38 protein-coding genes (1 of these 38 running past the window's edge) are annotated in these 57,671 nt (G+C 43.2%); 13 read left to right on the top strand and 25 right to left on the bottom strand.

Annotated elements, in window-relative coordinates; translation table 11 throughout:
- Positions 1–545, top strand: partial view of a hypothetical protein gene (locus tag KAH81_03785; protein MCK5832773.1) — the 3' portion only. Its footprint begins 1,033 nt before the window's first position; only the last 545 of its 1,578 coding nucleotides appear in the window; the start codon falls outside the window, past its left edge; the stop codon is at positions 543–545.
- Entirely contained in the window at positions 535–1,503 is a 969-nt protein-coding gene (locus tag KAH81_03780; GenBank protein ID MCK5832772.1) for an ROK family protein, read from the top strand. Before KAH81_03785 ends, KAH81_03780 begins: the two co-directional genes overlap by 11 nt.
- A gap of 265 nt (positions 1,504–1,768) precedes the next feature.
- Here the strand turns inward: KAH81_03780 and KAH81_03775 are convergent, their stop codons facing one another.
- A complete protein-coding gene (locus tag KAH81_03775) occupies positions 1,769–2,155 on the bottom strand; it encodes a hypothetical protein (protein MCK5832771.1) in 387 nt (128 codons plus the stop codon).
- Between the two features lie 92 nt (positions 2,156–2,247).
- Between KAH81_03775 and KAH81_03770 the strand changes: the two genes are divergently transcribed.
- The 3 genes from KAH81_03770 (at position 2,248) to KAH81_03760 (ending at position 5,397) form a co-directional block, all read left to right on the top strand.
- Complete coding sequence (locus KAH81_03770; protein MCK5832770.1) at positions 2,248–3,597, top strand: MATE family efflux transporter; 1,350 nt, start codon at positions 2,248–2,250, stop codon at positions 3,595–3,597.
- Positions 3,598–3,804: 207 nt separating this feature from the next.
- A complete protein-coding gene (locus KAH81_03765; GenBank protein ID MCK5832769.1) occupies positions 3,805–5,130 on the top strand; it encodes a replication-associated recombination protein A in 1,326 nt (441 codons plus the stop codon).
- A gap of 42 nt (positions 5,131–5,172) precedes the next feature.
- The gene (locus KAH81_03760) at positions 5,173–5,397 is read left to right on the top strand and encodes a hypothetical protein (protein MCK5832768.1); all 225 of its coding nucleotides are present in this window, start codon (positions 5,173–5,175) and stop codon (positions 5,395–5,397) included.
- Between the two features lie 68 nt (positions 5,398–5,465).
- Here the strand turns inward: KAH81_03760 and KAH81_03755 are convergent, their stop codons facing one another.
- From KAH81_03755 to KAH81_03670, 18 genes are all read right to left on the bottom strand, one after another.
- Complete coding sequence (locus tag KAH81_03755; GenBank protein MCK5832767.1) at positions 5,466–9,122, bottom strand: T9SS type A sorting domain-containing protein; 3,657 nt, start codon at positions 9,120–9,122, stop codon at positions 5,466–5,468.
- A gap of 270 nt (positions 9,123–9,392) precedes the next feature.
- On the bottom strand, positions 9,393–11,705 hold the full coding sequence (locus KAH81_03750; GenBank protein ID MCK5832766.1) for a TonB-dependent receptor: 2,313 nt from the start codon (positions 11,703–11,705) through the stop codon (positions 9,393–9,395).
- Positions 11,706–11,829: 124 nt separating this feature from the next.
- Positions 11,830–13,113 (bottom strand): DUF1573 domain-containing protein, encoded by a 1,284-nt coding sequence (locus KAH81_03745; protein ID MCK5832765.1) that lies wholly within the window; start codon positions 13,111–13,113, stop codon positions 11,830–11,832.
- The gene (locus KAH81_03740) at positions 13,110–14,894 is read right to left on the bottom strand and encodes a S8 family serine peptidase (protein ID MCK5832764.1); all 1,785 of its coding nucleotides are present in this window, start codon (positions 14,892–14,894) and stop codon (positions 13,110–13,112) included. Before KAH81_03740 ends, KAH81_03745 begins: the two co-directional genes overlap by 4 nt.
- On the bottom strand, positions 14,891–16,135 hold the full coding sequence (locus tag KAH81_03735; protein MCK5832763.1) for a mechanosensitive ion channel: 1,245 nt from the start codon (positions 16,133–16,135) through the stop codon (positions 14,891–14,893). Before KAH81_03735 ends, KAH81_03740 begins: the two co-directional genes overlap by 4 nt.
- A 74-nt stretch (positions 16,136–16,209) precedes the next feature.
- Positions 16,210–17,310: a poly-gamma-glutamate system protein gene (gene pgsW, locus KAH81_03730; protein MCK5832762.1), complete on the bottom strand. Its 1,101-nt coding sequence runs from the start codon at positions 17,308–17,310 to the stop codon at positions 16,210–16,212.
- Positions 17,285–17,752 carry a poly-gamma-glutamate biosynthesis protein PgsC gene (pgsC, locus tag KAH81_03725; GenBank protein MCK5832761.1) on the bottom strand — a complete coding sequence of 156 codons (468 nt, stop codon included), beginning with the start codon at positions 17,750–17,752 and terminating at the stop codon, positions 17,285–17,287. The genes pgsW and pgsC overlap by 26 nt, the downstream gene beginning before the upstream one ends.
- Positions 17,753–17,803: 51 nt before the next feature.
- A complete protein-coding gene (gene pgsB / locus KAH81_03720) occupies positions 17,804–19,012 on the bottom strand; it encodes a poly-gamma-glutamate synthase PgsB (protein MCK5832760.1) in 1,209 nt (402 codons plus the stop codon).
- Positions 19,012–20,565: a ribosomal RNA small subunit methyltransferase A gene (gene rsmA / locus KAH81_03715; protein MCK5832759.1), complete on the bottom strand. Its 1,554-nt coding sequence runs from the start codon at positions 20,563–20,565 to the stop codon at positions 19,012–19,014. The genes pgsB and rsmA overlap by 1 nt, the downstream gene beginning before the upstream one ends.
- Before the next feature lie 9 nt (positions 20,566–20,574).
- Positions 20,575–21,984: an outer membrane protein transport protein gene (locus KAH81_03710; protein ID MCK5832758.1), complete on the bottom strand. Its 1,410-nt coding sequence runs from the start codon at positions 21,982–21,984 to the stop codon at positions 20,575–20,577.
- 95 nt (positions 21,985–22,079) lie between these two features.
- Positions 22,080–22,808 carry a 16S rRNA (uracil(1498)-N(3))-methyltransferase gene (locus tag KAH81_03705; GenBank protein MCK5832757.1) on the bottom strand — a complete coding sequence of 243 codons (729 nt, stop codon included), beginning with the start codon at positions 22,806–22,808 and terminating at the stop codon, positions 22,080–22,082.
- Positions 22,809–22,859: 51 nt separating this feature from the next.
- Complete coding sequence (locus KAH81_03700) at positions 22,860–23,333, bottom strand: hypothetical protein (GenBank protein ID MCK5832756.1); 474 nt, start codon at positions 23,331–23,333, stop codon at positions 22,860–22,862.
- Positions 23,334–23,372: 39 nt separating this feature from the next.
- The gene (locus tag KAH81_03695) at positions 23,373–24,347 is read right to left on the bottom strand and encodes a hypothetical protein (protein ID MCK5832755.1); all 975 of its coding nucleotides are present in this window, start codon (positions 24,345–24,347) and stop codon (positions 23,373–23,375) included.
- A 1-nt stretch (position 24,348) separates the two neighbouring features.
- On the bottom strand, positions 24,349–25,227 hold the full coding sequence (locus KAH81_03690) for a hypothetical protein (GenBank protein ID MCK5832754.1): 879 nt from the start codon (positions 25,225–25,227) through the stop codon (positions 24,349–24,351).
- Between the two features lie 333 nt (positions 25,228–25,560).
- Positions 25,561–29,301, bottom strand: a complete 3,741-nt coding sequence (locus tag KAH81_03685) for a S8 family serine peptidase (protein MCK5832753.1) — start codon at positions 29,299–29,301, stop codon at positions 25,561–25,563.
- A 2-nt stretch (positions 29,302–29,303) separates the two neighbouring features.
- On the bottom strand, positions 29,304–30,326 hold the full coding sequence (locus KAH81_03680) for a tetratricopeptide repeat protein (protein MCK5832752.1): 1,023 nt from the start codon (positions 30,324–30,326) through the stop codon (positions 29,304–29,306).
- Positions 30,316–32,592: a GAF domain-containing protein gene (locus KAH81_03675; protein MCK5832751.1), complete on the bottom strand. Its 2,277-nt coding sequence runs from the start codon at positions 32,590–32,592 to the stop codon at positions 30,316–30,318. The genes KAH81_03680 and KAH81_03675 overlap by 11 nt, the downstream gene beginning before the upstream one ends.
- Before the next feature lie 292 nt (positions 32,593–32,884).
- A complete protein-coding gene (locus tag KAH81_03670) occupies positions 32,885–35,464 on the bottom strand; it encodes a T9SS type A sorting domain-containing protein (protein ID MCK5832750.1) in 2,580 nt (859 codons plus the stop codon).
- Positions 35,465–35,596: 132 nt separating this feature from the next.
- Between KAH81_03670 and KAH81_03665 the strand changes: the two genes are divergently transcribed.
- A complete protein-coding gene (locus tag KAH81_03665; GenBank protein MCK5832749.1) occupies positions 35,597–36,406 on the top strand; it encodes a TIGR02757 family protein in 810 nt (269 codons plus the stop codon).
- 201 nt (positions 36,407–36,607) lie between these two features.
- Here the strand turns inward: KAH81_03665 and KAH81_03660 are convergent, their stop codons facing one another.
- From KAH81_03660 to KAH81_03635, 6 genes are all read right to left on the bottom strand, one after another.
- Positions 36,608–37,417 (bottom strand): ceramidase domain-containing protein, encoded by an 810-nt coding sequence (locus KAH81_03660; protein MCK5832748.1) that lies wholly within the window; start codon positions 37,415–37,417, stop codon positions 36,608–36,610.
- A gap of 72 nt (positions 37,418–37,489) precedes the next feature.
- Positions 37,490–38,845: a 23S rRNA (uracil(1939)-C(5))-methyltransferase RlmD gene (rlmD, locus tag KAH81_03655; GenBank protein MCK5832747.1), complete on the bottom strand. Its 1,356-nt coding sequence runs from the start codon at positions 38,843–38,845 to the stop codon at positions 37,490–37,492.
- Positions 38,838–40,145, bottom strand: a complete 1,308-nt coding sequence (locus KAH81_03650; protein ID MCK5832746.1) for a hypothetical protein — start codon at positions 40,143–40,145, stop codon at positions 38,838–38,840. The genes rlmD and KAH81_03650 overlap by 8 nt, the downstream gene beginning before the upstream one ends.
- Before the next feature lie 12 nt (positions 40,146–40,157).
- The gene (locus KAH81_03645; protein ID MCK5832745.1) at positions 40,158–42,386 is read right to left on the bottom strand and encodes a transglycosylase SLT domain-containing protein; all 2,229 of its coding nucleotides are present in this window, start codon (positions 42,384–42,386) and stop codon (positions 40,158–40,160) included.
- The gene (locus tag KAH81_03640) at positions 42,371–45,781 is read right to left on the bottom strand and encodes a DNA polymerase III subunit alpha (GenBank protein MCK5832744.1); all 3,411 of its coding nucleotides are present in this window, start codon (positions 45,779–45,781) and stop codon (positions 42,371–42,373) included. Before KAH81_03640 ends, KAH81_03645 begins: the two co-directional genes overlap by 16 nt.
- Before the next feature lie 8 nt (positions 45,782–45,789).
- The gene (locus KAH81_03635) at positions 45,790–46,566 is read right to left on the bottom strand and encodes an undecaprenyl-diphosphate phosphatase (GenBank protein MCK5832743.1); all 777 of its coding nucleotides are present in this window, start codon (positions 46,564–46,566) and stop codon (positions 45,790–45,792) included.
- Between the two features lie 117 nt (positions 46,567–46,683).
- Between KAH81_03635 and KAH81_03630 the strand changes: the two genes are divergently transcribed.
- The 7 genes from KAH81_03630 to KAH81_03600 form a co-directional block, all read left to right on the top strand.
- The gene (locus tag KAH81_03630) at positions 46,684–47,235 is read left to right on the top strand and encodes an NUDIX hydrolase (GenBank protein MCK5832742.1); all 552 of its coding nucleotides are present in this window, start codon (positions 46,684–46,686) and stop codon (positions 47,233–47,235) included.
- Positions 47,232–48,551: a sigma-54-dependent Fis family transcriptional regulator gene (locus tag KAH81_03625; protein ID MCK5832741.1), complete on the top strand. Its 1,320-nt coding sequence runs from the start codon at positions 47,232–47,234 to the stop codon at positions 48,549–48,551. Before KAH81_03630 ends, KAH81_03625 begins: the two co-directional genes overlap by 4 nt.
- A gap of 136 nt (positions 48,552–48,687) precedes the next feature.
- Positions 48,688–49,596 carry a hypothetical protein gene (locus tag KAH81_03620; GenBank protein ID MCK5832740.1) on the top strand — a complete coding sequence of 303 codons (909 nt, stop codon included), beginning with the start codon at positions 48,688–48,690 and terminating at the stop codon, positions 49,594–49,596.
- 200 nt (positions 49,597–49,796) lie between these two features.
- Positions 49,797–50,903 carry a hypothetical protein gene (locus KAH81_03615; GenBank protein ID MCK5832739.1) on the top strand — a complete coding sequence of 369 codons (1,107 nt, stop codon included), beginning with the start codon at positions 49,797–49,799 and terminating at the stop codon, positions 50,901–50,903.
- 59 nt (positions 50,904–50,962) lie between these two features.
- A complete protein-coding gene (locus tag KAH81_03610; GenBank protein MCK5832738.1) occupies positions 50,963–53,266 on the top strand; it encodes a hypothetical protein in 2,304 nt (767 codons plus the stop codon).
- A 72-nt stretch (positions 53,267–53,338) separates the two neighbouring features.
- Positions 53,339–56,659, top strand: coding sequence for a hypothetical protein (locus tag KAH81_03605; protein ID MCK5832737.1), 3,321 nt, complete (start codon positions 53,339–53,341; stop codon positions 56,657–56,659).
- Positions 56,660–56,898: 239 nt separating this feature from the next.
- Positions 56,899–57,671: hypothetical protein (locus KAH81_03600; protein ID MCK5832736.1), on the top strand; the 773-nt coding region annotated here is incomplete at its 3' end.

Below are 57,671 nucleotides of genomic sequence, written 5' to 3'. Positions count from 1 at the left end.
CACCTCGATGCGATTTCTCGATGCTTTGCTGGGGAAATGGTGGCGAGGTCGAGCGTTCAGAATGGAAATCAGTCAAGATCGATTTAGGGAAAAATTATTCGGAAATGGCTATTTTGCCGATAATCCCTTTTGTTTTCAATAGTGTTAAGCCATGTTGTCATTGGGAAAGCAGCTTTCCTGAGGTAATATCGAGAATACAATATTTATGTAAGCAGGATGGCGAATTGACTATCCGGATAAACGGACATAGCAACGAGCGCGAATTTAATGCGGATTCTCTTGCTATAGCCAGAGCCGATTTCCTATGGTTTAGGTTAAGCTCGGCCCTGATGGCGGTATTCGACATGGAGAATCTTGACGAGTTAGCGAAGTTCTTTGAAAATAAGTCGGTTATTATCGAGATCGAAAGCCAGATTCATTCTAGCGAGAACCAAAAGGATATAACACCTTGGGCGAATGGGGCAATGCTCGATCTTTCAACTGAAAGGCTTATACCATATTCCACAATCGCTATATTAAAATGGGAGTTTCACAGTGGAGAATAAAATTACACTCGGAGTAGATATCGGCGGGACATTTGTAAAGGTAGCTACCGTGGATGGATCGGGCGAGATTCTTGACATGGATATATTCCCGACTCCGCAGAGTCCTCCGGATGTGGCCTTGTCGATAATTATCGATGATATTTGTGAGTTTCTCGAAGACTGTGAGACTAATCTCGAAGATATAGCCGGTGTGGGCGTGGGTTTCCCGGGTGCAGTTACTATCGAAGAGGGTATTATTGAAGCCTCTCCTAATCTTAAAAGCTGGCGCGGGCTTGGAGTTAAGAGCATTTTTGAAGATGTATTTGGCCCTAAGATAATCATCGATAATGATGCCAATGCAGCAGCATATGGCGAATATCTATGGGGTAAGCATAAAGGTGCCGATCCACTTGTTATTTTTACTCTTGGGACAGGAGTGGGTGGTGGAATAATAATCGATGGGCAAATATTCCGTGGTAAATGGGGTGGTGCTGGGGAGATTGGGCACCATGTCATTGAAATGAACGGACGACAATGCACCTGCGGTAATCGGGGTTGTATCGAGGCATATGCAGGGGCAAAAGGAATTGTAACATTGGCCTGGGAATATCTTAAGAAGGATAAAGGCTCTCTCTTATGGGATTTAATGGGTGGGGATTATGGTTCCCTAGACCCTGAAATGATCGGGGATACAGCACGAGAAGGAGATAAAACTGCTCTTAAGGTGACACGCGAGGTTTCACGCGCACTTGGTGTTGCTACAGCTAATATGATAAATATCCTCAACCCGGAGTGTATAATATTCGCCGGAGGTGTAACCGGTTGGGGCAAAGATATTCTCCTAAAAACTATTCGCAATGAAGCGCATTGTAGGGCACTGAAATCGTTGTATAATTCCTGTACTATAGACATCTCAGAAAAAGGCCAAAACTGCGGTGTTATTGGTGCTGCGGCTATGGCATTCAATCATATAAAATAATCATGCGTTAAGAAGATGTATCGACAACCATCGCAGGGGGGCGTCGGGCGTTGCGCCAAAAAGCGCAACGTGGGCGTCCGGCCGGTCGATACTATTTCGAAAAAAATAAGAATTTTGCTCCGGCCGGATGCCGATTTCTAGTTTAGCGGAAAACTGGTTTTCCGCTAAACTAGAAATTCCGACGCCCCCCGGAGTGCAAATAAAAAAGTCTTTAATAAAAAAAGGGCGGTATCTGACCGCCCTCGATATTTTTCCCGATAAGAAGTTATTTCAAATATATAATGCACTTTGATACGGTTTGTCCATTGGTGGTTTGTGCGCGAACAAGATAAACACCGGATGTGATAGATGTCGAGGGTATCCATGTAAATTCGTGGGTTGCGGGGGAGTAGCTACATGTGCTATGGTTTTGGTAGTCAGAGGGAGGGAAGGTATAGGGACTCTCCACTGTGTTTTCGTCTTCGAGCAATCGTAACGCAAGTCTTCCAGAGATGTCAAAAATCTCTACACCTTCAACCCCCGAAATTCCAATATCGTGTGTCGGTTGATTCCCAATTTTAATGTCATCGACTTTAAGTATAAACTCATCCACAGATACATTATGGAAAGCGATATAGATATTCGATCCGGCAAAAGAAGACAGTGAAAGCATAGAATTCTGCCATGTTGCCGGAACCGATGTTTCCCTGATATATAATTATTATTATTGAATTCATAACAAATTATCTTACATTAATAAGCCTTATGAGATCAACAGATAAGCATATATTGGCCGAGAATGATGTCGGAAAACTTCTAATAAAACTCTCTATTCCTTCCACTATTGGCATGTTCGTTATGTCGAGCTTTAATGTGGTAGATACGATCTTTGTTGGTCGTGGAGTTGGAATGCTAGGCATTGCTGGAGTGGCTATATGTTTTCCTGTGCAAATACTAGTTTTAGCAATAGCTCAGCTTTTCGGCATGGGGGGAGCATCGATTATTTCAAGAGCTATCGGCACTGGTGATCTTGCTAAGGTAAATAAAACTTTTGGGAATGTCGTTTTTTCTACCACAATATTATCGTTTATGGTCGCTATTCCAGGCCTTATTTTTATAAATACATTCGCTAAATTCCTCGGAGCAACGCCCGATGTCATGCCCTACGCTATAGATTATTTAAGTATTATACTTCTTGGGACTGTTTTTAGGTGCTTCGCGATTTCGTCGAATAATATCATTCGTTCTGAAGGGCGAGCGAAGATATCTATGACATTGATGATCATCGCCGCTATTCTCAATGTTATTCTCGATCCAATTTTCATTTTTGTGTTAGATATGGGAGTGAAGGGTGCAGCTATCGCCACGGTAATATCTCAATTTGCTGTTGCCATCTATGCGCTGGCATTTTTCAATTCTGAGAAGAGCATTATTCAGTTTAAGAGGATAAAATTAAAGCCAGATTTTAAAATCATTCGCGAAATAGTATCGATAGGTATGGCCTCGCTTGGCCGTAACCTCTCTTCTAGTGCATTGATCATTATAATGAACAATGTCTTTGCTGGTCTCGATTTCCAAATTGGAATTGCTATTTATGGGATTATTAATCGTGTTATATTTCTCTTTTCTACGCCCATAATGGGAGTTTCGCAGGGTTTGCAACCGATTGTAGGTTTTAATTTTGGTGCTAAGCGTTTCGATAAAGTGACCGAGGTTGTGAAAAAAGCTTATATTAGGGCTGTTGTAATAAGCCTATTCACTTTCACTATCGTGATGCTTTTTCCAAATCAGATAATAAATCTCTTTTCAAATGACCCAAATCTTATCGAGAGTGGAGTTCCAGCGTTTAGGAAAGTGGTTCTTCTTTTCCCTATGATTGGCCTTCAGATGATGGGTGGAGCATATTTTCAAGCTATAGGAAAAGCCTTCAAGGCCTTTGTTTTAACCCTTTCTCGACAGGCGATAGTGCTTATTCCTCTTATATTGATTCTTCCAAAGTTTCTTGGCATCGATGGGGTTTTTTGGTCATTTCCTATAGCTGATTTCAGCTCAGCTATTATCACCTACTTTTTCGTGAGTCGTAGCCTTAAAAGCCTGGCTCGCACGAATTCATAAACTTCGATGGGCCGATATAAAGCCGCTACATAAAAAAGAGTTTGTGCTCGTGCTTTTTATGTTTTGTCCGTGGATAGCCGCTCGGAGCCTATATTAATAATAATAGGCGCCGGGAGTTCTCTTGAAGCCTTCAAACCCGAAGCGTCGAAGATAAAATCAAACACCTTTTATTATTGATTTTTGCCTCCAATACATTACTATATATGCATGGATTTATTTGGGAAAGATATTGTCGAATTCAACGATTCGTTCACGCTTGCCGACCGTATGCGTCCGCGAAGTCTCAATGAGGTCTTAGGTCAGGAGAAACTTATTGGCTTGGGAACTCCTCTTAGATATGCTATCGAAAATAAGAAGATATCCAGTATGGTTTTTTGGGGTCCTCCCGGCTGTGGTAAAACTACACTCGCCCGTGTGATCGCGAATGAGACTGGAATGCGTTTTTTGAGCTATTCAGCCGTGCTTTCAGGCATAAAGGAGATTAAAGAGGTTATTAAAGTAGCCGAGAGGAGGCTCGCAAATACAGGCAAGAGAAGTATTCTGTTTGTCGATGAAGTGCATCGCTTTAATAAAGCTCAACAGGATGCTTTTTTACCTTATGTCGAGCGAGGGACAATAATTTTTATCGGCGCGACTACGGAAAACCCTAGCTTTGAAATAATCTCTCCACTTTTATCACGACTCACGGTGTTTATGCTTGAACCGCTGAGGCCGGAAAGCATTGTTAGCCTTTTAAAAAAGGCAATCGAGGATGAAGAGCGAGGTTTAGGCGCTAACGATATTTCTGCCGATAGCGATGTTCTTGAAAAGATAGCGCAACTTTCCGCCGGTGATGCTCGCTTTGCTCTCTCGACTCTCGAGGTTGCTGCGAATACTGCTCCAGACCGGAATATTACAGAAGAGCATGTTGCACAAGTGCTTCAGCGCGGGAGGCTTCTTTATGATAAAAACGGGGAGGAGCATTACAATCTCATTTCCGCACTCCATAAGTCTATTCGGGATTCAGACGCGGATGCAGCCGTTTATTGGCTCGCACGTATGTTAGAAGCTGGTGAGGATAGACTATATATAGCACGAAGAATGATGCGTATGGCTGTGGAGGATGTCGGTCTTGCTGACCCCAACGCTGTGCGCCATGCTGTCGCGGCAAAAGAGTTTTACAATTTTTTGGGTTCGCCCGAGGGGGATATCGCCTTTTTTCAATTAGCTATTTATCTTGCAATCGCGCCTAAATCGAATTCTGTATATATAGCTCAAAAGCGCGCCACAAAGGATATACGCGCTGGCATGACAGGCCCTGTGCCGCTTGTTATTCGCAACGCAACGACCAACCTGATGAAAGAAATTGGCTACGGAAAAGGGTATAAATATGCTCATGATTACGAAAATCATCTTGCAAAAAACGAACATTTCCCCGAGGGCATGGTGCCACCGACATATTATATTCCATCGGATCAGGGCCTCGAAGAGCGAATTAATAAAAGGCTTAAGGAAATAGAAAAGGTTATGGGTAGTGATAAAGAGCCCAAATAAGAAAAAACCCAATAGATAAATAATTATAAACAAAGCGAGATTATGGGAAAAAAGAAGAAAAAGGCATGGGGACACGATCCAGTTTATTTAGTGATACTTGCAATAGGGATAGGCCTTGGCTTTTCCATTGGAATGGCCACCGATTCGGTTGTGTGGGGCTTGAGTATAGGGGCGGTTGTTGGAGTGATTGGATGTGTGGCATATTTTTTTATTAAGAAGGCATTACAACCGAAAAAAACTAAACCCAGAAGTAAATATCGACTTTAATTCGTTTCCCGTATTATAAAAAAAGCCCCAACCATTTGGCCGGGGCTTTTTTTATTCTGCAATTCGTTTTATTTGAGTAAAACGACTTTCTGAACAACTTCGCCACCATCCCAGTTGACGCGAACAAAATACACGCCACTGGGTTCGGATTTGCTATGCCAATTGAAGCTATGTGTTCCTGCGGTGAGTTTCTCGTCAGCGATGCGGTCGATGCGTTTTCCGAGCATGTCGTAAAGACCGACAGTTACATCACTCTGCTGAGGAACATCCACAGTGACCATAAACGCCGCATTGGCGGGGTTCGGTTTGACCATAACACCGTAAACCTCTGGAAGTGATCCTGCTTTGTTGAACACTGCGAAATCACCCTTACTCAAGAATAACTGCATACCATTTTCGAGGACGGTTTTTTTGCCGTGTATTGTAACAGCAATACGCGGATTATCTGTGCCATTCCAGAGAAGCCAACCCGATTCATCTGAGTGGAAGGTCCAAGTCTCAGCATCGGGTGAGATAAGACTCCACATCTTGAAACCATCCATCATCAATGCGCCAGGGATAACGGTTTCACCATCGGGTGTTATCGGTGGAATACCGAGGCTATTCTCGGATGAGCCCTGGCCGATAGTATATATTTTCTCATCAAACTCGAAATTAGCACTCCAATCGGGATTGTTTGCTTTGAAGGACCTGGCACCCGGAACTTGGAAGGTTCCCGGTGAGGTAACAAGAATCCAGTAGCCCATGCCTGCTTCGATAAACGAGGAGGTCTCATACATACCAGTTGTCGTATTATAGAATTGGGGCAATCCGGAAATGGCTGGCGTGCTTGTGTATGTGGCACTGGAGACATTTGCGCAACCAACCAGGTTCCAACCGGTGTTCAAAGGAACTTCATAGCTGGCAACCGGAATTCCGCCCATGTTATATGTGCCCTCTTCCATGGAATAAACCCAATAACCATGACCGGCTTCGGCTCTATTGGTTGAGAAATAGGCAAGGTCAAAGGGGTTATATCCGTAAAGATGATACAAACCGCCCGGGATAATATTCGGGACAACATCGACAGTGGGGATGCACGGGAAGCCTACAAGATTCCATCCAACATCAATGCTGATCTCGTTGATAATCGGTTCGGGACGGTCATAGACAATAGTGATAGTCTCGTTGGCTGCATAATGATAGGTATCGTGAAGGTGCATCTCGATCATGCCATTAAGCGTGAGTTCTCCTTCTGGGAGGCCGGCGGTTGACCAAGTGAGGATGCCAGCTTCACCAACAGTTGCTATCTTCCATTCTACAGGAAGTGGCGCAGGAGCTCTGAGGTCTCGCTCGAGTTTGGTAACCAGAGGATAAACAGAGTCCGAAATCGGGAAATAAGAATTTGTTCTATTGGCAGGTGGTGGGTAGAAAGGAATATCGATACCAAGATCATAGCTTGCACTAGCTGCGTTTTGCATACCAAAAGTGAGAATAGTATTCAATGGCCTTGTATCAGAATCGAAGGTTAGATCATGAACCCAAGTTTCTGGTGACCAACCAACGAGCACCCAACCGTTATCAATAATCCTGTAACCGATATATCCGCTGTCGAGGACAATGCCATCTTCTGTGTAAATAAGCGGTGTGAATGAAGCGCTTGGAGCCTCAGGTTTAACAATGGCAGAAAGGAATATAAGTGTGTCAACATCGGCTAGCGCTCCAGTGCCGCTACCCCAAACTGTTGCCACACCGGCGGCGGTGTCCACGCTGGTAATCCAGGAGGTCGGTAAGGCGCTGCCAGTTCTATCTGTGCCGGTGAAAATAAGTATATCGGGATTATACTCAAAGGAAACCGAGAAATCGTGGAGAACAAATCTATTGGGATTGTAAGCGATTATTGGCACCAAGAATGTATCGTTCGGTTCAACGATCATTTCTGGTAAATCGAAGTCTAGATAATCGATAATGAAGCTCCAACAGATTGAGCTAACATTCGGATCGCAAAGATCCGGTGAATCCTGAGCACCAACGCAAATCTCGATGGTATCACCCGGAGGGAACATCGATGTAATCGAACCCGCAACCTCGAGGCTGATCATCATGCCATCGAAGGTGAGGTGTGAGTCAGTTGTGGGAACCTCTGTATCATTGACAGATAACCACCAGCCTTCGCCCGGATCCACACCGGAAAGATCATCGGTGACATTGATCCTAACATAGGCTGGAGGTCCGCCGATGAGAGCACCATCGACAGGATAAGGAGTGTCATAGACCGGAGGCAACAGATCGACAACGAAATTGCCGGAAGGTCTGCTATGGAGCCCAAGGCCAGAAACATCGTTTAGTTGATAAAGCTCGTGTAGGGTGGTGTCGCCGTGCTCGAAGAACAAAAGTGACTCGGCTGGTGCCCACACAAAACCAGTATCTGAAAGCATGGTCATGCCATCGCCGTTCCAGGGAATCATTATCCATCCAGAACCGGAGTTAACTTTAAATATAAACGAAGTAGTGTCAAGATAGCACTTCGTGGACATCGAATAGCGGACGAGCTGGTCAGGACAGGAAGTAATTGCTAGGTTGGGAGGGAATTCCTTCTCTGCATTGGTTCCATCGCACCCGCAATCCGCTCCGAAGAAAACACATCCTCCGGTAACAAAGTCAGATATTGGAGCGACGCCATCGGTAGCATGAAAAACAGTAAGGAAGCAGAACTCTTCAGAACTGTCCATCGGACAGGTAACAGGATCGAATGGCTCGAGTCTCCAATTGAAAATCACAGTGTCACCAGGAGCGATAGCAGGGTTGACCGCCGGAGCGGTGATAACCTCGAAGCAGTCGCTCGCAATAAGCTCGCCTGTAACATCATAAATAGTGTCTGTTCCCGAGTTGATAACCGCAACACCGATACTCTGATAGTCGCGAATGAAGGTGATAACATCAGAGAAAATAGTAGTCCACGGTGTAGTAGTAAGATTATACCATTGTCCACCTGTTGTGTCAGCCGATAGTTGATACCAATCAGAGTGATACGGAGAGGCTGGAACACAAGAACTCCAGTATGGCGGTATCTTTGTGATGTTAAATAAAATGAAACCACCATCGATAAGCTCATCGAGAATGTCGTCCTTGTTCTCATTGGAGCGGCAGTCAAAACAAGAATTGCCAAGCTCGCAGAAAACAGCATCGGTGAAACCTATGATAATCTTCATCGAAAGAAGCCGCCAGTCGTAGTGACGCATCACTGCAGCAAGAGCATCGAGGTATTCTTCCGGTGTATCGCCACCGCCAGAAGCACCACAGGTCGCAAGTCTAGTCTGAAAAGTGGATATGTTATTCGTCATCTCATAATCAGGATGTGGAGTGCTCGCATTGAAATCCCACATGCCACGAGTGCTGTCAGCATAAGGACATCCACCATAACGCGCATCATAACCCGCAGTGTCTAAACCCGTAGCAAATGAGCCTATGGTCGCTTTGACCGCAGTGAGTGTTCCAGACATCGAACCGGAAGAGTCGATAACAAAACCAACATCGACACCACCAGTATCGAAATGACAACTGATGAAGAAATTAAAGTCTTCGGAAGCATAAGCGCCGGTCTCAAAAGTGTTTTGACCAGCATATGTTCTTCCTTGACAAACAAAATTCATATTCCCAGCCGAAAGCGGCGACCGAGAATTGGCAACCGACACCCCAATAATACACAACAATAGAGACAATCCAATAAACAAATTCCGTCTCATATCTCCTCCTTAAATGGTTTTAATAGCATAACTAAACAATTCTCCAAAAATCAAGATAGATACTATCCCAATCGAAGAACTCTAATCAAATATAAATTAAAGGCCTTTAACAAAAAAGTCAACGCCAATCTATAAGTATTTAATAAAAAATTGCAATTTATAACAACCTAAAATATTAAAAGAATGATCTCCTCTAAAAAAAATAGCAACGACAGCGCTGGTGTATAACGCGAAAAGATCGTCTTGCCAAGGTCAATATGTGAAGGCAGGTTAAAATTCTGCCCTGATACCAAAGGTTGGCAAGAAAGGTAGCATACAGCTATCGTCTGCTTCAATCTTGTCATACATAGGCTCATCCCACTCCCGAAAAAGAACATTGCTCCTATTGTAGATATTTAATATCTGGAAATACGGGATAAGCTTCCAGTTGCCGGTATAGGCTACCCAGTTTAAACTCAAATCCAGTCTATGATAATCCGGTAATCTTCCATTATGGTAAGCATTATCATCCCAAATCGGCCAATAATATTTGTAACCGCCCAACACCTCCTCTTCAAAATCGATAGGTTCAGTAGAAGGCTGTCCAGTTCCATAATTAAAGGACGCAGCCAGTGTGACACGATCCGATGGTTTATAAGCAGTATACAACTTGAAACTGTGGCGTCGGTCGTATTTTGGCGGATAGAACTCACCGCCATTTTTTCCAGGCATCTTACGCATGGTAAATCCAAGGGCATAACCCGCCCAACCAGCGAATTGCCCTATTTTGCCCTCTATAGAAATATCAAATCCCGAAGCCCATCCTGTGCCGATATGGAAACGAGCATCGATGTCACCATCGCTGTTAAAAATAACCTCGTCGCGCGATTCTATGAGTCTGTTCATGTGCTTGAAATATGCATTCATCGATATATGAACCGGAAGATAATCTGTTTCCATCCCCAAAACGAAATGATCTGAAACCGCTGGTTTAAGATCATCATTGCAGGGCACCCAACTATCGAATGTAGCTATGCCGATTTCCTCCAGCGGATTAATAAGGTGAATATATTGGTAATAATGGCCGTAAGCTGCTCTTAGCGTAGTTTTATCATCTAAAAGCCTTTGCCCCGAAAGCCTTGGCCCAATTGTAAAATAACCACCGTTTGTAGCATATTCTAAACGAAAACCACCTTGAACTTTCCATTGTATATTCGGGCTATATTCATCTTGAATATAGCCTGCGAGCAATGAAGCTCCAGTGTAATCGTTCATCTCGAATGTGCTGGTAGCTATGCCCTCGTCGTCGAATTCGCGCACATTAAAATAGTTTTTCACCTCGCGCCATTTAACCATACCACCGAAGTTTAAAAAATGCTCTTCATTATAAGCATAGGACATATCGCCTTTAAGTGTTAGGTCCCCAATTCGGTCGTTCAATTCCATATCATCGGCATCGGAATCGAGTTTAGTTCTAAACTTGCTTCCTGCTAAAACCATGTGGCTGAATAGCTTTTCACTGAATATGTGTGTCCACTGTGTGCTCAATGTCAAATTGCCCCAACGATACTCGAAATCGTCATTTTCATTTTCGCTATAGATCATGGAATCGCTAGATTGAGCTTCATCCTCATCATCCTCGATAGCAAAAACATCATCGCCACAATAAAAGCTAAAAGAGAGTTTATCTCTATTGCCGAGATCACGATTGAACCTTCCCTGAAGGTCGTAGAAATAATATGGCAAGTTTTCATCCATAATGTCGTTGCGCTCGAGAAGGGCTGTAGCAGCATCGATCCAAGTCCTTCGCCCAGCGATAACATAACTTCCGTTTTTTATAGGACCTTCAAGGAATACCTTGCCGGATAAAAGCGATAATTCCGCGTTTCCGTGGAATTCTTTTCGGTTACCATCCTTGTTGGTTACCTCTAAAACAGAACCTAATCTCCCGCCCCATTTAGCAGGATAACCACCTTTGACGAGGTTGGCCTCGCGCACAGCATCGACAATAAATGTGCTGAAAAAGCCCATAAGGTGAGTCGGATTATAAACCTCTATGTTATCAAGAAGTATTAGATTGTCACTCGGCGTCCCACCCCATATATAAAGCCCACTTGAGAAATCCGAGATGGAAGTTATACCGGGTAACATCTGAAGTGTGCGGAAAAGATCAGGTTCGGCAAGAACCGGTGCATGACGAATAAGATCGCTTTTGATCAGCATATGTCCAATATAAGGATCTTTCATCCCACCAACCCTCTGTGCTTGGACAACAATCTCCTTACCCTTAATAGCTTGCAACATTAGCTCAAAATCATTACGTAAAGGTTTGCCTTCACAAATTATTTGGATTTTTTGAGGTGCATAACCAATCGCCGAAATTATAAGGTTGTGTGGCCCACCCGATGGCACCGAGGTTATAGTATAATAACCATATATATTTGCTGCCGCGCCAAAAGGTTCCCCTTCAATATATACATTCGCCCCTGCAATAGCCTCACCCGAAGCCGCCGAACGCACGAAACCCGAAAGAATGCATTTGTCCGCCCCGAAAAGCAAAGTCGTTAATGCAAGAATAGAAAAAACAGCTTTCCTAATACCCATTCAACTCCAATGATAATACTTTAGCACATTTTATCATCCCATTAGACCGGGGATTTTCCATTCTATGATGCTCAAATGATATATTCTAAAAGCTGGCTTAAACCCGTGTTTAATATAGATCATTTTACTGCTTATCGGCAAGCATGCCTATAAGCAGTTTCTCAAATTTGGCATAAGTTCTGGAATTTGCGCCCATGAAATACTCGACAACAATGCCCTCGGGCGAAATAATGACCGTTTGCGGCGTAGCACCACCATAATAGGGGTCGAGTTGTTTCTCGTTTTCCTCGGTCGGAAGTATAACTGGATAATTAAGTTCTTTGCCCTTGATAAAATTCTTCACGGAGTCGATTTCGCCGACATCCACCGAGACGCCAAGTGCCGCGATATCTGAATGCTCCTGGATAAGCCCTTTAAGCCATTCCATCTCCTCTTCGCAGTGATCGCAATCTGAGGAGAAAAACTGAATGATAAGCGGGCTTCCTTTAAAATTATCTATTCCTATGGTTTTTCCTGAAATAATATTTTCAGCGGCCAGCGGTGGAGCTGGTTTGCCAATCATTGCGGCACGCTGCTCCGCCCATTTCCTCTGAAGGTCTGCAATAAACGCCTGTTTTTCCAATTCACCAAGATTTGACAGTATGTAAGCGATAGTATCCGAGGTTGCTTTGAAGGCGTTTTCCATCTCGATACCGGTAATTCGTTTACCAATAGGCAGACGGAATGTGCCATCGACAAGCATAATGCTGAGGTCTAGGCCCTCGCCGGTTACTGAAGGCCTTGCATCACCGAGAACAACAAAGCGTATGCCCAATAGATTCGACCATTTGCGTGCGACGTCGTTGAGCGGTTCCTTTTCGAAAGCTGGATCGTCACGGAATTTATTGGTCATTTCATTAGGGTTTTTGGCGGTGTAACCCGGCGGAACATGTTCGATAAGGTATTGAAATATATCAAGCGAAAACTTCTGCCCATCGGCAAGACCACTAACCTGAAACGGGAATATGACTATCGAGCTATCCTCGCGAGTAAGCTTGACTTCGAGAACAGTCGATTTGATGCCAAGTTTCATGTTTTTCGGGTCTGAGTTGGTCCTGAGCATAAGGTAACTTTCATCCGGGCCTGCGCTATCCGGCGCAGTGTAAACCACCTTCAGGCTGTCGCTTGACTGTGGCTGTATTGTCTCGGGTGCCTGCTCGACAACAATGCAGTCGCAAAGCGAACGAATATTTTCTATGACAAGCTCTTTGTCGCCTTCGTTAGATAGTTTAAACCAGACGGTCTTCCGCTCTCGAGGCGCAAGTTGGCCAGCTGTATAAATCGGTTCTTCTACAGATAATTTAGGTTCACCGCTACAAGATAATGCAAGTGCGCCAGCTATTATAATAAATGGTCTTCTAAATTTCATTCTGCCAACCTGACTGAACCTCCAACGGTTACAAGAAGGAATCCGCCATGCCCCGGTGGAAATTGCTTTGTTTGTTTATATTGATCTGTGTCTTTGCTAAATAGATAGAAATCATTGTGAATACTCGCTGTTGAACGACTTGCGATAGTCCCCAACGAGTTAGTGCTAGCCACAGCGCCAATTGCGTGCCAGCCAGACGAGAGTTCGAGATCGATAGAGTTAAGGGGGGTATCGCCGTTTATAATAAGAAGCGTGTCGCAATCATAAAGCACAAAATACCCCTTACCCGGTTCGATAACTGTAGCCTCGATATAAGCGGCGGAATCGGGTTCCCAAAGCCATATATCACCGATGTGTCCAGGGAAAGCAGCATCACAGGTGATGGTGTCCGCTAATGGAATACTAACGAGATTCCATCCTGTATAAATCGGTATTGCGGCTTCACCGCCAACAGGATAGCTTAAAGCGGCCATGATATCAGGAATGCCCCAACCTATCTCGTTATTCGGTGTTTCATTGTTCGATGCAGTGGATATAAGGGCTGTCCTAATATCCATCGGCGCGAGTTCCGGGCGCGCTTCCAACATGAGAGCAGTGAGTCCGGCTACTAAAGGTGTGGAGGCACTGGTGCCGGAGCTTGTTCTGAAATCCGATATGCCACTGCTACTTGCGGCTTTAACTCCGATTCCCAGAGCCGATAACTCGGGTTTGATTCGACCATCGGCTGTCGGCCCTTGGCCTGAAAAACTTAAGCGATTTCCATACATATCAACTGCTCCAACGGTAATAACCGAATCAGCATCGCCCGGAACAGTAACACTAGTCGCGCCAGCACTCCCATGGTTACCTGAACATATCACGCAGCAAATACCGTGCTCGGCAAGAATATCGGCGACTATGCTGATTGGTGCAATATCGCCAGTCATGGAATCGGGTGTGTACCAGTCAGAATACCCGAGGCTCACTGAGATAACATCCGCGCCGGCGCTATCCGCCCATTCTCCAGCTGCAATCCAATAATCCTCCTCGACAGGCGATTCCATTGTATAGTGTTCTGTTCTCGCGAGGAGAACAGACACACCATAAGCTGTGCCGATTAGATCGCCGGGGTAGTAGCCTCCTATAACCGACCATGTCATGGTTCCATGGGATTCTGAGGGACTTGGGTCGCCCGGTTCGAAGCTTACTATACTATCATCATCAATAAAATCGTATGCCCCAAGCACCTCAGAAGAGTCCAAAGCAAGGTGATCGAGTTTGAATCCCGTATCGGTGATGCACACAAGAACTCCATCTCCTGTTAGCCCCAAAGAGTGTGCTCTGTCGGCGCCAATCATACGGTTTTGTGTCCAACTGGTGCCATAATCACCGTAGGATGGGACAGACTCATGGAGATCGAAAGGCCTATCCCTACGAAAGCTTGCCACCGGTTTGGTATGCTCCACAAATGGTAATTCAATAATCATGGAAAGTGCAGTTTCGTCGGCCTCGACACTAACCGCATTCAGAAATTTCGATATTACTCGGATTTTAGCCCCTGAATTTTCTATTCGTTCGATATATTTTGGAAAAACCGGAATGTCCTCATAATCTAAAGGATTTCCTCTGAGTGCTCTTCGGTGAAGACTTCGTTGAGATACTCGATTTTCCACCGATGATATTGCTTCCTTTTCAGCGCGACCTCCGCGCTGAAAACCCTTATCCTCAAAGAAAACCCAATTTGGCGCTCCAAATGCTACCGCAATAGACAAAAGGCAGAGTGACATTACGATTGTTTTCATTTATCGGAATCCCCGGGTGTTTTATTATCAGATAGTTCGACCTTATCGTTTCGAAAGCGTATCGTTTTTTCAGCAAGGAGACTGTGGTTCATTAGTATCGCTGTTTTATTTTCATCGATCTCGATTGTGGTCCAGAGTAAACCGATAGATTTAACTTGGCCAATTATACCATCGACTTCCACTCTATCCTCGGTTTTGATCTGTCGGGTTAGGAGTATCGATAAGCCTGCGATAGCACTCGTAATGAAGGGCATTGCGGCTATGGAAGTTACTATTAAAAGTGCCACAAAAAGAACAAGCGCGAAATAATTCCCCGGCCCAGGAATTGCTGCTAATAGCAGTAAAAGGAAGATAAATACAATAATTATCTTGGTTAAGCGACGAAGAGGTTCTAAAGCTGCCTGAGGTATCTTTATTGTTGTGGGAGAAGTGGCATAGTGTCTGAATGTCATGTCCGACAAACCCCATAGAACTCGGGCGATTAGATAGAACACCAGACTGAATACGATAAATTTTAGGACATCGGCCATTAGATTGCCGATATTCCTCAGCCAATGTAGGCTTGTTTCAAGTATCGCCTCGGTATAGATCTTGGTAGCTGGAAACAGATTGAAGAAAACCAATATCATTACATAGAAGATTAAAGTGAGCAATGCCCATTTGAAAAATACCAATAGCTTAAGTACAATATTGACCTGTAGTTTGGCTGGAATAACCTCTACATTACGGAAGCTAATTCCTTTAAAGAATGTTCCTTCTTTCTTGATTGCGCTTTTACAAAGTGATGAATAGAGCTTTTGAACTAAAATATATATTACTATGACGAGAAATGGGAAAAGCACTCCGAGAGCAAATTTGGCGAGGTTACCAGCCGAGATGGATCTCTTCCTCTCGGTTTCGATGCCCTCGATTGTTGCTTTGCGCCAGCGTTCGGCGAGTTCCATCTGAGTGAGCCCGGTTCCGGTCGTATCAGCGGGATGAACAGTGAATAATCTAGTTCGTTTAAAATTGACAGTAACAAGGCTGCCATTATTTGCAATAAGAATAGAATCAGTCGAGGAATTGGGGTTTTCCATCACCATTTCGATGGCGCGAGTGGCCAGGTTTGCTCGCTTAATCGAAGAAAAACCTCCTCCGGCCTGCTCGATAGAGAATAAGTCAATTTGACCCACGTGCACATAACTTCCCGAACAGAAAGCTATCGATGCAAATAAAACAGAAAGAATAATAATTTTTTTCATAGTTGCTTTAACCTTATTTAAAGGAAAAGTATATTCGATACCCTAAAATGTCAAACAAAACTCGGACAGAGTGTTTATCTCTTCCTTCTGAAAATTATACCTTTCAGATCCACTCTAACAATAACAAAAACCAATGACAAATAAAATACTAAGCCAACTATCACAAGCCATAATCTATATTTTAGTTCGGAATAAACATCTCCATGAGGAATATCCGGTAAAGGTTCTGGTGCAATCGGCAGGCCGTATCGAGCGGCTATATTGTTAATATCCGAAAGGACTATCATCGGTATTCCCTTTTCTCCGAATTTAATCATCGCGCCTTTTCGAGAGTAATTGCCCACCGGGACACGCATATTGATCCCAGAGCGCAGCGCAACGAGGTTTTGGCCACTCCCGATAGAGCCTAAACCACCACCGACATTTACATAAGCCGAATATCTTTTTTCTTGAGGCAAGGCCTCTTCATAGATTTGCACCCGTTTATCTATCGACTCGTCCAGCGTCGCCGCGTTTATGAAGGGAATCGAGTTTCGCTCGATTATTTCGCGGAGAATTCTTCTTCCTTCAGGAGAGACATTACCGCCAATGTCGCCTCTTCCACCCAAAGATGCGGCTATGCTTTTATACTTGAATACCCCTTTATCAAAAAGAGTATTTTCCATATCGAGCCATGCGAAATTTGGGTTGTTCGCGCCCCACATAGAGGCTCCAACACTGGAAACAATAACTGGAATCGCACCGATAGTTTGCACCGCAGTGATGACAGCGATATTTAATGCGGGCATCGAGCCAGTGTATGCCACGGCGACGTAATCTCCGGCGTCAACACCAACTTCGCGTAACATATCGACAACTACCGCGCCCCAGTTGGGATTTGTTGTGGTTAATTTAGATGTTAAATTTCCTCTATCGGTGGTAATTAATGTGAACTGCTCACCGATAAGGCCGGTTCCGTTCCTATCGACCACCGAGTCAATTACCACACAATCACCGCCGGTATTGTTGATCGTTAAAAAAGCTATTTGAGTGAGATTAGAGGCTTCGACTTTCTCTTCAAAATATGGTTTCTTCACACGTACCTTGGAAAGCTCGACAATAGCCATGATTGCTATACCTATGAGTGCAAGGAAAACTAAAGCGCCTAGATTAACTCGTCGGGAGTGCCACTTCAAGAAGCTCACCTCCTCTAAAAATAATAAGCATTAGCCGGACGACAATACTGGCAATTACCATAGTGCTGAGTGTATCGATAACTCCCTGCTTATCCATCCAGTAGGCTAAAAGGCCGGGAATTATAAAACCGATGGGGTCGAAAGAATTAAGAAACAATCCGTATTCGCCTTGTAAAAGAACCCTGAAAAGCCAAGCATAAACAAATGCAATAAGCACAGTTAGAACCAGTTTGCGTCTTCCATAAATAAGTGTGTATTGGCTTATTACTTTTATCGAACCGAACGCGGCTATGGCAATAATTACCGTTCCCACCACTTTAAGTGGTTCGCTCCAGAAAAGAGCGATATAGCCCGGGACTACAAGCCCACCAGCGGCAAGTCCAAACCATTCGGCGAAGCCGAGCGATAATACCAATCCAAGACCTACAGACAACCAGAGCATAATAAACTCCGAAAATTGGTTAAAACAGCATTATACTTACGAACTTATTCTTTATACCCCATTTGCGCTGTCGTCATGGTGGTGTGTTTTACGAGGCAAAGCTCTTGCCTCGAAATAGGCCAAAATTTCCCTGCCTATACCACCAATATTCCCTACACCCACTATGGAACTGTGTGTGGGCGTCAATTCCATGCAAAGCTCGAATATATCTTCGACCTCCACTCCACCCATATCGTAAACTGCGGTCATATTCATACCATGCCGATCGAGCTTCTCGACGAGAAGCTTAGTATTCGTTCCTGTTAATATATAATAATTAGCATGGACTTTATCCACTAACATTTCTGCAAGCTGTGAAGTTCGGCTTGCACGGTCTGCACGGTTATTCGCTAGCACAATTGTTGGGAAGGTTGGGTCTGTATCGAGTTTAAGCTTGACCCAGAGCGCACCGGTAGATTCGGGATCGTTGGCGGCAAAAGCATTATAGAATATTGCTACTTTCCCGAAGAATTCAACTTTATAAACGGTCAATGCGCCGATATCAGGGGTCGCTTTTTGCATTCCTCGAATGGCAGTTTCGCGAGAAATCCCCAAATGTTCAGCCACTTTAAGCGCTAATGCAACATTTTCCTCGTGTTCGATGTATGAAAATCCAGCCATATCGGTTTTTTCAATAGTGGAGGGAACTGCTTGCACAATTGTCGCTCCGTTATCGATGGCATTTTTCTCTATATGGTCAAAATGCTCCTTTTCAGAAGTAAAACAGATGTTCCCCTTCGAGATTGTGCCGCAAAGCGCATCGATTACATCATGTCCGGTTGGTCCCATCACATCTAGATGATCGGGGCGTGCGTTGGTTATGACATCGATGGTGCTTTTAATGATTTTGCGCTCAGATATTTCTTGATACTCTGGAAGTAGCGCCATACATTCAATAACAAGTGCCTCTGCATCGAGATCGACAGCCCGGCGAACGATTGCAACCTGTTCGTGAATATTTGGCGAGCCGAGACGCACTATGGGTTCCTCGGTGCCATCTGGAAGAATAAGCCTCGGAATTGTGCCGGTAGTTTTTGCAACCGTGTGAATTCCACCCTCGCGAAGCGCGCCAGCGATAAGCCTAGTTACAGAGGATTTTCCTCTAGTGCCGTTGACATGGATTCGAATTTTTATTCTATCTACATTCATAGAATGCCGGCGATATTCCAAAACCCACCAGACGATTAGCGCAATTATAAGCAGAATGAGGAATAATTCCATCAGAGCACTGTCTTTCCGAGGGCTATCGCTAAGTTTACGAAACTCTCTGGCGATATATTTTCCGCTCTGTCCGAGGGATTTATTCCTACGGTCTTCAAGATTGGAATTAGATCATATTGCCCGAAAGCCCATTTCATCGAATTAGCTATGGTTTTTCGCCTGTGCGAGAATGCAGATTTAATGATGTCTTTCAATAAATGGTATTCAACTTTTTGGGCAGGTGTTTCTTTTCTTGGCACCATTGATATAACGGAGGAATCAACCCTTGGCACAGGTTTAAAACAATGCGGCGAGACATCGAATTGATAATTAACATCAAAAAATAATGACAGAAGCACACTCGGGATGCCATATTTTTTAGAACCCGGACAGGCACACAGTCTTTCGGCAAACTCCTTTTGTATCATAATGATAGCCCTATCGATAATATCACGATGCTCGATAATTTGAAAAATTATTTGAGAACTATCAGCATATGGAAGGTTGCCGACTATTGTCGCTTTTTTGCCCTCGAAAGAGCAAAGCCCTTTTAGGTCGATGTTCTGGACTTTCATTGGAAGAATGATCGTTTCCGGCGCAGCCTTTTTTAATGCCGGGATGCGCCCCCAATCAGGTTCTGTTACCCAGATATTGAGAGATTTCTCGGGTAAATATGAAGTAATCTCGCCATTGCCAGCTCCAATTTCGATGATTAAATCTGTTTTATTGATGATGCTAACAAATTTCTTGATAATATTATCATCGCATAAAAAATTCTGAGATAGTGATCTTTTTGCAATATTCTTGTTGCTAATGGAAATCGGCATCGGAATACCTAAAAACCGCTTAAGATTTGCAGTTGTTACCATTTCGACCTTGTCCAATTCGACTGATTTGAATTCAGCCACCTTATCGGCGATTAAAGGAATGAATGACGGTTCATTTCGATTTCCTCTATGGGGGTGTGGTGCGAGAAAAGGGCAATCCGTTTCAAGGAGGATATTTCCCATAGGGATGGTTTCGATTGTCTCGCTTCTTTTAAAATTCTTGAAGGTTAATGGCCCTCCAAGCCCCATATATCCGCTTCTTTGCACTATCCACTCAACCTCCTCGGCCCCGCCCGAAAAGGCATGAAAATCGCAAACAACTTCCGGGAATTCATCAATTATCTTTCGAGCCTCGTCCCAAGCCTCACGAATATGGATTATAACAGGAAGCGATCTATCCGCTGCTATCCCAAGTTGTTTTCTAAAAACCTCTATTTGTAGCGATTTCTCAGTGTGTTCTCGGTAAAAATCAAGGCCTATTTCTCCAATGGCAATGCATTTTGGATGGCCGAGATAATGCTTAAACAAGCTTTCATCGAAGGAATCCGCATCACTTGGATGCCATCCAGCGGCAAACCATATGTGGGGGAAACTTTCAGCTATCGAGGCCGCTTTTTGCATTGTTTTCGCCTCTATCGACGGAATCACTATTGTCCTAACGCCGACATCCCATGCCCTCGAGATAACGTTATCAAGCTCATCGGTGAAATCCTCGAAATCTATATGTGCGTGTGTGTCAACAAACATTCATTACACCTAAAAAATATATGTTGCCGATAAGATTAAATCCCCAACTTTACCTGTGTATGTTCCCGGGATGTTGACCGGAAAATCTCCCTCAAAATTTGGGCTTGCGATTATCTCTCCAAAGAATTCTGTCTCCGCAGAAAATTCCAAAAGAAAATCTTTGAGATGTAGTCCAAGTCCTCCAGTGAAGGCAACTCTGTCATTCATCTCTGGTATGAAAAGATTCTGAAAATCCAAAACGGAAGGATTGGGTTCATAGAAAGCACCCAATCGCGCTGAAAGCGCCGAAAATTGATATTCTCCACCAACAGAAATTCTATATGTATCAACCCAATGCATCGCCATGGTTACCAGTTGTTCGCCTTCGCGGGATTTTAGGATTATCGAATCGACAGAAGACCAGTAAGTATATGACAAATCGAGAGAAATTGTTAATTTTTCTCCCAATTTATAAGCTGATCCCACGCCCAATTCAAATGGACGCGAGAGTTCCGCATACGCGCGCACTGGGGGTTTGATAAGCTTTCCACCAGAAAGGATCGTGTCCCCTATAAACAAGCCAAGATTGTGAAGATCCTCGTTGTAGAATTTATATACAGTCTCGGTTAAATCGCCTTCGAATGAAAAATCTGTCTGATACTTGAGATTTCCTCCAAACGATAGTCTTTTGTTCGGTTTATAAAGCACACCCAAATTAAAGCCGTAGCTTTCTCCGGAAAATTCACCTTCCTGAAAAACTACGCCGGTATCTGTTTGCATTTTATCGTAATCTGATGATGGTATCCCAATATCTAGAACTGCGAAGGTCCAAATTGCGGATATACCCAGAGAAACCTTATTAGTTAAATTGTAGCTCGTTCCAGGGTTGATCGAATAACACCCCAATGTTCCTCGAAAATCCTTATAGGGTAAGGATTCAGTGGTGCTCATAATGTAATCGGAATCAGGGAACATCGAGTTCATCTCGCTTGGATTAATCTTTCCTACTCCACCGCTGCCGTTCTCTTTAAGCACATCCCAAGTGCTTCCGACTCCGGCAGGGGAATATATACCTAAGCCGAAGCGCCATCTCTCGAGTTTCTTTGGGGCATAAGTAAAATAGCCGTTCCCAAGGAAAAAGGTTTTATCGATTTTTTCGTTTGTTCCCTCGCGAAAAAGCTGATTTATTGCGATAAGCGTGTCGTCGGCGACATATGTTGAAAAAGTCAGAAGTAATTGCCCGAGCAGATTTACTTGTGAAGCATCATTAGCAGACAATCCAGCTGGATTCCAAAACACTGCAGAACCATCGTCGGCGATAGCGCGGAAAGCGCCACCCATAGAAAGTGCTTTTGCCCCGACACATGGTAGGTTCATCCCTGCTGAAAAAGCGGAGATAACGAATAAAAAAAGGCAAAGTATCAGAACAAAAAATCTCATCAAAACTCCATGAATTTAATTATTTAAAATATAAGTTTCTAAGCAAACGCGATATTCCTACAATTTGATGCTTTATAAAATTATTAAGACCCAAATTATATGTCCCTCGACCACCTTAAGGCCAAAACAGAAAGCGTTACTGCAGCTGTTTCCGCTCTTAACTTTCTCGGCCCAAGTGATATTCCGACGCCACCGGCTTGTTCGATAATCCTCTTTTCCTCCGCTGAAAACCCCCCTTCGGGTCCAACTAATAAGAGCACTTTTTCCCCGAGTTTTGGTTTTTCTGATGGTGGCGTAGGCAAACCTTCCTCGTCGCCAAAAAGTATGGTGTTAAAATCGTGTATAACAATTTCGCTCAACTCGCAGGGCATTTCTACGGTCGGATGAACAGCTCTACCGCTTTGAAGCATAGCTCTTTTTCCAACTGCATTTAACCTATCGATGAATTTTCCATCCTCTCTTATACGCGAAAGAGAGAATTTTGTTCTTACCGGAATTAGGGTTGAAATTCCCAACTGAACGCATGAATCCCAAGCTGCTTCCATGCGTTTTGGTAAAATGGTTCCCATAGCTAACGAGAAGAGGGTGTGTGGTTCTAACTCCGTAGTTGTCGTTTCGATTATCTCGCCTCTGCTGTGCATAATATCAACACGAGTGATTTTTACCCAATATATATGTCCCTTGCCATCGACAGCGCGCACTGTATCCCCAACAGAAGCACGCATGACTTTATAGACATGGGTGCTTTCATCCTTAGGAAATTTAACTTGCCCACGGGAGATGCAATTTGAAGGGATAAAAAAACTAGTTGAAACGAATTTCATAATAGAAAAAGACCCCGCCTAATTGAGCGGGGTTTATTTTGCCTAACCAGATTAATTCTTACTCCGACTCGCTTTGATTGTTTTTACACCCTCGAGACGATCATCGATTCCATTATTGTTATTGTCCTCGAAAGTATCGTAGCTTTTGCCCTTCGATGTAGGAATGGCAGAGGAACTCTCGGAGGATATTCGAGATTTTGCCGAAGGCGCTGGAGCGGTTCTTGTTTCGGCCTCGTCGCTCGAACAATCATAGCTCCGTTGGCTTTTTTTTGGCGTCGATTCCCCTGCCTCGAAAAGTTCCTTAAGAAATCCACCGAGATCGAAATCTGAATCCTTGGTGGAGTTTTTGGCAGAAGAAGGAGCACTTCTGAGGCTTGTTTCTGGTTCACCGACAGTTATTGCGCCTGTTGACTGATCTCGAACTACCGCAGCCTTTTTACTAATAGAGTCCGATGAATCTGGTTTCTGGGCGAAGGCAGCCACAGCGACTAAAGTCAGAATTAATATTTCACATATTTTTTTCATTTTCATAAATATATTCGACGAACTATGAGTTGTCAAGAATCACTTGGTTCTAATCGATTTAGAAGAGCTTCTCGAAGGAGAACTTTTCTCAGCTCTGGGGCTGGAACTCGATGAACTCTCAGATGTCGAAGATATACCCTTAATGTTTTTTTGTTTTGATGATTTTTCAATCACGTCTTTTTTAGCGCGATAGGACTTTTTGTCTGTATTGTCCGATTTAACGGTTGTCTTCACCGGTATATCAATAACATCCTCGGTTGAAATATCTTTTTCGCGAGGTTTATCAATCTTGGAATTTGTTATTGTTAACGAACCATCTGAAAGGTTCCTAACCGAACTCGAAATCGAAGTCGGAACGGTCTTAAGTGTAACAGCTTTTTTAGGGCTTTCCTCGATATACGGCGCGGTTGTGCTTTTTGGGAGAATCGATTCTGTAGTAATAGGTCTTTCGCGCGAAGGCGAAATAGGTGTTACACTGGAACCGGAATTTCTCAAGCTTTGTGTAGGTTGTGTTGCGTGAGATGCGACAGTTTTTATCCTATATTCTGGGCCGAGGTTCTCCAGAGTTCTGGTGACTGTTTCGGGTCTTGGAGGTGATCCACTTGGGCGTTCGAGGCCGCTTCTGCGGGGTATTCTCTCTGTAGTATTATAAGATGATCCAAGTGGCACATCGTAGCGATAGCGGTAGCGCCCATCGACATATATCCTGGTGCTGCGCGGAACAAAGTAATCGTAATAGACATAGTAATATCTACCACAAGGGCTATAATAAGCCTCCACCCAGCGACGGCACCAACGCGGCCACATCCAATAGGGATGCCAGCTGCACCATTCCCAAATATCCCAATAGCAGGGGCATTCCCACCAAGCATCCCACGGATCGGGTTCTCCCCAGTAGCAATCGCAATCTTCATAATAAGCGCCGAATCCAAAGTGCCATCTGGCGGAGGCAGTTTCTGGAAGCATCATTAAAAGAGCTGTCGAAGCAATGACGATTAAAAGTAGTTTTTTCATTTTATTCTCCTTCCAAGGTTAAACGAAGACCTCTTTTGATTTGACGGTTTTTTCTTCTTTCGACTACGCTTCTCGATGGTCGTAGTTCGGGATTACCGGTATCAATTTGATATGACCAATCGAAGGTCATGCATTCACCAGAAATGTCTCGAATTAGAAGTGCTGCAAAGTGGTTATCTGCGGTCCAAAGCACATAAATATGCCCTTCGACTGCGGTTAGGTCTGCGATTGAGCTCCATCCGGTTTCCGGCGCTATATCGACATCAGAAAGACTAGAAGCGGGGCCATAGTCTAAAATATCAGTATAATCGTTCGCGGCACAAAGGTAATAGCCCAGGGAATCGTGGCCAAAAAAGACATCGCAAGTCGGATGGTCCCATTCAATGATGTTGCCTTCCGAAAAATCGTATCCACCGTCATAATAATAACTTTCCGATGCCCACAAATACCAGGAATGACCTTCCGGGCGAGGTGTATCATAAATCAAATCGGTGGAAAGCTCGCTCTCGTTTCCACAGTTATCATAGCTGGCTATAGCATAATAATATGTTTCTCCGTTTAGCACCGAGATATCCGTGAAGCTCGCGCAATAGCTCGTTCCAATATAATCGTAATAACCGGTTGGTGAAGAACCGCGATAAATAGCATAACCCGCCATATCCCAGCTAGTTATTGGATTCCAGTAGAGATATACGCTATTATCTCCAGTGATAGAATGGACACTATAAGGAATTTGGGGAGGTGTATTATCGCACCAACAACCGTCGCAGTCGCGATAGTAGGGATCATTATTCACTATATAAGTATCGCAACCTCCAGAAAACAACATCAATGATGTCATCCAGATTAAAAAGCCGAATATCTTTAGTGTAGAATCCATATTTACCTCCGTTTTATTTCTGTTACACAAAGAATTAACGCATTGGCCGTGCCAAACTGTAAGGTATTGCTAATCAATATAGTATGGTATTTTATAATATATATTGGCGCACATATTTTATTTCAGCGCACAAAAATTGTGCGCTGAAGCACCTCGCTTCCTATCCCATTTTTATAGGTAGGTCGTTATTTAAGGAAATTAAGGAAACTGTAGAAAAGATTAAGTGAAGCTTTTCGGATTTGTGAAATTATGGAATGAAAGGCCCGGTATGAAAAAGCAAAATTGGCGATCTCCCTGCTAAGTAAGAAAAGTCATTCTAATAGAAAGATTTTATTAATGAAGTAAAGTGATCTTAGCAATCTCAATCGAGTCGGCCAACTTAATCAAATAAACTCCGGAGGGCAGGCACTTTCGAGTTGTAGAACAGCCATCCCAGACGAAAGATGAGGTTTCGGAGGTAAGATTTCGTGAATAAACACGTCTTCCGCAGATGTCGAAAATATCTATCACCGATGGTTTATCGAGGTTATCGATACATATTTTACATGCATCGTTAAAGGGATTTGGAAAAACAGAAATCGATAAATCCTTTGGTGTTAAAGCTTGCGTAATCTTCGATTCGGTTAAGAAACAGATGGAGTCTATAAGCCAATATGCGAAATCGCTATCAGGAATGGCAGCGGCAAGTTGAAAAGTGAAGATTCCACCAGAAACTGATGGAAGTATAGTCGATACAATATTCCCTGTGCCGATAACACCGGGCAGTCCAGGAAAGAAAGGATTTCCGGAAGGAATGGTATCTGGTAAAGATGCAAAACTATCGCCCGGAAAACCCTTGAAGATAAGCGCACCCGCGCTGTTGCCATCAAAATGGTATTCACCAATTATCTCGATGGCTAAGGTTCCAGGGCACTCGAGAAGTGGAAGATCGAGAAATTCTAGAATTGGGCCTTCGCTTGAAAAAAGCCATCCACTATCGGGGAGCCACCGCCAATTTGTGCTGTCGGATATTTCGAAGGGCGAGGATGTTGTATGAAAATCTAAAGAGACTTCAGTCGCAAAAGTAACAGTCGAAGAATCTGATGCGATATTACCAAAGCTATCTCTGGAGGTAATATGCCATTCGAGGGCACTCGACGAAGTAAGCGGAATGGTAATCAATAATGTGTCATAAAAAGAGCCGGGGATAATTATACTGTCGATTATGGAGTCTTGCTCGAAGGTAAATATTGAGGTTGTCGGCGAGCTGTCCTCGATTATAAATACGAAAACGGTGGAATCCAATCCAATTATTCGATTAGGCCAGTATGCCCATCGTTCGATAATAGGTGAGGTTGTATCTTCAGAAAAATCGATCAAGACCGTTATCATCGAATCTGGGGCGCTATGTGGATAAATAGCTTTTCGGGCTTCGCTATCGACTACCGAAAGCCATATAAATAGGCTTTCACTCGAAAAAGGACCTTCTATTGAGCATTCGAAATACTCACCAATCGAAATCATGGATGCTGTTCCAGAGGCTGCGCCCCCAAAATGTGCCAGGAGAGAGTCCTCGACAATTTCCGAGTTTACAGCGAATAATGTCCCTGAAATTACAACCTCACCTGCTGTAAATTCAGTGGAAACACTTCGAAATATGGGTTCTCGAAGTGTTTTTGGAAGAATCGCTACATCGTCGATAAACCATCCAGAATAAACTGTATTGTTATCGGAACCCATGTGTGCTGCTAGTTCGACTGTGTCACCAATGAAGGCATCGAGCGAAAAAACAACCCTGTGCCAATGTGCGCCACTGAACTCACCTGAAAATCCGGGTTGTCCACCTGTGATGGGATTATAGTCATCGATGAAGATAGGATACCCACCCTGAGGTTCGATAATATTCCATTCACTGTCAGGAATTCGAGCCTTGATGTTTCCTCCATCCCAGCAAGCACGCGAGCTGGCCTCCAGCTCGAACCATTGGAAAAATTCAAGGCGAGGAGCTTCCGCATCCGAAGAAAGATCAACTTGTCCAAGACTAAGCCAACTGTCGCTTGAATTTGAATAGGTGGTGTCCAATCGTGTAGCCCAAAGTCTATCGCCGCTTCGAGGAGATGGCCCTGTCGAAGGTGTTCCCCACTCCCAATCGTCGCTATATATGGAATCACTTATGCCCCAATGTGTTAGACCGGAATCCAATTCAAAGTCAAGGGCGCGTTGTAAATAAATTGTGTGAAGCATAGTATCTGGGTAGATTTCGTTAGCTGTGAATTCATAGGTTGTCCAACCAGATTTGTTTATTTGCACGGTTGTAGTGTCCGATTCTGAGATGCTTATTGCAATTCTGCCGTCGGAAAGGGTGTAAAAACTATCTAATGGCCACAGCGGGAAAGTCAAGATGGCATCGCCTATTGGAGCACCATTGTCGAAATCCCTGACTACAAATTGAAGGTTGTTAGGAATTCCGGGGGAAATTGGTAAATTGATGAAGGAAGTGTCTCCAGCGACTACACTCACGAGGGATGTCGTAGATGAAAATCCAAATTTATCGGCTGTGATTGTATAAGTTCCCTCTTTCATCGCAATGAAGAAATGGCCAAGACTATCGGCTTGGATTTTGGCTTGGGAAGGGGTCGAGCATATCTGCGCCAAAGGTTCGGTATTGCCGCGCAGCCAGCCGATATTATCAAGCCGGTTAAATAGGTTAATAAGGTCGAGTCTTCCAGAACCGTAAATACTATCCTTGCCGGTTGGACCGAGGTCAAACGCCGAGGTTTCAATAAGTGCTTTAACAGAATCGTGCGAGATGTCGGGGCATAGCTGGAGAATAATAGCAGATGCGCCAGCTAGATGAGGACAGGCCATGCTGGTGCCATCCCAATATTCGACACCGCCGCCTAAAGTTGAGCTTGGAACCGAATCCCCCGGCGCTACAATATCCGGTTTAATGAGACCCGGAGGGTATGGATGATCGAAATACGGAGCAACTTCTCCCCACGCAACCGGTCCGAGGGAACTAAAACTCGCGCGTTCATCGAGTATGTCCGTGGCCCCAACAGTGAGAGCTCGAGGGACATCTCCGGGTGTGCGAAGGTTATTCGGAGCGCCATCAGTTCCGCCTTCATTGCCCCCTGCAATGCACATTACCACGCCGATTTCACATGCGGATTCGACAGCAGCACGCCAGGCCGACCTGTCTGGTGAGCTGCTGTAGCGCCAACCGATAGAGAGATTCATAACTCGAGCACCATTCTCAATAGCGTATTGGATAGCCTCCCAAACATCTGCTTCCTCTCCAGTTCCGGAATAGTTTAGCACTTTAAGAGGCATTATCTTGCATGCCGGAGCCATTCCTGTGGCCATGCCCATAATACCTCGTCCCGCAACAATCCCTGAAACATGGGTGCCATGGCCGCGCTCATCGTAAGGCCATGGATCGTCTTCTGTCCAATCGTAACCGCGCCAGTCATCTATGTAACCGTTACTATCGTCATCGATGTTGTTTAAAGGTATCTCGCTGGTGTTTTCCCAAAAAGAGCCTATAAGGTTTGGGTTGCCGAAGTCAGTTCCACTGTCGAGAATTGCTACGAGTGTGCCTTTTCCGTCCAGCCCAAAACTGCGCCATATGGTTGGCACCCCAACTTGCTCCAATCCCCATGCTATGCTATCCACCGAAGCCTCATATTCTGAGGTTTTTGCGGGATTAAACAGCATTGCTTCTTTTGGAATACTCTTAACAAGACGAGCATCCAGTTGTGATGATTCGATTTGATCGATTGCTGATGTTGTAGCCGAAAAACGAATGCAGTTGCATATCCAAAGGGGACGGACATCGGAGATTTCACCATTGCGTGTTAATTCATCTAACAGAATGAGAGCTTCTGCTTGGGCTTTTTCCGAGTATGCTCGAAGAATACCTACTGTTATATGTTTTCTCTCTTCGAAAGATAGATTTTCATATTTTCTGAGCGTGGCTAAGTCGATAGGATCGAATGACAAATAATAAGAGTCGAGTGCGCAAACTGAACCTATCAGGAAAAAAAGAAGCGCAATTGCGCTTCTAAAAAGGTTTTTATCAATGAAACGTTCCACTTTTATTTTTCGAGAAGAATAGGTTTAAGTTCGAGATCAAATTTGCGCTCAACACATCCAAGATAAACACCGTTGTCCATGAGCTCTCCATTTGAGTTTTCGCCGTTCCACTCCAAAGTATAATCTCCTTTTGTTATCCAACCATTAAAAAGAGATTTAACAAGACGTCCCTCAAGATCGAAGATCCCGACCTCGAGAACATCGTGTTCGAGGACTGTAAAGGGTATAACAAGAGATGTGTCTATTTCAAGGGATGAATCAACTACAGCGCTCTTCAATTGTTTTGCAGATTCCTCGGCCTCGGGGCAAAGCAAGCATTCGCCCTGAATGGAATTTGTAAACTGTTTAAAATAAAAATACGCTTCGGCATCGCGTGCTTGCATCCTATAAGATTTGGCAAGCCAAAAGGAGACCTCTGGCTCAGCACAAGATCTTTCCGCCTCATGGAAATATGTTGCTGCATTCTGGTATTCGCCATTGGAGAATGAGATAAGTCCAAGACCGAAATGCCCGCCCCAAAACTCTGGATATTCTAGAGCTTTTTCAAACTCGTTTCTAGCCTTATCGATATGTCCATTCTGATATTCTCTCACACCTAGCCTATAGTGCAAGATCGCATAATGAGGGTCTTCTTTTGGACATTTCTGGTAGTATTCAAAAGCACCTGCAGTATCACCATCTGCCCAATAAATATCGCCTATCCAGCCATATATTTCGGAGTTCGAGCTATCCAGAGCAAGCGATTTTCGAAAGAACATTTCAGCGCGGTAGTTATCGCCTTTAGCAAGATAGACTCTTCCGAGCATTTTATAGGCTGGAGCAAAAAATGGATCGGCGGCATAGGCTTTACGAAAAAGGATAGCCGATTCATCGATTTTATCCGCGTTAAATAAACTGGTGCCTTCGCGAACGAAACCAGCAGCGGGGCTTTCGACTTGTATATGCGCACACCCTCCAAGGTAGCCCAGGAAAATTATTAATGCAATAAGGAGGGAAAAATTAAAGCTGTGTATTTTAGTTTTCATGGTGTTTTTTATCTTTGATCCAAGCGCTTTCTTTGTCTGTTCTCTGGATAAGACTCTCCAGTTCGTCAAAACGTGTGGCAGTGGCATACCCGGCTGTGAATGAAAGCGGACGGGTATCGGCGTGTTCGCGTGACCATTTAAGAGAACGCTTTCTTATAGAATCGATGAGTTTTTCCATAGCTTCCTCTCCTAAACCGGGAAGAAGAATATAAAACTCAGAATCAGTATATCGAGCTATCACTGCCTCTGGAAAAAGCTCCTCCAGCATATTGGCTGTTTGTTTTATTATCAAATTGGATGCAGGTTGTCCGTATTCTTTTTCGATTTCTTTCAGATTCGAAACGCCGACAATGGCTATCGAAACCCTTCCGTGTCTCAGCAGAGTCTCTTTTCCGTGTTTTGAAATATATTCATCGAAGTAATTTCTATTGTAGGTTTGTGAAATGGAATCGATAATGTATTGCTTTGCCAGAGCAGTCTGAACCAAAGTCCTTTGAATAGCAAGTCCTACCGGCCCTGAGAGTTGAGTAAGAAAACGTAGGTCGGCTTCGTTGAATGTATATTCGATGTTAGATTCACAGTCGATGACACCGATTACTTTGCCGTCAGCCAGAAGGGGCACTGTCAATTCAGACCGGGCATCCTCAGTGTTTTCAATATATCTCGTATCAAGGGAAACATCGTGAAGCAGAGCAGATTGTCCATTTTGGGCCACCCATCCAACAACACCTGAACCGAAGGAGACTCTTGGATTTTTGTGACCATTTGGGTAACCCCACACGGCCTTCACAGAGAGAATTTCGCCCTCATCGTCAGCTAGCATAATGCTACAGTGGTCAATATCTATAGACTCATGAATTATCCAGAGGATATTTTCAAGTAAAATGTCGAACTCCGATGTGGAAATAAGCATTTTACTGAGTTCGTAATAATGGACGTTCTCTTTGATTCTTTCGTCAAGATCACCGAGGAGTCTCTTATTCTCCAAGATGACAACTAAGGTATTTGAAATTGTAAGAAGAACGGTTTTATCTCTATCTGGAATCCTTGGTCTTCCCGGGGAATAGAGGTGCATTCCACCCCATATTTTGTCGCGATAGTAAAGTGGGATTATTATTGCGTGTGTGAGGCCTTCTTCGGCAAGGGAACGTATTGGCGATATCTCTATTCCGGGCAAGGCCTTCAAGGGTAGCATTGCATAGCCGTTGTTTTTTTCTTGAATCGAGAATGTTGCCGTTGGGAGGCTTTCTCCTTTCAGAAGGGCGTGGGCAATATCGGCTGGAAGATTGTATTCGCCAATAAAAAAGGGTTGTTCTGTAGCATCTAAAGTGAAGATGAAACCGCAACGCACTCCCAGTCTTCGGATTATCTCTTGGAGTGCCGCATTAACCGAAGATTTCAGATCAGGAGCAAAAGCTGCTACCCTGAAAACTTCATTAATAAGGGCGAAATCTCCTCTTTCTTTTTCGAATTCGTTATATTTTTCCATCAGCGCAACGCGTTTTTCCCGGCGCTGTTGCTCGATTTCGGTTGCGTTGGAGAGAGCATATTCCACCAACTTAATGAACCCAGGGAAGACAGGAATCGGCATTCGATATTTCCCGCCTTGTATTGTTTCCATAAGCTTAGAATGATAAAACCGTCCAAAAAGATTTAAGGTGAAGGCGCAAAGGAATGCGAAAAACAGGCTGTTTGGTATTACCCCGAGTAATCCCAAAGAAATTGCGTGGCGTGGGAAAATTAAATGAGTGTAGAGCCAAGAATGTTGTAGTTCGACTGCCAAAAGGAAAAGCCTACCTTTTTTCCATACCGCAGAATAAAGGAAAGGTGTTTTAGTTAATATTGCATCTATGTTGTCTTTCCAAAACAGTGATCCATAGTATCTGTAAAAGTCTTTATTAATTTGAGTTGGGGTAAATTCTACAACAGACAAAGCAGGGGAGGTAACCAAGATAGGTTCCCAGTCTTTATTCCATTCAAAAAGGGCGAAAGACTTATAATTTTCATCAATATCGAGGTTTTTGTTGAGAGTTTCGTTATCGATAATATTATCGATATCTTGCAAAAGGCCTTCTCTCTGGAAAAATCGCGCTGTGTTTTCTTCAAAAAGGTCATTATGACCTTTTGCAAAATCGCGCCTTTGGATACTATAATTGAAAAAGACTACCATTACCCCAGAGATGAAGAAAAACATGAAGAAATATCCTATTATTGCTATCCATGACAGTATAATAGACTTACTCCTATTTATGGTATTTTCCCTCACTGCACTTTCCATAGTTTTTCAGACTCGCTTTAGCTTTCTTTTATTTGATAATTTTTTAAATTAAATCTTATGAATATAGAAATTTTTAGTGTATTAGTCAAAGAATTTTAACTGGCATTGTCGGCTTTTATCAGTCTTTAGACAGCTTGTAATATCAAGAAATGATCTTATCGGGGCTTTTCGCAATTTAATATTCTGTTTATAGTTGACTTAAACTCAATACTCATGAAATATAGAACGCAAGGGCTTTTCGCCGAACACATAAAAAACCACTATTTGCGAAATACGATATTCATTTCAGGAACACTATTCTTTTATTAACGACAATATTGTCGATTTTTATTCGGGCAAAATATACTCCGCTTTCGACAGTTGCGTCAGGTTCCCAGATAATTGATATTGAGTTGTCAGTTTTATTCGAGAGCATGTCAAGATCGGCGATTAACCTTCCGGAAATGTCGAAAATCTGGGTTTCGATCTGATTATATGCTTTTAAATTGCTTGTTTCAAGAATCGAAAGGGTAATTGCGGAGTTGAAGGGATTTGGATAAATAGTAACATCTATTTCCTCTGGTCTAACAGTGGCATTTTCGTCAATATCCATTGTTAAATACTCTGTTGTGAAATTGAATATTGCCGAAGGACGGCCTGTTTTAACAACGAAATAGTAAATATGATATAGCTCCGCCGAGGGAGATGAAGAAGTGGTATAACTGATCCGAGCCGGTTCAATATTATCACCGTAATCAACAAAATCGTATTCTGAAACAACACCGCTGAGGATTTCGGGCAACGAATCGCGGCAAGAGTATATTTGGAAAGAGTCGGTTGCAACAATAGCTTTTATGCTAATTCTAAAACCATCACACTCTTGAATTAACGGAAAGTAATAGATTTTATAGACCGCCGAATCATCGAGCATAGCAATTGTGTTAACCGGAATAGAGAATTCATCTCCTGCTTCGGGCACTGTGACGAGCTCTTCTGGTGTCTGGAATGTGGCAAAAGCCGAATCATGTTCCCATATTCCAGCGATGAAATACTGGTAAACGCCCGGATCAACATCTGAATCAGTGGCAAAAGTATCTAAGGGCCACGCGATGGTATCGAATTCCAAAGTCGTCGCGTTAACCTTCATCAGAATTGTATGTGTGATATCTATCCAATCCTCGAAAGGTTCCCAATCGAGTTTGACATCCCGCCCTGTGACTTCGGCGATTGGGTCTGTTATATCAAACCCATAAGCGTAAAGCGCGCGGTGGTCGTTGTCGAATATAATATTATTGTTGGAGGCATGCTTGATATGAATAGGTTGGTCGTTTTCTGTCACAGTGGCGGATAACCGTTCAATTATACTTCCAGCATCGTTGACCACACTTAACCCAAACTTTATGCGATAGGCAGGTTCGTCTTGATGAACTAATACCATTCTCGAAATTGAATCATCGGGGAAAGGATTGATTAAATCTGTGAAATAGCGCCATTGTAAAGTTGGAGTGTGTGCGCTGTAAACCCACTGATCAAAGAACCAACTGAGCGAATCGCCATAATTATCCTCGCAAACTTCAATAAAATCCGTAGTAACAGCGCTAGAGTATATATAGCGCGAGAAGTAGTCTCTGATGATGTCGAAGAATAGACTATCGCCGGTTTGAAAACGAAGCATATCTAAAATACTTGCGCCTTTTTGATAGACCGTTCTACCCCACATATAATATGGATCGTATATAGGGAAAGAATTAAATTCCCATGAGGTGATATAGGCCATTTGGTCATTCCAGACATATTCACGAAAATCATCCCAGGTATATGCTTGCTCAATATATAGCGCCTCGCAGTAACTAGCGAAGCCTTCGTTAAGCCAAATATCTTTCCATGTGCCGCAGGTTAGAGCATCACCCCACCAGTGGTGAGAAAGCTCGTGCGCAACGACGAAATATTCATCGTCATACAGGTAAGATTCGCCCATGCTGGTCGCTGTTTGGTTTTCCATGGCCATATAGCCAAGAGGCACAACGGACATGTAATATTTTTCAAAAGGGTAAGGAGCGAATAACTCCTCGAAAACAGCCATTGCATCTGTTACATAACCAAACTTGGTATTAACGATTGAAAGGTCTCCCGGGTAGCAATAAGTCCCCATCGGGAAATAGTATGGAAAATCGACTATATCGAATTCGCCGATATCAACGACGACTAGATAGGTCGGTATATGGTAATCGGTTTGCCAAATATATGTTGTTGAGTCTCCAAAAAAAAGTGTATCAGCGCAAACACCATTGGATAGAACATCGAGTGTTCCCGGAACTGTTATAGAGAAACGCAAGGTTGCCTTGTCATAGGGAACATCGTGACAGGGCCACCAAAGGCGCGCATCATTGGGTTGGGAATGGCTGTAGCCGATGATTTCTCCATAGCGATTGGCATCAGATTGATAACCGGCACCAGTTAAATTATGGTAATAAATATCGATACGCAGAGTGTCACTAATGGTCGAAGGAGAAATGAGTGAAACAGCAATGCTGTCCGAATGAACCGAGAATGCCACAGGTTCGCTGTTCACTGAGACAGAATCGGCAGATAGATTACTGCCGATATGGAAATTATAGATCGATTCGGCTGAGGAAGTCGCTTCGACAATAATGCCGGATCGTCCAGAAAGTAGATCTGTCGGGTATTGAAACGAGATGGCGAGGTCATAATGCAGCACATCGAAACCGCCTTCATAAGTTGGTTCGAGTGGCGCAAGTCTTTCCGCTTCTTCTGGGTTTTCCGCGAAATGGCGGATTTCGGGAGGAGCCGATGTAAAGGGTATGGCGATAACGGAAAAGGCCAATGCGAATAGGATAGTCAGGGCAAATAGGAATCTCATCGTCAGCTCCTTTTTTTATGTGATAGCAGAATATAGTAATTATGACCAACCGGTCAAGACTAAAAAATGCATTTTTGTCAATTTATTGAATTAACTTGATTATTTCTGAGAATTTTCTAGAATTACAGCGAGATGGATATCACAAATATAACAAAACTCGAAATCCTCGAGCAGCTTTACTCAAAATATAACCATTCAAAATATATTAGTCCTGATCCGCTAGAGGTTGTTCTCGAATACCCTTTGATAAGTGACAGAGAGATTGTCGGTCTAATCGCGGCAGGCCTAGCCTATGGAAGAGTGACCCAAATAGTCCAAAGCGTGCGGAGGGCATTGAAATCGCTAGGTCCTCATCCTAGAGAATTTCTCATGAGTGTTAACGATGATGATTTACGTAATATTCTAAAAGGTTTTAAACACAGGTTTACCACTGGGGAAGAGCTAGGAGTTCTTTTAATTGGTATAAAGCGAGCTATATTGGATTTTGGGTCGCTTAATGAGTGCTTTTTAAAAGGTCATTCTTTGAATGAGAGAAATATCTTCCCAGCATTAGCAAGATTTGTTGAGAGATTATCCTGTGTATTTCAAAACCGATGCACATACCTGCTTTCCTCGCCAAACAAAAATAGTGCCTGCAAGCGTATGAACCTGTATTTAAAATGGATGATAAGAAAAGATGAAGTCGATCCTGGAGGATGGGATGGTGTTTCATTCTCGAAATTAATTGTTCCAATAGACACTCATATGCACCGGATATGCAAGGCTATCGGGTTTACTTTGCGTAGAAATGTAAATCTAAAGACAGCGCTCGAGATAACACAAGCCTTTTCCGAAATTAACCCAGAAGATCCCACAAAATATGACTTTGCGATAACCCGCTTGGGTATTCGTAAAGACGAATCACCGGATCATTTTATTGAAATCTTCAGGGATTTGAATTAAGCTCTACTCGAGGATAATGTTCTTCGATTTTGTGAAAGAAATAAAGAATTTTAAAGGTTGGCGATTAGCGGCAGAAGGCCCAAGCCTAGCCAGATTGACAAAATTGAGAAAGTATCTCTGGATATATTACAATCTTCTTTGAAACGGCGAGTGCTTCGGCTTTTTATAACAAGGTCTTTAAGCATAATAGAGCTAGGTTTTTCAGATAATACTATTATTACAAATAGTGTTATTAATGGATTTATCCAGTGTTTTTCTTTTCCTAATTAAACGGCCATAGAGCCACTCGTGGGCGGTCGAAGAACCTTGTTCAATAAGTTTTAATCGTCTTGGCGATAGTATGGCAAATTGGTCATAAAATTTGTATAAAAAGATAAAAGATAAAGAATTAACGATATGCCAAAGAGCATGTCCTTGAAAAACGTGATTATCGTGCCTTGCCATTAGGCCTTTTAAATCTAGCTGCCAGAATACAAATGATACGGCAAAAATCACAATAGCAGTGATTAGAGGTTTTATTTTGTAATCACTTTTGGTTATATATTGGTATCCCTCGATAGCAAGACTGAGAGTTAAAAGTATTATGAATATTATTCTTCCTGCGAAGTTATATTTAAGTAATACAGCTAAGGAAGTTATGAAACTGCCCCAAAAAAAGAAATAAACCTCGCGTGGCTTAATAAGACCAATTCTCCTAAGGTTTAAAGTGAGCATTAAAGTGACAACAAGGAACATAGAGCCGAGGTCCGCACATTGGAACATAAAGGTGCAAGAGGCGTGATATAAACCAGAAGTAATGCCTACAAGTATGCATATCCATGCAAAGAATTTAACCGGAGACCATCGAATCTTGCTATAATAAAGAAGAAGTGAAATACCGACACTAATGTAAGCTAAATTCGACCAGGTGTTAGCTGGTTCGGATACCCACGCGCAAAGACGCTCCTCCCAAAAAGAAAAAGTAGCCGGATTGAATTTACTCCAGGGGCATATTTCGTTGCTTGGATACATATGTTTTAAATTATCTAATCAAGAATATATAATCAAGTATTAATTCATAATAAATCATAATACGCATAATTATCATCTTAATTCGAGGCGAACAATAGATTCAATATGATAGGTTTGAGGAAACATGTCAACTATTGCCAAGCGCGAGATTGAATAAGCTTTGGAGAGGATCGAAAGATCGCGCGCGAGCGTGGAGGGATTACAGGAGGCATAAACAATTGTGTTTGGCTGGCATTCGATTATTTTATTGAGGATTTTTTTTGCTACACCGCTCCGTGGAGGATCGAGCACCACTAGCTCTGGAGAAAATTCCAAAACTATTTTTGGAAGTTGTTTCTCCACCGAGCCGAAAATGAAGCTGGTATTATTAATGCCGTTATTTATTGCGCTTATTCGAGCATCGATAACAGCTTGTTCTACGTTCTCGATAGCAATAACTTTTTCGAATTTCTTCGAAAGTAACTGTGTAATTGTTCCTGTGCCGGAGAACAAGTCAAAAGCGATACCATTTTGAGTTGTTTCTGCGAATTCAAGAATCTTATTATAAAACATACGAGCCATGCGAGTATTGGTCTGAAAGAAGCTCGCCATTGAGATTTTGAACCTAAGGCCAAGCATTTCCTCCTCGATATGATCGATACCGAATAGTGGAATAACTTCTCCTTTTGCCGTGTCGCCTGTGCTTGAGTTAACAACAGCAAATGAACCGGCAAGTTCGGGGAAAGCCTTGTGCGCCGAATCCATGAGTAATTTAATATCATTTAATTCTGGTTTTTTAACCGTTACGCCGGCCAAAACTTTTCCCTCGGTTTCGGAGAACCTCAGAGTAAGATGCCTAAGTTGTCCGGTATTTTGATAGGAGTTATATACTTCTAGGCCGAGGCGGTTAGCTTCCATAGAGATATGAGTGGCAATTTGATTACCTATGGGCAACATGAGAAGGCATTTCTCTGCGGGCACAAGTCTATCGAAGCGCCCGCGTATGTGTTGACCTAAGAAGATGTTACCGTTGCTTTCACCGAATGAAAGCTCCATCTTATTACGATAACGGAATTCACTATCGGCCTTTATTTCCTCGATTTCAGGGAGGTCTTGCAATTTACCTATATGTCTTAAACAATCCTCGACAACCTCGACTTTGAGCGAAAATTGGGCTTCGAAATCGAGGTCTTGTAGTGAGCATCCACCGCAGATACCGAAAACCTCGCATGGTGGTTTTTTTCTGTATTGCGATGCTTCGATAACATCGACCTGATCCGCAAAAAGCGCAGTCTTTTTGCGTTTAGTTATTTCCGCAATGACGACCTCACCGGGGTAGGCATAACGCACGAAAATAACAATACCATCATGACGAGCTACACCGAAACCACCAAATGCAGGGGATTCTATTTTAACCTCGATTTTCTCTCCAAGTTTTGGTTTAGGCATCGATTTTAACCTTCTTTGTGATAATTTTTTCGAAGTAACCGTAGCTGGAATATGTAGGTTCGAGTTTCAACTCGAATTCGTATTCGCCGCTGGGGATTTGCTGACCGGCATTATCTTTCAAATCCCATTTGACCGAGCGAAGACCCTGGCGAAAACGCTTATGGGTGAGAAAATCGCGCACGATAACGCCATCTTTTTTAACAAGGATACTTACGTAACCCCGGTCAGTGAGTGTCACATCGATTTTGGCGTCAATATTGCCCTCTCTGTTTTCGCTCATACTGACATCAAAACCTGCGATATCGCAACCTATCCAAAAATATTGAGCCGAATGGCTTTCAGCTATAACAACCTGTCCGAAGCGTCTCCAGATAGCTATTCCGGTGGGATTTTCGAACTGGTAATCCTTATCGCCGCATTCCCCGATACTAGTGATATAATTAAGTTTATTATCGAATTTGTGTATTTGGCAATTAATGGAATCGGTAATCCATGCGTTGTCGTAAAAATCCAGAGCGATGAAATTGAGACTGGCTGTTCCATCGCCAATTTTTGTCGCTTCGAAAGAGGCTATAACCTGCCCTTGATAATTTATTTTGCGAAGCTGAGCGCCATCGCCGTCGATGACAAAAATAGCCTTTTCAGCATAGCGGGATTTTACAATAGCTGGATTATCCACATCGATTCCGCGTGGTTGGACAAGACCATCGATGGATCGAATATGCTTACCTTCATAGGTGAAGAGGTCTATAGTTCCTCGAGAATGGTCTGTTACAAAAAGGGTGCCTGACTCGGTTATCGAGACATCGTGTGGTTCGATTAAAATCTCATCACCAAAAGCGGAAACCCATGAGAGCCCTTTTTTTTGGTGGATCAGATGAACAATTCGACGATTGCCGGTATCGCAAACGAAGACATCTCCCGAGGGATCAACTGCAATCCCTCGGGGACTGTTGAATTGGTCTTTCCCTGAGCCGCTGGAGCCGTAAATCGCTAGGTTATACATGCTTATGTTATAAATGATCTGATCTTTTCCAGCATTGACACCATAAGCAGAAAGCTCATCATCGTCTCGGTCATCTTTAGGGTTATCGGTTCGTCTCAAGCGAGCGACAGCAAGGCCTTGTGGATTGTCGAAATCCGTAGCATTTCCGAGAAGCATGTCGAGCTTAGCCTCGGTGCCTTTATGAACTCCCCAGCTATGTTTAAAAGGTGGATAAACAAGTGTCTGAAGACCTTTTTCGGCGGTGAAGACTACTGAAGAGGCTACTAGAAAAACAATTAATATCCACTTTAACATTTGATCCTCGGGCTAAAGGCTATTATCCCATAGTTCTTTATATGCGAAATAATCACCGAGCACATTTTTAACATAATGCCGTGTTTGAAGGAAATCTATGCTCTCGACAAATACGGATCGATAATCTTCATGTGGTGTTTCCTTCCACCTTTTCAGGGGTGTGGGACCGGCATTATATTCCGCCAATGCATATTCCGCTAATCCATATTCTCGCAAAAGGTCTGCCAAATATCGCGCGCCATATTTAATCGATGTTTCGTAGTCGTATAGGTCGGTGGTCGAAAAATATTTGCTTTCCTCTAGACGAACGCTCAGATTTTCACCTGTTTGGGGCATTATCTGAAAAAGGCCGATAGCACCGGCATAACTGACTATATGTGGGTTAAACATGCTTTCCCTGCGCATGACCGCAAATAATAATCCGGCATCTATGGATTCTCTTTCGGCCGAGGAGAAAACCAAATCGCAATAAAATGTAGGATAGGCAAGACGAATAACATCGATGGGTGCCGAAGCATATCCGCCCATGTCACGAACGAGGGCGAGAGCGATTTGATAGGCAAGAGCGGTTAAGTCCCAATCATAAGCAAGTGACAACATAGCTAGACGCATAGATGGATTTATTTTCAGTTCTTGTGACCATATGCGGAATTCGACCTGCGCTCTATCTATCTGACCGCATCGAGCGAGTAGCTTTGCCCGAGTTGCGGACGGTGAGTCCAATGAAAGGATTATTTGATTATATCCGAGCTCGGAGAGAGAAGCCTGCGCAATGTTAATAGCTTCCCCGTAGGTTATCCAATCGCTCGAGTGGCTCGATGCCGGATTTGGCAAGGCTAAATCTGTAAGGATTTCCTTAGAATAATATTTGTAATAGTGCCTTACAGAAGAATTAGATACTTCGCGAAGTATCTCGAAGCCGGTGGTGTCGCCGTTTGCTATCATGGATAATGCACGCCAAAACTCACCGGTTTCGGTGAAGGTCTTGTCGCTGTATTTTTTATTAATCACCGCGAAGCGATCTGCGGCTGCCGAGAAATCGCCTTCAATGAAGTTAGCTAACCCCGACCACATAGCGCCATTGTCTCCTAAGTCGTGCTTAGAATATTTATTTACCAGTCTCGTAGCATAATCGGCGGCCATAATATAATCGTCCCTGTCTTCGCTCAATTCCAAGCCTTCCCAAAGGGCCTCGGCCTCGGCATTGGATCCTGAGCCTTCTTTAATAGCTAGGTCAATATGAGCCTTGGCCTCGTCATATCTCCTCAGTTTGCGAAAGCAATATCCGATACCCAAATTACACCAGGCTGTATTATAAAGTTTTTCTTTTATGATCTTTTTATACAAAGCCACAGCTTCGCTGTATCTTCCTCTTCGAGAAATAGCCCTTGCTTGAAGATAACTGGCTTCACCAATGTTTGCCTTTCCGCCATTTGAAATGTATTTTTTGAGCCATTCCTCGCCGGAGGAATAAAATTTTCGATTAACTGCTGCTTTACCTGCAAGAAAAAGATTATCTCCAGTGAGTTTTCCGAGCAGTTCCAACGCTCGTGCGGCTTTAACAGTATTCGAGCTCGAATTTCCCTTGATTACAGAATTATAAAATTCGACTGCTTTCGCAGTATCGCCAAATTCAGCGTGCAATCGAGCCTTAACGAGTTTAAGTGCATTTTTGGAGAAATGTTTAGGAAATTCTAAATTTAGGGTGTCTAGGGCGCTAAATGTAGCCTGTGAATCGCGTTTTTCATGGGTGTATTCGAAAATTCTAACGAGGGCTTTCTCTTGAAGCACCGGATTTTCGATATTTTTCAATAGATCGATGGATTTATCTATCGAATCTGTCTTGAAAAGGGCCTCAGCATAATCAAAAACGAAATAATCGCGTATAGGATTAGCGGTGTCGGATATTGACATACCGAATAAAGCGCATGCCTCTTTATCTTTGCCCAAATTAGATTTTGCGAGTGCGAGAAGATAAACATCAAAAATAGAGTGTGACGTTTTTCTTTCAATAATGCTAGCAGCCTCGTGCCATCTCAATCGAGAGATGCGGTGCGCAGCGACGCTATCACATTTAAATTCGGCGGATAATTCAATAACAGGGACGCGAGTTTCCTCAGCTTTTATTCCAGTAGATGGGTTTTCTTTGGTTGGTAGCGGATTATTACCTTCCATAAAGGCACAGGACTGAAATAATAGCATCGATAGTAAGCTTATTATAGCTATTAACTGCTTATCCATACATTGTCCTCCCCAATTATTTCCCTCAGTTCCGATATTAATTCTCTGCTTGCGGTGTTGTCCAATTCCGAACTTGTTGCACGCCAAGTGTGGTCGTTACCGACAATATGCAATTTAAGGCGTTTATCGCCTACATGTTTATTAAGTAGCGTTTTTAGTTCTTCAATTTCTTCCGTTGCAATACCGGCATCAAGCCGGATGTGGAGGCAATTTACAAGTTCATTCCTGACGTTTTGAAGGGGGATAACATCTTCCACTAATATTTTACTGCCCCTGTTATCCTCCTGATATTTTCCACGAATAAGAAACATCGCGTCTTTTTCTAAAGAGTTGGAACATTTTCTATATGTATCTGGAAAAAACACAACAGAGGCTGAACCAGTGAGGTCTTCGAAGGTGCCATAGGCCATTTCATCTTTCTTTTTCGTAATTGTTTTTTCCAGAGAAGCTAGAGTTCCAATAAGAACTACGCCTGTTCCAACGCCTTTTGATTGAAGCTCAGATGTTGTTATATTCGTGAATGCCGATATTTCATCGACGAAACGATTTAAAGGATGTCCACTGAAAAAGAAACCCAGGGCATCCTTTTCTTTATCTAAGGTTGTTTTTTTATTCCACGGCTCAGCATGAATGGGTTCGGGGAATTTTTTTAGCGTGTCATCGGAGGCAAAAAGGTCTCCCGCCGATGCCGCTATGTCGCTGTTTTTGGCTTTAGCAGCCCAGGACAATGCCTCCGGTATTGAAGCCATTAACTCGGCGCGGTTGTCGATTAATGAGTCGAAAGCTCCAGCGCAAACTAGAGATTCAAGTGCCCTTCGATTGAGAAGCCGAAGGTCTATTCTTTCACAAAAATCGAAAAGGTTTTCGAAAAGGCCATCTTTCTCGCGAGCTTCGACGATAGCATTTGCGGCTCCGAAGCCCACATTCCTGACGGCAGCAATACCATATAAGATTTTATCGTTTTCGACAACAAACTCGGGTAAGGAGCGATTGACATCGACTATGAACACCTCGATATCATGATGACGGGCGTTTTCGATAAGTTGGTATAGTTTATCGTGATTGTCAATTTCATTTGTCATGTTAGCGGCCGTGAACTCATTGCGATAATGGGCTTTGAGGTAGGCAGTTTGATAAGCGACAACCGAATAGGCTGCAGAATGAGATTTATTAAAGCCATATCTGGCAAATTCGCCCATCATATCGAAGACCTTTTTCGCGATAGCTTTATCGATCTTCTTATTTTCGGCACCTTTAATGAACTCCTCGCGCATTGCCATCATTACATCGAGCTTCTTTTTGCCCATAGCACGCCGGAGTATGTCGGCCTGACCAAAACTGAAACCGGCCAATTCACGGGCTATCTGCATTACCTGTTCCTGATATACAATGATGCCGAAGGTCTCTTTCAATATGGGTTCGAGGGTTTTATGCGGATATTCAACCGCTTTACCGTGTTTACGCTTGATGTATTCATCGATAAAGTCCATCGGCCCGGGACGATAAAGCGCGTTCATTGCAATCATATCTTCTATCCGGTCGGGATGGAGTTTGCGAAGGTAACGCGTCATGCCTTCTGATTCGAACTGGAAAACACCGAGTGTGTCTCCATGTGATATCATCTCGAAGGTCTCTTTATCTCCAAGTGGTATTTTCTCTGCGTTAACAACTTCGTTCCTGTTTTTTGCGATCATCCTTTCGGTTTCAGATATTATTGAGAGGGTTTTCAAGCCAAGAAAATCCATTTTTACAACGCCGATCTTTTCTACAGAAACCCAATCGTATTGAGTTATGATCTCGTCTTTATTGGTTCGAAAAAGAGGAACAAAATCGGTAAGTGGCCCCGGCGTGATAACCACTCCGGCGGCGTGTTTGCCTGCATGGCGCGGAAGACCTTCCAGTTTGATAGCATAATCTACGAGCTTTTTTACATCGGGATTGGATTCGTATTTGTGTTTAAAGTCCTGTATTTGTTCGAGGGCCTCAGGAATTGTCGTTGTTTGTGGAACCAATTTCGATACCGAATCGACCTCATCGTAAGGCATGCGAAGGACTCGACCTACGTCTTTAATAGCGCTTCGAGCCTTCATGAAATTGAAAGTGATTATTTGGCAAACCGAATCGTTACCGTATTTTTCACGAACATAATCTATAACCCGTTCGCGGTATTTATCTTCGAAGTCGATATCGAAATCAGGGAGAGACACTCTCTCGGGATTAAGGAAGCGCTCAAAGAGAAGGCCATAGCGAAGAGGGTCGATATTCGTGATACCCATAGCGTAAGCAACGATGCTGCTAGCGCCACTTCCTCTACCCGGCCCGACGCGTATTCCGCGCTCACGGGCGGCATCGGTGAAATCGGATACGATAGCAAAGTAACCCAAAAAGCCCATCTTCCGAATGGTATCCAGTTCATATTCAACGCGCTTTGAAATGGTCTCGGTTACTTCACCATAAAGGCGGATTATACCCTCGTCTGTTCTGCGTTTAACATAATCCCAGATATCAGTATATCCCTCCGGAATAGGGAATTTTGGAAGGTATGCTTGATAGGGACTGAGTTCGAAAAAGCATCTGTCGGCAACCTCGCGGGTATTTGCGAGTGCCTCGGGATAATCGGCGAAGACACTCGCCATTTCTGTTGGGGAGTGGAAGAACATACGATTTGTGGAGAAACGCATTCTGTTGGTATCATCGACAAATTTGCCCGTTTGGAGACAAAGAAGAAGATCGTGAAACTCGTAATCTTCAGGACGAAGGTAATGCGCGTCATTGGTCGCGATTGTCGGAATACCGAATTCCTTAGCTAGTCCAACCAGACGCGGAAGAACTATCTTTTCCTCAGGTATATCATGGTCCATAAGCTCGACATAAACGTTCTCTTTGCCGAAAATATCACAGAACTCTCCGAGAGTTTTTTTTGCACCATCGAAGTCATCCCTCAAGAGGCGATACGGAATCTCACCTTTAAGGCAGGCTGTCGAGGCGATAAGGCCTTCGGAATGGGCTGAGAGAAAATCCTTGTCCACGCGAGGCTTGTAATAGAATCCTTCGGTGTAACCGGCGCTGGATATTTTAAGAAGGTTTTTATAGCCGGTTTGATTCTTGACTAAAAGGACGAGATGATACCCCGAGTTTGGACCTTCCGAGGAGGGCTTTTTCTCGTGCATATCTCCCGGAGCAATATAAGCTTCTTCCCCGATTATTGGTTTTATACCGGCATCCAATGCGGCATTATAGAAAGGGATAACGCCGAAGAGGGAACCATGATCGGTAATAGCAATAGCATCCATACCGTATTCGGCGGCCAGTTTGACGAGTTTGTTAATCCTACAGGCACCATCGAGTAACGAGAATTCCGTATGGTTATGAAGGGATATATATGGTTTATCCATTTTGACCTCTATCTAAGAAAAACAATCGAAATCAGGCCTATCAGAAGACAATATGGCCCGAAAATCCAGAGTTTTTCGGAGTTTACTAGGTTTATTAATATCTTCAAAGAGAAATAACCGATAACAGCTGAAACGCCTATGCCAATAAAATAAAGCGGATTAAAATCGGCCATATTCGAGATTATTTCATAAATTATGGCGCCGGTTATTGCGGGTATTGCCATGAGAAAGCTAAATTTTGCAGCTTCAGAGGGAGCAATTCCAACAAATTTCCCGACTGAGATAGTCGAGCCACTTCTGGATATCCCCGGGAGAATAGCTAGTGCTTGAGAAATACCGATAATTATCGATTTTACAACAGTGATTGGTTGTTTTTGCGGTTTAATCAATTTTGTCGATAGAAGTATAAGGCCGGTTATTAGCAAAAAAACCCCGGTTATAAAGCTATTCGTGAAGAGAGAAATTATTCTCCCATTGAATAGAATACCGATAATAGCGATAGGGATAGTAGCGATTATCACATAAAGAGCTGTTCGTCTGGATTTGTGGCGAGTAGGTAAGTCGGTTCGGAAAAACGAGCTGGTAATTTCTTTAATGTCGCTCCAATAGAAAATAACAATTGCAATCAGAGTTCCAAAATGAAGTGAGACTTCGAGTCCGACACCCGGACTTTTAAAACCAAAAAGGCTTTTTAGTATAACTAAATGCCCCGAGCTGGAGATGGGTAAGAATTCAGTTATCCCCTGGACTATCGCTAGCAAGATTATATTGAATATAAGTTTCAAATCACCCTTCCGATGTGGAAGTTAATAAATTTAATTCCAGTTTCATTCTGGATTATATGTTAAAAGATATTATATTTACTTTGAAAATGCAATCTCGAAGGATAGTTTACAGCTAAAATGGATAAAAAAAACGATATGAAAAAGGAATCACGCTTTTGTGCGGCTTGTGGAAACAAGACTGAATGGGTGATTCGCGAGGTCGGGGAGGAATCTGTCGAGCTTTGCCCGAAATGTGGAATGGTCTTTTTTCGTAATAGCGTGCCATGCGTGGGTGGTTTGGTAATAAAGGATGGAAAGATACTTCTGGTGAAAAGGGCAATCGATCCTTTTATCGGTTATTGGGATATTCCCGGTGGTTTTCTAGAAGAAAGTGAACATCCGGAAAATGGAGTGGTTCGCGAAGTTTTTGAAGAAACCGGATTTATTGTCGTGCCGGAGGAGTTGATTGGATTTTACATGGATACATATTCCGGTGAGGGATCCTGCACAACACTAAATATCTATTTTATCTGCTCTATCAAAGATGGAAAGCCCAAATTATCGGCTGAAAATGATGAAATCGAATGGTTCGATCTCGAAGAGCTTCCCAAAAATATCGCGTTTATTGATCATGTTTCGAGTGTTTTAACGGATTTAATTGAAAAACTGGAAATTCTGAGGTTGAAATGAGAATTCTAATTGCCGACGACGAACCGAAAATGGGTCTATTGCTCGCATCGAGACTGGAGGATGATGGGCATTTTGTGAGACCTGTAACCTCGGGTAAAGAGGCGTTGAATGAGCTTCCTAATGGTTATGAATTACTAATAACAGATTTAAGGATGCTAGATATGGACGGCATTGAACTCACCAAAAAGGCTAAAAAGAGATTTAACAATCTTCCCGTGATATTAATGACCGCTTATGCCGGAGTTGATACTGCGGTTTCTGCTATGAAGGCCGGCGCGGAAGACTATATCGTTAAGCCTTTTGCTCTTGACGAAATGGCTGCTCTCGTGAAGAGAATAGATGAGTCCAGGCGTTTGAAAGAGGAATTGGATTATAGAAGAACCAGCGATTCTTCTATAAATTTTGTGGTGGGGAAATCCGCAATTATGCGTTCGGTTATGGAAGAGGTAAAAAAGGTATCGATTACTGATACGTCTGTGCTTATTCTAGGAGCAACCGGTACCGGAAAAGAGCTTATAGCTAAAATGATCCATTCTAGTTCTTCTCGCGGAGGGGGCCCGTTTATCCCGATAAATTGTGCCTCATTGTCGGAACAACTTTTAGAAAGCGAACTTTTTGGTCATGAAAAGGGATCGTTCACTGGTGCGTATAAGGCTAAACCCGGTAAATTTGAACTTGCTGATAGAGGCACTCTATTCCTCGATGAGTTAGGCGAATTACCACTTAGTATTCAAGCTAAATTACTCAGGGCGCTTGAAGAGAAAGTTATATATCGGCTTGGGGGTGTTAATCCAATAAAAGTGGATATACGGCTTGTTGCCGCGACTAATCGGGATATCGAAACTGAGATTATGGAGGGGAATTTCCGTGAAGATTTGTATTATAGAATAGCGGTTTTCCCGATTAGGTTGCCTACTTTAGAGGAAAGAAAAGAGGATATATACGAACTTGTAGCACATTTTCTAAGTAGCATTTCTTACACTGCTGGAATATCTCGAGAAGCGCTCGAAAGACTAGAAAAAAGCTGTTGGAGAGGAAATATTCGAGAGCTTTTCAATGTTTTAGAGCGCGCGGCAATTTTGGCTGCCGGCGAAAATATTAAGATAGCGCATCTTCCCTCGAATGAGCATGGATTTGGGAAAAAATCCAAGGGGCATAAAACGCTTGAAGAAATGGAGAGAGAGGCGTTGATAGATGCACTTAGAAAGTCAAACGGCAATAAAACCTCAGCCGCGAAGATTCTGGGGATAACAAGAAGGATGGTATATTCTAGAATGAATAAATTGGGCATTTCTGAAGATTATATAAAAAAGTAGTTTTTTAACTTTAATCAAAGAGCAAAAAATTTAATCTATTTTTTTATAATTTCGACTTGACGGTTAATTCAACAAATATTATATTCAGTAAGGTTAGGGATTAAAGTTGCTTGGTGTAGTTACATTGGAGTTTTTGATGAATAGCAGCAAAAGCATAGCTTTCAGCATAATTATTCTTCTGGGTCTTTTTTCAGGCGCGGTCTTTGGTGCTTGGAATTTAGTGTGGACTGGGGAAAATGGTTTCGAAAAAGATGGTGTCCAACCCGATGAAGGTGCTAATGGAGCTAGTTATAAATTTAGAGTGAGGTTTAATTCTGATGAACCAAATGTCCATCCTTATTGGGTTAGACTATTCATAGATCTTAATGGCGATGGGAAATTTTCTGAAGATTCAGAAGTTTTTGAATGTGCTCAAACGGATGATGTTCCTTCGATTTGGTTTGTTGAAAAACAGATTAAAATTGTATCCCAGCAAAGGCCCCATATCGCTTATTATTTCATGGCATTCGCCGATAATAAGATTAAAAGTAGTGAACTTTGTTTCGGCCCGGTAATTGGAGGTTATAACCACTCTTTTGTGATTGAAGGTAAGGGTTGGTTTTTAGATGAAGCTCTACTTCCCATGGAAATGAAGACCATGAAAGAACGCGATAGAATCCTATTTATTAACACAAGCTCTACACCTCAAAGACTCAGTATTTCTATTCCAGAGGATGCCCCTGGGCCTTTCTTTCCACATGTCAATAAAGATACTCAAGAAGCCAACGCTTATGTTATGAGTGTTGTTATTACAGATACAGATCGAGAGTATGTTAATCCCGATGATTTCAATTCTGAGGGTTCTGAGGATGTTATCAGCTTCAAGCCAAAAAAGGCTAAAGGGTCGGTTTTAGGCCTTAATAGCAAGAATTATGGTGAACGCGTTATGCCAGGAGAGTCGGTTGCTATTTGGATGCAACTTCGAGCACCGGCTTATGCTTTCGGAGTTGATGGCAGTGAAGAGCAATGGATATACATAAAAATCGAAGTTGCTCAAACCGAGTAGAAAGGAATCGGAGAAAAATATGGATGAATAGCTATAGATTCATTCCTCAATTAATTTTCATTTTGATTGCCAGTTTTGGCTTTTAAATTTTCATATGCTGTTTAGTTTTTCTGTCTAAGGAGCTAGTATGAGTATAATAAGGAGCTAATATGAGTATAATAGAGTTTAATTACAAACAACAAATAAATTCAGGGGGTGCGATGAGTAGAATGAAAATTATCCTCATCCTTTCTGTAGCCTTTGCATTGACGGTTCTTTCCTTTCCGTATCAAATAGGCTATCAAGGCAAGCTTACTGATCGGGATGGGGTTGCTATCGACGATTCGGTTACAATCGGGTTTTCGCTATGGAATTCGGATTTTGTGGGCGATTCCTTATGGGGTGAGGAAGACAGAGTAATGGCTACTAAAGGATTATTCGATGCGATTTTGGGTGATGTAGTTCCAATGATCGTAGATTTTTCGGAGATGTTATGGGTTCAGTTGATTGTTGACGGAGAAGTCTTATCTCCAAGGCAGCCATTGAATGCTGTTCCGGTAGCGCTTTATGCCAATTATGCTGATAGCCTTGTTGGTGGTGTTATAATTAACCATAACGACATGGATGGTTTGCAGGGCGGAGATTCTCACCTCGGTCAGTATTATCATCTTACTGCATCTCAAGTTACACAAATTGCCGATAATGCGACAAATATCGGTAGTTTGATATATAGCGAAAACAATTATGTAATTGATGGCGAACCGCTTACTTCTTCAATCGATGCCCTCGATCAAGTAGTAGCAGATATTGAGGCAGGAACATCCAATACTTATATCCGCAATCAAGAGCTTGTGGCACAGGATGCTGATATATGGATCGATGGCAACGCGAAGGTCGATGGAAATCTCGAAGTCGGAAATATAGTCGGGCAGGGAACTGGCGATGATTCGGTCACTCCGATAGTATCGATCTCGAGCACGACTGTTCCTGCGACTTTGGCAGAAATAACTTACACTGCTGCCGGTGCTGGTTCGGAAATACAACTTTCGTTTGCCGGAACATTCGATGATCGCGGTGGTCAGGATGGCGCTTATGTTAATGTCGAGATTGTCAGAAATCCGGGTCCGGGAGAGGTCGCTATTTCACAAGTCAGCGTTAGCATATATTCTTCAGTAGTGCACCAATTTCAGAATGTCGCTATAAATGGCGTGGATAATCCGCCAGCAGGAGCTCATACATATGCTGTTCGCGCGATAGTAGCGAAAGACCCTTATACTTCGGGTCGCTGTCTTAACGGTGTGCTTCAGCTCGCTGAAATCAAAGATTAACGAGGAACAAATTAGATAAATATGGAATTTATAAGAGTAATTCAACAAGGAGGATGGAGATGAAAAAGGGCAAATTGTTTGTTTTAATTGCGGTGGTATTTGGGTTTATTCTTGCTCAAGTCGCAATGGCAGATGTATTGTTTAAGTATCCGGTGGAGGCCAATGAAGAGCTTACTATCGGAACTATCGTTAAACTTGATCCCACAACCGACCGGGTTGTTAAGGCGACTTCTACTGATAGAGATATTATCGGTGTGGTAGTCGGCTATGAACTCGATGGAGTATCGCATAATGTTCTCGTCGGTTCTTCTGGTCAACTATCGATTCAGGTTGCTTCCGCAGTTACGGCTGGTGATAGGCTTACTATTACTGGAATAGCTGGACAGGCTGCCACAGCAGTAAACGACGAGGATGTTTTTGTGGCTGTAGCACTCGAAGATGCCGCTGGTCCTGGAACTATCATTGCTCAGATTATGATCGATGATAATCAGGCTAAGTACAGTGCATTCGATGATGGTTTTGCTTCGCTTGGTGCGGACAACGTTCAGAGTGCTATCGATTCATTAGACGCCACAGTGGACGGCCTTTCCTCGGGAAGCTGGAACCACAACGATTTGGCAAGTATCGATGGAGGAGCACCGGGCGAATATTACCATTTAACTGCTGCTCAACATAGTGATCTTACAGGTGCTGGCAATGCTGATGCACAGCACAGCCACGATGCCGATAATATCCTTGGAGTTACCGCCGGAGACCATATTTCCAGCACCGATGTCGATGGGGCTTTAACCGACCTCGACGGTGCTATTGAAGGAATCTTCACTGGTGATTTACCTAATCTTACAAATGGAGCCGGAATTGCCACACTCGATTATGATGGAAGTGTAGCAGATCAGGTAGAGATCGATAACACATGGTTCGATGGCGATGCTCAGGTCAGCACGGCCGGTGCTGTTGCAATTCAAGATGATGCTGTTCAGGCTTCCGATATCGATTGGGGAACCGTCGGCGATCAGGTCCAGGCGACCGATCTGACCTATGATCCCACGGCCGATGGCGATTGGGTCGCTGTTCCCACGCAAGCCGGTGGCGCATTGGATGAACTGGCTCAAAGGATCGATGACATCGAAGATGGTGGAGTAGCTCAAGACCTTGAAAACGTCTTAGGTGTTGGGAACAGCACTGGAAATAATTCTATTGTTGATGCTACAGATAATATTGTCGAGATCGGCGATACTCTTGAAGTTAGTGGTGACGTCAAGGTCGAAACCGGAAACGCGTTACGCACCGACTTTATTTACGCAAGTGCCGGTTCCTATGTTAAAATGGGATCTCAGTTCGACTTAAACGGTCATGCTATCAATAATAGCATAGATACTTATTACGACGGCGATGTTGTATTCAACGACGATATCGTTCCTATGAGCATAGATCAGGACCTTGGTAAGGGTGCAAATACCTGGGATGATATCAACCTCGGAGATAACACAAATATTTATATCGACTCCGATGCTGGTGCGGCCGGTGAGGTTTTGACCATTGACCCGGGAACAGGATTTATTTCATGGGCACCTGCTTACGATGGTTTAAATGACCACATTACAGGAAACGGCCTTACAGGTTCCAACTACAATGGTTCTGCAGAACAAACATGGACGGTCGATGATGGCAACGGTATCGGTGTTGATGGCACTGGAGTTTATGCCGATGTTCACGCGTCCGGTGCTATTACGAATGACTTTGCGAGCTCGGGACAGCTCGGTGTTAATGTCGATGGTTCAACGATTGGCATTTCTGGAAACAAGCTCGAAGTCAACGATGACGGCATCCAGGACGAGCATATCGATTGGTCGGATGTTGAAGCGGACGATATGCCTTATGATCCCACTTCGTCTGGTATTGGTGCAACCGATGTTCAAGCAGCCATCGACTCGCTCGATGTCGCTATTGATGCTATCGACTACGGCGAAGGACAGCAGGTTCTGTCAAGTAACTTCTCGTCCGCTATAAGTCTCAATAGTACATCGACTTGGTCCAACCTGGTGTCTGTCACATATGCAAGTACTATAACGAATCCTATCGTTATTGATTTCACCGGAACCTTCGATGATAAAGGCGGCCAGAATGGAGCCTATTTCGAGGTGAGAATCTATAATGGTTCTGCTGAAATCGCTGGATCGAAAAGGACTATCATTATAAATGATAGGAATTATCATCAGAGCCAAGAAGTTAGTGTCAATGCGCATATAGCTTCGCCGGTTGATGGCACGACCTACACAATTCAAGCCAAGCAAGTTAAGGCACCCTATGATTCCGGTAGAGCGGTCAATGGGACCATTACTTTAATACAAATTAACGGCTAACCTTTATTCCGTGTGCCCTCGTTAGGGGGCACACAATTTTGATATTTTTTTAGATTTGTTAGAAAGGACATAATGAGGAGAAGAGTCATAAAAATCAGCGTAATTGCTTGTTTGTTGGGTGTGGGGATTGTCACTTCTCTAGCTGGGGATATATTGAAATTCAATATCATCGATAACGGGACATTAATTCCTCTCGGAAGAGTTGTCAAAATAGATAGTGATACAACAATAGCAATTTGTGGTTCAAGCGATGAACCAGCGGGTATAATAATCGGATATGAAGGCTCTTCTTTAGATCCAGAGTATTATCTTATAGCAAATTCGAGTATAGCATCTAATGTGCTTTGTGGTGAGGGTATAACTGCGGGCGAAAAAATAGTTGTTCATACTTCCGGTTCGGTTGCACCGCTTTCCGCTCATACCGATAGGTATGTTGTAGGTGTGGCACTTGAGAGTGGAGCATTTGCCGAGAATATAAAAATCATGGTTAATATCGTCACTGGTGGGGGAGCTGGTGCGGGAGGCGGACAAGACAATGATTGGGCAAAAATCGGTGGTGGAAGCGATCCCGATACGAGCGATGGTATTTTTCACACCGGGCAAGTTGTAATAGGCCAGGAATCCTCGCCTACTACAGATCTTTTTTATCTCGACGATGGTTCAGGTAGATTGACTTCAATGGCTTATAATACCTATTCTTTTGCGTCTATTTTCGATAATGATTCATGGGCTATGCCCTCGATAGCCGGTTATTTTTCCAACGATCATGATGCCGAAGTATTAGATTATAAAACTGGTGTTTGGGGTCAGGCATCCGGGGATGGGCCGATTTGGGGTTCAAATATTGGGGTTTATGGAAAAGCATATAATGCTAAAGACAATTATGGCGTTTATGGTATTTGTGATGCAGGCGGAACAAATAACTACGCTATTTATGGTTTATCTTCCGGAGGAACTAATAATTATTCCGGTTATTTTACCGGCGCGGTTTTAAAAATCCCTGACTTTACTGGATCAACAGGTCTTACAACCTCTGAAGGATCGATGTTTTGGGATTCGGACGATGACGCTATTGTGGTTTATGATGGCTCTTCTTGGGTAGAGGTCGGTGGAGGAGGGGGGAATCTTCTAGATACCTATAACATGGATGGCAATACAGTTCAAATGACAGGAACGCATGGTGATGTCCGGTTTTATAATGATACACCAGACGAGCTTCTTTTCCTCGATGAATCAAGCGGATATATTGGAGTTGGAACGGTAACACCTTCTTATAAACTTCATGGAATAGCATCGATTGCAGACCCCGGTGCAGTAGGATATTTCAGAAACACAGTTACTACTAGCGATGGTCGCGGAGTTATAGGAACTTGCGACAATTCTGATTGGTATGGTATTGGAGTATCAGGTATAGGGGGTTATATCGGTGTTGCCGGTTCAGTCACTCCTAGCGGTTCCCAAGATTATTATGGAGTTATGGGAGAAGCATCCGGTGGATTGGGCACTAATATAGGTGTATTTGGTCGAAGTGTGAACTCGACAAATGTGAACAACGGTGTCTATGGATACGCCAGCGGTAGCGGAGATTATAACTATGGTGTATATGGTAGAACCGATGACAATGTTGGATCGACCGGCGATTATAATTTCGGTGTTTATGGAGAAGCGCTCGATGCTGGTGGAACGGTCAATTATGGTATTTATGGCCGCGCAACCGGTGGAACGGATAATTACTCGGGCTATTTTCAGGGGGCTGTTTTAAGGCTGCCCATTTTTGAAGAATTGACAGGCCTTTCAGCTACCGATGGCTCGATGTTTTGGGATTCGGACGACGATGCCCTTATGGTTCATGATGGAACTGATTGGGTTAATGTTTCTGCGGGTGGAACTGGGGGGTTATGGACTTTAAGCGGGGATTATATTCGTTATGCACAAAATTCAAATGCGCGGGTTTACAAGAGCTCATCTGGTGAACCTTATTTTTATGCATCGAGCAACGATTCCGATGCAGCCTATTTCTATTGTTCGAGAGGATCAGCTCCCGGAATAGCGGCTGGTGTTCATGGTGGGGCAGCGGTTTATGAGGATAATTATGGAGTTTATGGAACATTTACCGGTGGTCAATGGGGCTATGTTGGCGGGAAAGACTACGGTGTTTTTGGAAAGTTCGAGTCAACCCCTCGCTGGTCACAGGGGGTTTTAGGCGCTGCCGATACAGCGGTTGTGGGTCTAACTTACTCTAATGTTAACGAAGGTTATGGAGGCTATTTCGAGGTTCAGGTAGATATTGGCTCTACTGAAAATATTTATGGGGTCTATAGTTATGCTAATAGTAACGCACCAGATACTTCGTTTGGTATATACGCTTTTGCTAAGGCTTCTGGTTCTGGTGGGCTGGCTTATGGTGTCTATGGTAAGGCAACAACCGCAGGAACCCAGATCGGTGTCTATGGCGAATCTCAGGTTAATTACTGCTATGGAGAGGATTACATAGCATGGTATTGGATAGAGGATATTCACGGAACAGGAGTGTCTCATGGAGGATTCGTTTCCGCTTCCAGTGGGGTAACTATCGATGATAATAATAAAGCCGCAGTATATGGGAAAAATACAGGTAATGATTATGCTGCAGGCGTTGTAGGTAGCGCAACTGATGGATCGAGTTGTTCGGGAGTTGTCGGTTTTGGAGGGCAGTTCGGAGTTTTCGGAATTTCCACTGGATCTGGGCCAGATCGTGCTGGAGGAGCATTTCACTGTAATAATTGGAGTTCTAAAGGAAGCTCCACTAAAACCACAGGTGTTGGGGTTTTTGCCGATGGTGGAACCGCAGGAGCGGTGACGCTTTCACCATTCTTAGGAATCTATTCAGCGACTACTATGGATTCTGAAGGTGGAGCTGCATATTTCTCAGGAAACTCTTACATATCGAGTGGTTTCTCTATTGCACTTATCGATACTGCAGAAATTGGAAGCCAGGCGCTCAGAGTGCCGGCTTACGATCAAGTAAATATATCAGCTAAGATACAGACCGAGGGTGTCGCCCATCTCGAAGATGGGAAATGCACGGTTGTGCTTCCACAGTCTTTTGTGAGTAGCATAAAAGATGACGAAAGACCGGTAATAATTCTAACGCCATATTCCCCATTGTGCAATGGTCTTTCAGTGGAGCGGTTTACTGATAGTGGATTTGTTGTAAGCGAGCTGAATGAGGGGGAGAGCGAAATAGAGTTTTCATGGCTTGCCATCGGAACCCGTAAGGATTTCAATGTAAATGATGAGGTTTCCGAGAATATCCTCGGAAGAAATTTCGACGAGGAATTTTCAAAGGAACTACCGTTTTTTTCTAGCGATGATGTGGAAAATAGAACATATGAAAATAGGAATGAACAATAAATCTTAATCTTATGATAGAGAGTATATTGCAAAATTTGATTCTGATAGAATTGCCTGTCGAGACGAGCTCAATAAGTAATGTAAGAGATTAAGAATTTTGTGGGAAAAGAGAATAAAAAAATATTAATATTCTGAAGAACATAAATAGCATGAATGGTTTATGGTTGCTCTCAAATAATAAATAGATGACAAGGAAAGCTTATTACGGTTAATGTTTAGTTTGTATTATTAAGGAAGAGATGAGAATAAAAGTTTTATTTATTGGCGTTTTAGCTTTGGCGTTGTTAGTAACATCGGGGTTTTCCGCTGAATTAATTAAATATCCAGTTGGAGCGGATACAGAACTCGGTATTGGAACCGTTGTTAAACTGTCTGGAGAAAATACTGTAGAAGCGTGTGGTGTTGGAGAAGAAGCAATTGGAGTAATTATTGGCTATGAAGGTTCTGGAGTGACAAGAGAATATCTTCTTTCTTTTAGCGGTATCGTCGATAATGTCCGACTTGCTGAAGATATTGTTCTAGTTGACATCGGGGAAAAGCTAATGCCAGCGTCTTCTGGAAGAGTTAAACTTATAGATGACCCTCCAACAGGAAGCGTGGTCGGAATTGTCTTGGAAACAGGTTTTGCTGGAGACAGGGTTAGAATAATCGTAAATATCGAATATTCTAGCGGAGCAGGTGCCCAAAATTTATCGGAAGTTCTCGGTGAAGGTAACTCGACGGGTGGTTTAACAATTACGAATGATGTAGGCGATGTTACAGTTGATGATAACCTATATATTACTGGGAATCTCGATTTGGATGGAAATGTCACCGATGGTAATTGGTTAGGCGATGAAATACAAGACGCATATGTTGCTGATAATGTGACATCCGGCAGGATTCAGAATTACGCTTCGGCACCGCTTACTTCTCGTTTAGGAGAGGTTTATTACAATACATCTGATAACGGAACTTATATATATACTACGAGTGGTTGGGATGATTATGAAGGCCCGGAAGGTCCCGCCGG

This window comes from bacterium, from assembly GCA_023145965.1.
Classification (GTDB): Bacteria; UBP14; UBA6098; order UBA6098; family UBA6098; genus UBA6098.
Note: the sequence above shows the minus strand (reverse complement) of the source record. Positions and strands in the feature narration are given on the sequence as shown.

Bases quoted from the DNA above. Each gene is read 5' to 3' on its own strand.
- KAH81_03775 (MCK5832771.1), bottom strand. From the start codon at position 2,155: ATGCTTTCACTGTCTTCTTTTGCCGGATCGAATATCTATATCGCTTTC.
- KAH81_03770 (MCK5832770.1), top strand. From the start codon at position 2,248: ATGAGATCAACAGATAAGCATATATTGGCCGAGAATGATGTCGGAAAA.
- KAH81_03765 (MCK5832769.1), top strand. From the start codon at position 3,805: ATGGATTTATTTGGGAAAGATATTGTCGAATTCAACGATTCGTTCACG.
- KAH81_03760 (MCK5832768.1), top strand. From the start codon at position 5,173: ATGGGAAAAAAGAAGAAAAAGGCATGGGGACACGATCCAGTTTATTTA.
- KAH81_03755 (MCK5832767.1), bottom strand. From the start codon at position 9,122: ATGAGACGGAATTTGTTTATTGGATTGTCTCTATTGTTGTGTATTATT.
- KAH81_03750 (MCK5832766.1), bottom strand. From the start codon at position 11,705: ATGGGTATTAGGAAAGCTGTTTTTTCTATTCTTGCATTAACGACTTTG.
- KAH81_03745 (MCK5832765.1), bottom strand. From the start codon at position 13,113: ATGAAATTTAGAAGACCATTTATTATAATAGCTGGCGCACTTGCATTA.
- KAH81_03740 (MCK5832764.1), bottom strand. From the start codon at position 14,894: ATGAAAACAATCGTAATGTCACTCTGCCTTTTGTCTATTGCGGTAGCA.
- KAH81_03735 (MCK5832763.1), bottom strand. From the start codon at position 16,135: ATGAAAAAAATTATTATTCTTTCTGTTTTATTTGCATCGATAGCTTTC.
- pgsC (MCK5832761.1), bottom strand. From the start codon at position 17,752: ATGCTCTGGTTGTCTGTAGGTCTTGGATTGGTATTATCGCTCGGCTTC.
- pgsB (MCK5832760.1), bottom strand. From the start codon at position 19,012: ATGGAATTATTCCTCATTCTGCTTATAATTGCGCTAATCGTCTGGTGG.
- rsmA (MCK5832759.1), bottom strand. From the start codon at position 20,565: ATGTTTGTTGACACACACGCACATATAGATTTCGAGGATTTCACCGAT.
- KAH81_03710 (MCK5832758.1), bottom strand. From the start codon at position 21,984: ATGAGATTTTTTGTTCTGATACTTTGCCTTTTTTTATTCGTTATCTCC.
- KAH81_03705 (MCK5832757.1), bottom strand. From the start codon at position 22,808: ATGAAATTCGTTTCAACTAGTTTTTTTATCCCTTCAAATTGCATCTCC.
- KAH81_03700 (MCK5832756.1), bottom strand. From the start codon at position 23,333: ATGAAAAAAATATGTGAAATATTAATTCTGACTTTAGTCGCTGTGGCT.
- KAH81_03695 (MCK5832755.1), bottom strand. From the start codon at position 24,347: ATGAAAAAACTACTTTTAATCGTCATTGCTTCGACAGCTCTTTTAATG.
- KAH81_03690 (MCK5832754.1), bottom strand. From the start codon at position 25,227: ATGGATTCTACACTAAAGATATTCGGCTTTTTAATCTGGATGACATCA.
- KAH81_03680 (MCK5832752.1), bottom strand. From the start codon at position 30,326: ATGAAAACTAAAATACACAGCTTTAATTTTTCCCTCCTTATTGCATTA.
- KAH81_03670 (MCK5832750.1), bottom strand. From the start codon at position 35,464: ATGAGATTCCTATTTGCCCTGACTATCCTATTCGCATTGGCCTTTTCC.
- KAH81_03665 (MCK5832749.1), top strand. From the start codon at position 35,597: ATGGATATCACAAATATAACAAAACTCGAAATCCTCGAGCAGCTTTAC.
- KAH81_03660 (MCK5832748.1), bottom strand. From the start codon at position 37,417: ATGTATCCAAGCAACGAAATATGCCCCTGGAGTAAATTCAATCCGGCT.
- rlmD (MCK5832747.1), bottom strand. From the start codon at position 38,845: ATGCCTAAACCAAAACTTGGAGAGAAAATCGAGGTTAAAATAGAATCC.
- KAH81_03650 (MCK5832746.1), bottom strand. From the start codon at position 40,145: ATGTTAAAGTGGATATTAATTGTTTTTCTAGTAGCCTCTTCAGTAGTC.
- KAH81_03645 (MCK5832745.1), bottom strand. From the start codon at position 42,386: ATGGATAAGCAGTTAATAGCTATAATAAGCTTACTATCGATGCTATTA.
- KAH81_03640 (MCK5832744.1), bottom strand. From the start codon at position 45,781: ATGGATAAACCATATATATCCCTTCATAACCATACGGAATTCTCGTTA.
- KAH81_03630 (MCK5832742.1), top strand. From the start codon at position 46,684: ATGGATAAAAAAAACGATATGAAAAAGGAATCACGCTTTTGTGCGGCT.
- KAH81_03625 (MCK5832741.1), top strand. From the start codon at position 47,232: ATGAGAATTCTAATTGCCGACGACGAACCGAAAATGGGTCTATTGCTC.
- KAH81_03620 (MCK5832740.1), top strand. From the start codon at position 48,688: ATGAATAGCAGCAAAAGCATAGCTTTCAGCATAATTATTCTTCTGGGT.
- KAH81_03615 (MCK5832739.1), top strand. From the start codon at position 49,797: ATGAGTAGAATGAAAATTATCCTCATCCTTTCTGTAGCCTTTGCATTG.
- KAH81_03610 (MCK5832738.1), top strand. From the start codon at position 50,963: ATGAAAAAGGGCAAATTGTTTGTTTTAATTGCGGTGGTATTTGGGTTT.
- KAH81_03605 (MCK5832737.1), top strand. From the start codon at position 53,339: ATGAGGAGAAGAGTCATAAAAATCAGCGTAATTGCTTGTTTGTTGGGT.